The following is a 55,935-nucleotide window of genomic DNA, read 5'->3' on the forward strand; positions in this document are numbered from 1 at the left end:
CGGCCATGGGGCGCATGTCCCCCTGGGCGGCCACACGCTTGAGGTGATCGGCCGGATCGGCTTGCAGCCACACCGTGGTGCAGTGCTGCAGCAGCAGGTTGAAGTTGGCCGAATCCGACACCAAGCCTCCCGGCGTGGCGATCACCACCTCGGGATAGATTTGGATCGCCTCCTCCAATGCCCGGCGCTCGTAGCGCCGATAGGCGTTGGTGCCGTACAGGTTGTGGATCTCGCTGATGCTGCAACCGGCGAACTGCTCGATCTCGCGACTGAGTTCGATGAACGGATAACCCAGATCGCGCGCCAGCCGCTCCCCCAGGGCCGATTTACCGGCGCCCCGCAAACCGATCAGCGCAATCCGTGCGCGCCGCCCTTGGGCATCCACGCCGGAGCTGCCGAACAGCTCCACCAGTTTCATGCGCGCACGCCGCAACTCGGTCTCGTCGCGCCCCTGTAACAGCTCTCGAATGAGCAGCCACTCTGGCGACGAAGTGGTGACATCGCCCAGCAGCTCGGCGAGTGAGCATTGCAGCGCCCGCGCGACTTGCAACAACACCAGGATGGATGCATTGCCCGAACCGTACTCCAGATTCGCCAAATGACGCTCCGACACATTGGCCGCCAACGCCACGGCTTTGCGCGTCATGCCTTTGCGCGAACGCAAGGTGCGCACCCGCTCGCCCAGCGCCACCAGGAACGGACTGCGCTGTTCCCCAGCCTCGCTCCCCTCCAGAACCACACCCAGAGCGTCCACGGCGGGCACTCTCAGGCCGGATTCGATGGTCATTTCTGTCATGACATCTCATTGTTGGTTGGAAACATCCGTGAACCGAGGGAAAACCCTTAAGGCAGCGATTCACCCAAAACATGCACTTTAATGCATACTTGCAGGCAAGCAAGATAGTGCATTTATACCGTCTTTGACATGCACTGAATAGCCCGACCCCATTGAGCCCGCACATGAACCCTACGCCCCTGCTCCCCAACCACCTCGCCGGCCGCTGGCAACACGGGCAAGGCAAAGGCACACCCCTGTTCGATCCGGTTCGCGGCACTGAGCTGGTGCGCGTCTCCAGCCAGGGGCTGGACCTGGCCGAAGGCTTTCGCTTCGCCCGCGAGCAGGGTGGCACCGCTTTGCGTGCCCTGAGCTACGGGCAGCGCGCCGCTTTGCTGAGCGAAATCGTGAAGATCCTGCAGGCGAACCGCGAGGCTTACCACGAAATCGCCACCGCCAACTCGGGCACGGTCGCCAAAGACTCGGCGGTGGACATCGACGGCGGCATCTTCACCCTGGGTTACTACGCCAAACAGGGCGCGGCCTTGGGTGACGCCCGCTTCCTGCTCGATGGCGAACGCATCCGCATGGGCAAGGACCCGCTGTTCCAGGCCCAGCACATCCTCACCCCGACGCGCGGCGTGGCCCTGTTCATCAACGCCTTCAACTTCCCGAGCTGGGGCCTGTGGGAGAAAGCCGCACCGGCGCTGCTGTCGGGGGTGCCGGTCATCGTCAAGCCCGCCACCAGCACGGCGTGGCTCACCCAGCGCATGGTGCAGGACGTGATCGACGCGAACATCCTGCCCACCGGCGCGTTGTCCATCGTCTGCGGCTCGTCGACCGGGCTGATGGACCAGCTGGAACCGTTCGATGTGGTCTCTTTCACCGGCTCGGCCGAGACGGGGCGCATCATCCGCTCCCACCCCGCGGTGGCCCAGCGCTCGGTGCGCTGCAACATCGAGGCCGACAGCGTCAACTCCGCCCTGCTCGACCCCGCTGCCACCGCCGACAGCGAAGCCTTCAACCTGCTGGTGAGCGAGGTGGTGCGGGAAATGACCGTGAAAAGCGGCCAGAAGTGCACCGCCATCCGCCGCGTGTTCGTGCCCAGAGCGCTGTACGACGCCGCCGCCCAGGCCATTGCGGCCCAACTCGCCTCCATGACGGTGGGCGATCCGCGTAACGAGGTGGTGCGCATGGGGTCGCTGGTGAGCCGCGCACAGCACGACGCCGTGCTGGCCGGCATCGCCCACCTGAAAACCGAAGCCGAGGTGTTGTTCGATGGCAGCCAGGTGGCCCTGGTGGACGCCGACCCCGCCGTGGCCGCCTGCGTGGCCCCCACCCTGCTGGGCAGCCGCCAGCCGGCTGATGCCCGCGTGCTGCACGAGGTGGAGGTGTTCGGCCCGGTGGCCACGCTCATGGCTTACGACGGCATCGAGCAGGCCTATGAACTCGTCCGCCGCGGCGAGGGTTCGCTGGTCATGTCGGTCTACAGCGCCGACCCGGCCTTCATCGCTCAGACAGCGCTGGAACTGGGTTCCAGCCACGGCCGGATCCACGCTGTTTCGCCCGACGTGGCCCGCCTGCACAGCGGCCACGGCAATGTGATGCCGATGTCGCTGCATGGCGGTCCGGGTCGCGCCGGTGGCGGCGAGGAGCTGGGCGGCCTACGCGCCCTGGGCTTCTACCACCGCCGCAGCGCCGTGCAGGCCAGCACCGTCGCACTGGATCGGTGGGGCGGCTGCGCCGTACCCTTGTCGCTCTGACCCGATCACCGTCCGTTCAACCGCCCACCGAGGAGAAGCCGATGACCACACAACTGCCCCCACCGCCGGCCACGGACTACAACTTCGCACACGACCTGATCCAACGCAACGCCGCGCGCCGCGACAAGGTAGCCCTGATCGACGATCACGGGCTGCTGACCTACGGCGAGTTGGCCGAACGGGTCCAGCGCATGGCCAGTGGCCTGCGGTCGCTGGGGCTGCGGCGGGAGGAACGCGTGCTGCTGCTCATGCATGACAACAACGACTGGGTCGTGAGCTTTCTCGGCGCCCTGTACGCCGGCATCGTGCCGGTGTGCCTCAACACCCTGCTCACGGCCGAGGACTACGCCTTCATGCTACGCCACTGCCGCGCGCAGGCGGCACTGGTGTCGCAAGCCCTGCTGCCAACGCTGGAAGCGGCTCTGGAACAAGGCCCGCACGAAGTCCGGCACCTGGTCGTCTCCAAGCCCACACACACCCTACCCGTCGGCCCCGGTGTCCACACCCTGGCCATGGACGAGCTGCTGGCCCGCAGCGCTCCCCAAACCGCTCCCACTGCCACGCTGGCCGACGAAGCCGCCTTCTGGCTCTACTCCTCCGGCTCCACCGGCCGCCCCAAGGGCACGGTGCACACCCATGGCAACCTGTACTGGACGGCGGCGCTCTACGCCCAACCGGTGCTGGGCCTGACCGAGGCCGACACCGTGTTCTCGGCGGCCAAGCTGTTCTTCGCTTATGGCTTGGGCAACGCACTCAGCTTCCCGCTGAGCGTAGGTGCCACCGTGGTGTTGATGGCTGAGCGCCCCACACCGCCCGCGGTGTTCCAGCGCCTCACCGGCCGCACCCCGACGCTCGCCGGCCGCAAGCCCACCGTGTTCTACGGCGCGCCCACCGGCTACGGCGGCATGCTCGCCCACCCCGACCTGCCTGCCAAAGCCGACGTGGCGCTGCGCCTGTGCTCATCCGCTGGCGAGGCCTTGCCACGCGACATCGGCGAGCGCTGGACAAACCGTTTCGGCGTCGAAATCATCGACGGCATCGGCTCCACCGAGATGCTGCACATCTTCCTGTCCAACCGCCCCGGCGACGTGCGTTATGGCACCACCGGCAAACCGGTACCCGGCTACGAAGTGGAACTGCGCGGCGAGGATGGTCTGCCTCTGAAACCCAACGCCGACGGCTCGATCGAGATCGGCGACCTGTACGTCAAGGGCCCGAGCGCCGCGCTCATGTACTGGCACAACCGGGAAAAGTCGCGCGACACCTTCCGCGGCGAATGGACCAAGAGCGGCGACAAGTACAGCCGTGACGCCGACGGCTACTACACCTACGCCGGCCGCAACGACGACATGCTCAAGGTCAGCGGCGTTTACGTCAGCCCGTTTGAGGTGGAGGCCGCACTGGTGCAGCATCCCGCCATTCTGGAAGCAGCGGTGATCGGCAAGACCGACCACGACGGCCTGGTCAAGACCAAAGCCTTCATCGTGCTCAAGCCCGGGCAATCGCTGGACGAGGACGGCGTCAAGGCCTTCTGCAAGGAGCGACTGGCTCCCTACAAGTACCCGCGCTACATCGAGTTCGTGGATGAATTGCCCAAGACAGCCACCGGCAAGATCCAACGCTTCAAACTGCGCGACCTGGAGGCACGTCGCGCCACCCAGGTCTGAGCAAGCGCGTAGCGTCTCGCCGCTCAATCCGGGTGCTGCAGGGCCGATTGGGGCAGGCCGAATACCTTGTCGAACACCCAAGTGAACACCACGGTATAGACCAGGAAGAACAACAGCAACCCCAAGTCCGCCAGAAACGCCAGCCACAGGGTGGTCTGCAGCCACCAGGCCATGACTGGAATCAGCAGGATGGCCAGCCCTCCTTCGAACCCCAGGCCATGAATCACTCGGCGGCGCCAGCTGCGGCCCTTGACCGGCTGGCGCCGTTCCCAACGCTCGAACAGGCCGTTGAACACATAGTTCCACGCCAGCGCAATGCCCGACGTGAGCAGCGACAAACCCAGCGCAGACGGGGCCGGCTCGTCGAACGCCAGCGCCAGGGCCAAGGCCACGAAGATCACGGCAAAGGTTTCGTACAGCACCGCCTGGACCACCCGCCGCGTTCGGGGCCCCATGCGACGCCATGCAGGCGGCTGGCCTCCAGAAGCCGTTGGCGATTCAGCCATCAAGTCTCCGTCGAAATCTTGATCGTCGGGAACTTGGATGAAAAATCCTTGGCCTTCTGGGCCACGGTGATGGCCACCTGCCGCGCCACCGCCTTGTAGATGCCGGCGATCTCACCCTCCGGGTCGGCCACGACCGTGGGCTGGCCGCTGTCGGCCTGAACCCGGATCTGCATGTTCAGCGGCAGGGCGCCCAGGTAATCGATGCCGTACTCGGTTGCCATGCGCCGGCCACCCTCGGCACCGAAGATGTGCTCGGTGTGACCACAGTTCGGACAGCAGTACACCGCCATGTTCTCCACGATACCCAGAATCGGCACCCCCACCTTCTCGAACATCCTGATGCCCTTGCGCGCGTCCAGCAAGGCGATGTCTTGCGGCGTGGTCACGATCACGGCGCCGGTCATGGGCACACGCTGGCTGAGCGTGAGCTGGATATCGCCGGTGCCGGGCGGCATGTCCACCAGCAGATAGTCCAGATCCTTCCAGTTGGTCTGGCGCAGCAGTTGTTCCAGCGCCTGGGTGGCCATGGGGCCGCGCCAGATCATGGCCTCGTCCTTGTCGACCAGGAAACCGATCGAGATGACCTGCACCCCATAGTTTTCCAGCGGCTCCATGGTTTGGCCGTCCAGGCTCTCGGGCCGGCCCTCGATGCCCATCATCATGGGCTGACTGGGGCCGTAGATATCGGCGTCCAGAATGCCGACGCGCGCGCCCTCGGCAGCCAGCGCCAGCGCCAGGTTCACGGTGGTGGTGCTCTTGCCCACCCCTCCTTTGCCCGAAGCCACGGCAATGATGTTCTTCACATTCGGCAGCAATGACACGCCACGCTGCACCGCATGCGCGATGATCCGGGTCTGCAGGTTGACCGACACATTCTCCACGCCTGGCACCGACTTGGCTGCCGCGATCAACGCCTTGCGCAACGCGGGATGCTGACTTCGGCACGGATAGCCCAGCTCGATGTCGAACGACACGTCGCCGTCGTGCACCTGCAGGTGCTTCAGCGCCTTGGTGGACACAAAATCCTTGCCGGTATGGGGGTCGGTGACGGCTTGCAGCGCCAGGAGCAGCGCCTGCTGTTGAACGGCCATGGGTGAGGGTCTCCGTTGTGAGTGATGGGTGCACGAAGTCTATCCGCTTGTGAAGTCTGACCGGGGTATCGGGGCTGCGGTGCCCTCATTAAAATCGTGGGCTTGCCCACAAGGACACCCACATGACCGCGCGCCCTGAGAAACGACGCTTCTTCGTCACCACCGCCCTGCCCTACGCCAACGGCCACTTCCACATCGGCCACATCATGGAGTACATCCAGGCCGACATCTGGGTGCGCATGCAGCGCATGCACGGGCACGAGGTGCACTTCGTGGGCGCCGACGACGCCCACGGCGCCCCCATCATGATCGCCGCCGAAAAAGCCGGCAAGACGCCACAGCAGTTCGTGGCCGACATCGCTGCCGGACGCGCCCAATACCTGGACGGCTTCCACATCAAGTTCGACAACTGGCACAGCACCGACGGCCCCGAGAACCACGAGCTGGCGCAGAGCATCTACCTCGGCCTCAAGGCCAACGGCCTGATCAGCACCAAAACCATCGAGCAGTTCTTCGACCCCGAGAAGAACATGTTCCTGCCCGACCGCTTCATCAAGGGCGAATGCCCCAAGTGCGGCGCCAAGGACCAGTACGGGGACTCCTGCGAGAGCTGCGGCGCCGTCTATGCCCCCACCGAGCTGAAGAACCCCTACTCCGCTCTGTCCGGCGCCACGCCGGTGCTGCGCAGCTCCGAGCACTACTTCTTCAAACTCAGCGACCCGCGCTGCCTCGAATTCCTGGAAAACTGGACCAGCGAACCCGGCCGCCTGCAGCCCGAGGTGCTCAACAAGATCAAGGAATGGTTCGCCAAAGATGAACATGGCCATGGCGGCCTGGGCGACTGGGACATCTCGCGCGATGCGCCCTACTTCGGTATCGAGATCCCTGACGCGCCGGGCAAATACTTCTACGTCTGGCTGGACGCCCCCATCGGCTACCTCGCCAGCCTGAAGAACCACTTTGCCAAAGGCCAGGCGGCGAACCATTGGCACCCGGAATCGCGCACCACGCAGTCCTACGACGAATTCGTGGCCGACCCGGCGGTCGAGCAGGTGCACTTCATTGGTAAAGACATCACCTATTTCCACACCCTGTTCTGGCCCGCCATGCTGCACTTCAGCGGCCGCAAAACGCCCACGCAGGTGAACGTGCACGGCTTCATCACCGTCAACGGCGGCGAGAAGATGAGCAAGAGCCGGGGCACCGGCATCGATCCCCTCCGCTACCTCAGCCTGGGTCTGAACCCCGAATGGCTGCGCTACTACCTGGCCGCCAAGCTCAACAGCCGCGTGGAAGACGTGGACTTCAACCCCGACGACTTCGTGGCCCGCGTCAACAGCGACCTGATCGGCAAATACATCAACATCGCCTCGCGCGCGGCCGGCTTCATGGCCAAGCGCTTCGCGGGACGGCTGGGTGCCATCTCGCCCGACGGCGAAGCCCTGCTCGACAGTCTGCAACAGGCCGTGCCGGGCATCGCCGAACTGCTGGCCGAGCGCGAATACGGCAAGGCCATCCGCGAGACCATGGCCCTGGCCGACCGCGTCAACGAATACGTGGACCAGAACAAGCCCTGGGAACTGGCCAAGCAGCCAGGCATGGACGCTCGTCTGCACGATGTCTGCACCACCTGCATCGAGTGCTTTCGCGTGCTGACCGCTCTGCTCAAACCGGTGCTACCGGCGCTGGCCGCCCAGGTGGAGGCCTTCTTGCGGTGCCCACCCCTCACTTACGCCAATGCCACCACGCCGCTGGGCGCAGGCCACACCATCGGCGTCTACCAGCACCTGATGCAGCGGGTGGATGTGAAGCTGCTCGAAGCCCTGTTCGAGCCACCGGCCACACCGGAGCCGGACCAACCGGCGCCAGGCGGGGAGCCGATCGCGGAAACCATCTCCATCGACGACTTCGCCAAAGTCGATCTGCGCATTGCCCGCATCGAGGCTTGCGAGCCAGTGGAAGGCTCCACCAAGCTGCTGCGCCTGACGCTGGACGTGGGCGAAGGCCGCACACGCAACGTGTTCAGCGGCATCGCCAGCATGTACAAGCCTGAGGACCTGGTCGGCAAGCTCACCGTCATGGTGGCCAACCTGGCGCCGCGCAAGATGAAGTTCGGCGTGAGCGAAGGCATGGTGCTGGCCGCCAGCCATGCAGACGAAAAGGCCCATCCCGGCATCTACGTGTTGCACCCGTGGCCCGGCGCCCAGCCCGGCATGCGGATCCACTGATGGGTGCTGGGCGCCATGCCCAGCGCCTGAAACGGCTCACCTGGTGTAAACCCTCACCGAAAACCGTCATCTCCGCACCAGAGCGAAGTCGTGACAGGTTGTAACATTTGGCATGCTTCCGCGCATACCCCACCTGGCTCCGTTCCGCCCCCGCCTGCTGCAGGACTTGCAGGGCTACAACACCGAGCGTCTGATCAAGGACGCTGGCGCCGGGGCCACGGTGGGCATCGTCGCCCTGCCCCTGGCCATGGCGTTCGCGATTGCCTCGGGCCTGGAGCCTGCCGCCGGCTTATGGACGGCGATCATCGCGGGGCTGTTGATTTCGCTGCTGGGTGGCACCTCGGTGCAGATCGGCGGGCCGGCGGGTGCCTTCATCGTCATCGTCTACGGCATCGTGGAGCGCTACGGGCTGGCCAACCTGCTCATCTCCACGCTGTGCGCCGGTGTGCTGCTGTTCCTGCTCGGATGGTTCCGACTGGGCACGCTGGTGCGCTATGTGCCCGTGAGCGTGGTGATCGGCTTCACCAATGGCATCGCGGTGCTGATCGGCCTGTCGCAGCTGCGCGATGCGTTCGGGCTGCAAGTCGATAAGATGCCGGCCGACTTTTTCCAGCAAATCGCCACGATCAGCCGGCACCTGGACAGCTTCAACCCGTGGGCCTTTGCCCTGGCGGCCACCTGCGTCTTGGGTCTGTTCCTATGGCCGCGGCTGTGGGCCGCCGACTCGGGGTTCCGCCAGAAGCTGGAAGGCATCGAAACCGTCAGCGCCCTCAAGGCCACCTCGCGCGTGCCCGCCCCCATCATCGCGCTGGTCAGCCTGTCGGTGCTCGCCTGGGCGCTGGAGCTACCGGTCGAAACCATCGGCTCGCGCTTTGGCGGCATCCCGCAGAGCCTGCCCAGTTTCAACTGGCCTGCGTTCTCGTGGGAAACGGTCAAGCAATTGGTGGTGCCCACCCTGACCATCGCCTTGCTGGGCGCGATCGAATCGCTGTTGTGCGCACGGGTGGCCGACCAGCTCAGCGACCGCCCCAAGCACGACCCCAACCAGGAACTCATGGCTCAGGGCATCGCCAACGCAGTGGTGCCCTTTTTCGGTGGCATGCCGGCCACCGGCACCATCGCCCGCACCGTGACCAATATCCGCGCCGGGGCCACTTCGCCGGTCGCGGGCATCGTGCACGCCCTCACGCTCATGGCGGTGGTGTTGCTGGCCGCCCCCCTGGCCAAACACATTCCGCTGGCGGTGCTGGCGGGTGTGCTGCTGTTCGTGGCCTGGAACATGGGAGAGTGGAGAGAGTTCGCCCGGCTGCGCCAGTTCAGCAACCACTACCGGATCATGCTGCTGTCCACCTTCTTCGTGACGGTGGTGTTCGACCTGACGGTGGCGGTGGAATTGGGTCTGGTGCTGGCGGTGGTGCTGTTCGTGCGCCGCCAAAGCGAGATCTTCCGCGCGGAGCCGCGTGGCGATACCGACGGGCGCATGCATTACCAGTTGTACGGCTCGCTGTTCTTCGGTGCCGTGACCAAGATCGACCGCATCGTGGACGCCGTGGAACGCGCCCCCCAAGGGGTTCACGTGGTGCTGGATGCGAGCCAGTTGATCTCGCTGGACACCACCGGGCTGGACGCCCTGGAGCAACTGCACAAATCCCTGGAAAAACGCGGCGGACGCTTGTCCATCACCGGCTTGAACGAACAACCGCGTTCGCTCATCGAACGATCGGGCTTTGCGGCCAAGCTGCACCCGGTGGAGTGAGACGGGCGGGCTAAAATCGATGGATTGCCCGACCCGACAGACCCTTCACACCCCGCGCCATGAACCTGTTCGCCCGCCCGCACTACACCTCCGACGCCACCCAGTTCATCGAATCGCTCAAGCAACAGAAACCCGAACTGGAAGCGGAACAGCGCCAAGGCCGTGCCCTGCTCTGGGACCAGTCCATTGACCGCGAATTCATGGCCCAGGCCCGCGCCGCGCGCGCGAAGCAGAAACCCTACGTCTATCAGACCGAACCCTCGCTGCGCTGAAGGCTCGCGCCCTGCCCCAGCGGGCTCCTCCATGGCCACCTTGCCACCCGAAGCCGACCTCGATCTCCCGCCTACCGGAGCGCTACCCGACAGCATGCCCGATGTGGTGGATCAGGTCGCGCGAGCCCGGCTGTATGGCGAGCCGCTGTTCGCCCTGCCTCAAGACCTCTACATCCCACCGGATGCCCTGGAAATTTTCCTGGAAGCCTTCGAGGGTCCGTTGGACCTGCTGCTCTACCTCATCCGCAAGCAGAACTTCAACATCCTCGACATCCCCATGGCCGAGGTCACCCGCCAGTACCTGAGCTATGTGGATCAGGTCCGCGCGCGCAACCTGGAGCTGGCCGGCGAATACCTGCTCATGGCCGCCATGCTCATCGAGATCAAGTCCCGTATGCTGCTGCCCCCGAAGCGGGTAGAAGAAGGCGATGAGGCCGAGGACCCACGCGCCGAACTGGTCCGGCGCCTGCTGGAGTATGAGCAGATCAAGCTCGCTGCCGAGCAACTCAACGCCTTGCCACAACTGGGGCGTGACTTTCTGCGCGCCCAGGTGGCCGTGGAGCGTTCGCTCGTGCCACGGCTCCCCGACGTAAACCCTCAGGATCTGGCCGACGCCTGGCGCGACATCCTGCGCCGGGCACGGCTCGTTCAGCGTCACAAGATCAGCCGCGAAGAACTCAGCGTGCGTGAGCACATGAGTCTGATCCTGCGCCGACTGCAAGGCCGGCGCTTCGTCGAATTTGCCGACTTGTTCGACGTGACCCAGGGCACTGCGGTGCTCGTCGTCACCTTCATCGCCATGCTGGAGCTGGCCAAGGAAACGCTGATCGAACTCACCCAGGCCGAAGCCTATGCCCCCATATACGTGCGCCTGACCTACACGCCTGCCTGACCCATCCAGTCCCCGATGAACGACTCCCACCCCCCCACAGACGCCTCTGCACCCACCCACCACTTTGACGTCGTCATCGTCGGCAGCGGCCTGGCCGGCCTCTCCACCGCCCTGCTGCTGCCGTCGCATCTCCGCGTGGCGGTGCTCACCAAACGCACCATCGAAGACGGCTCCAGCGGCTGGGCCCAAGGCGGCATTGCCGCCGTGCTGGCGGAAGACGACAGCTTCGACGCCCATGTGGAAGACACCTTCGTGGCCGGGGCCGGCCTGTGCGACCCGGTCGCCACCCGCTTCACCGTCGAACACGCACCAGAAGCCATCGCCTGGCTGCGCGAAATGGGGACCCAGTTCACCCTGTATGACGGTGAACTGCACCTCACACGCGAAGGCGGCCACAGCCACCGGCGCATCGTGCACGCGGCCGACGCCACGGGGGCGGCCGTGCAGCACACCCTCATCGAACGGGTGCGCCAAGCCGCCAACGTGCACGTGTTCGAGGGGCACAGCCTGGTCGATCTCATCCTCAGCCACAAACACAGCCTGCAGCCCGATGCCTCGCGTCGCTGCCTGGGCGCCTATGCCTTGAACGAAGACACCGATCGGGTGGAGGCGTTCGTGGCGCCGCACACCGTGCTGTGCACCGGCGGCGCGGGCAAGGTATATCTCTACACCTCCAACCCCGACACGGCCACGGGCGACGGCATCGCGGCCGCCTGGCGCGCCGGCTGCCGGGTGGCCAACATGGAGTTCATCCAGTTCCACCCCACCTGCCTGTATCACCCCAAGGCCAAGAGCTTTCTCATCAGTGAGGCGGTGCGGGGTGAAGGCGGCCTGCTGAAACTGCCGGCACACCTGGGGAGCCACCGCTTCATGCCTGATCACGACCCTCGTGCCGAACTCGCTCCACGCGACGTGGTGGCCCGCGCCATCGACTTCGAGATGAAGAAACACGGCATCGACTGCGTGTACCTCGATATCTCGCACCAAACACCCGAGTTCCTGCACGAGCATTTTCCCAACATCCTGGCGCGCTGCGCCGAGTTGGGCATCGACATCACGCAAGAGCCCATTCCCGTGGTGCCCGCCGCCCACTACACCTGCGGTGGCGTGGTCACCGACCTGAACGCCCGCACCGACCTGCCCGGTCTGTACGTGGTGGGCGAGGCCAGCTACACCGGGCTGCATGGCGCCAACCGGCTGGCCAGCAATTCGCTGCTGGAGTGCATGGTGTTCGCCCGCGCGGCCGTGCGCGACATGCTGGCCCAGCCTCGCGCCGCCATTCCCGCCATCCGGCCTTGGGACGACAGCCGCGTCATCGACGCCGACGAGCAGGTCGTCATCTCGCACAACTGGGACGAGCTGCGCCGCTTCATGTGGGACTACGTGGGCATCGTACGCACCGACAAGCGACTGGAGCGTGCCGCCCACCGCATCGCGCTGCTCAAGGCCGAAATCCAGGAGTTCTACCAGAGCTTCCATGTCACGCGCGACCTGCTGGAGCTGCGCAACCTGGTCGAGGTGGCCGACTTGATCGTGCGCTGCGCCCAGGCCCGCAAGGAAAGCCGGGGCCTGCACTTCAGCCGCGACTATCCGGACCTTCTGCCCGTGGCACGGCCCACGGTGCTCGTGCCCTGAACGACCATGCGTGGGCCTTTGGAGCTTATACTGCGTCCTGCTCCGGGGTGTCCACGAGGTGTGGGCTGAGATGGCGACGCCGAACCCGAGAACTTGATCCGGTTCATACCGGCGAAAGAAGAGCTGTCGAAACCCGCGTGGCATGGACACCCTTGCCGGCCTTGAGGCCGGCTCAGCGCCACACCACCGGGGCGACCTTCGGAGCAACCAACCCACCGAAGGAGACCGCCCCATGAACGCCCCAGCCGACCCGTTCCTTGCCACCACCGCCCAGGTGGACCAGGCCGCCATCCAGCCCCTGCCCAATTCGCGCAAGGTCTATGTGGAAGGCTCGCGACCCGACATCCGCGTGCCCATGCGCGAAATCCGCCAGAGCGACACGCCCGCTGCCTTCGGCGCCGAGCCCAACCCGCCCATCTTCGTGTACGACTGCTCCGGCCCCTACACCGACCCGGCCGCGCGCATCGACATCCGCGCCGGCCTGCCCGCGCTGCGTCAACGCTGGATCGAAGAACGTCAAGACACCGAAGTGCTGCCCGACCTGAGCAGCGCATACGGCCGCGCCCGCGCCGCCGACCCCAAGCTCGACACACTGCGCTTTCCCGGCCTGCGCCGCCAGCCGCGCCGCGCCCTGCCCGGCAGGAACGTGACGCAGATGCACTACGCGCGACGCGGCATCATCACCCCGGAGATGGAGTTCATCGCCATCCGCGAGAACCTGCGCCGCCGCGAATACCTGGAATCGCTCCAGGCCGCCGGCCCCACCGGGCAGAAGATGGCCGCGATGATCGGCCGCCAGCACCCCGGGCAGAGCTTCGGCGCCCGCATTCCCGCCGAGATCACCCCCGAGTTCGTGCGCGACGAAGTGGCCCGTGGCCGCGCCATCATCCCCGCCAACATCAACCACCCCGAAACCGAGCCGATGATCATCGGCCGAAACTTCCTGGTGAAGATCAACGCCAACATCGGCAACTCGGCGCTGGGCTCGTCCATCAACGAGGAAGTGGACAAGATGACCTGGGCCATCCGCTGGGGTGCCGACACGGTGATGGACCTGTCCACCGGCAAGCATATCCACGAAACGCGCGAGTGGATCGTGCGCAACTCGCCGGTGCCGATCGGCACCGTACCCATTTACCAGGCGCTGGAAAAGGTCAACGGCAAGGCCGAAGACCTGACCTGGGACATCTTCCGCGACACGCTGATCGAGCAGGCCGAACAGGGTGTGGACTACTTCACCATCCACGCCGGCGTGCTGCTGCGTTACGTGCCGCTGACCGCCAACCGCATGACCGGCATCGTCTCGCGCGGCGGCTCCATCATGGCCAAGTGGTGCCTGGCGCACCACCAGGAAAGCTTCCTCTACACCCACTTCGAGGACATCTGCGAGATCATGAAGGCCTATGACGTGGCCTTCAGCCTGGGCGACGGCCTGCGCCCCGGCTCCATCTACGACGCCAACGACGAAGCCCAACTCGCCGAACTGAAAACGCTGGGCGAACTCACACAGATCGCCTGGAAGCACGATGTGCAGGTGATGATCGAAGGCCCCGGCCACGTGCCCATGCACATGATCAAGGAAAACATGGATCTGCAGCTGGAGCAGTGCCATGAGGCACCCTTCTACACTTTGGGGCCGCTGACCACCGACATCGCGCCGGGCTACGACCACATCACCAGTGGTATCGGTGCGGCCACCATTGGTTGGTACGGGACCGCGATGCTGTGCTACGTCACCCCCAAGGAGCACCTGGGCCTGCCCAACAAGCAGGACGTCAAGGAAGGCATCATCACCTACAAGCTGGCCGCCCACGCCGCCGACCTGGCCAAGGGCCACCCGGGCGCGCAGATCCGCGACAACGCGCTCTCCAAGGCGCGCTTCGAGTTCCGCTGGGAGGACCAGTTCAACCTCGGGCTGGACCCGGACAAGGCGCGTGAATTCCACGACGAGACGCTGCCCAAGGACTCGGCCAAGGTGGCGCACTTCTGTTCGATGTGCGGCCCGCATTTCTGCAGCATGAAGATCACCCAGGACGTGCGCGATTTCGCCGCCCAGCAGGGCGTGAGCGAGGACAGCGCCATCGAGAAGGGCATGCAGATGCAGTCGGAAGCCTTCCGCCAGTCGGGCGGGGACATCTATATCCCCATCCACAAGGCCTGAGCGCTTCCTCGCTGGTTGCGGCAAACCTGGCCCTGTGAGGGCTCATACTGTGACGGTCGGCGCCAGGGCGCCGACTCCGCTGCGTCCACCTGCCTGGAGCCGGTGCGCAGCACCGGCCACCTCGCTGAAGCGCCAGCGCCTGGGCGCACACGTCTTGGCTACCCACACAAGTGCGCGATACACCCCCCTGGCCACCCGAAGCCATCTGTCACAATTCGGCCCCGACGCGTCCCCCATTCAGGACCACACCATGTACCGTACCCTGCTCAAATCCAAGATCCACCGCGTGACCACCACCCACGCCGAACTGCACTACGAAGGCTCCTGCGCCATCGACGAAGACCTGCTCGACGCCGCCAACATCTGCGAAAACGAGCAAATCCACATCTGGAACATCCACAACGGCGAGCGCTTCGTCACCTACGCCATCAAGGGCGAACGGGGATCGGGCATGATCTCGGTCAACGGCTCGGCTGCGCGCCGCGCTCAGGTGGGCGACCTGCTCATCATCGCCGCGTTTGCCCAGGTCCACGAAGACCAGCTGCCCCAGCACAAACCCCGGCTGGTGTTCGTCAACGAACGCAACCAGCAGGTGGAACTGCGCGACCAGGTGCCCACGCAAAAGCCCTGACCACGACCGATCCCGAGCACAAGCGCCTCAGCGGCCCGGGGATTTCAGTTCCCACGTGGCCGACATGCGCCCTGCAAAGGTCATGTCCAGCGTCGCACCGTCGGCGGTCTCGGACAGGCGCACGCCGGGCTGCGGAGCAGGCCGGGTTTGCTCCACCGTCAGCAGGCCTGCAGGCCACTGCAGGCTCAGCTTGGCCTCCATCGGCAGATAGCCATCCAGGTAGCGACGCATCAACGGGCCTGCGTGCAGCCGCCAGCGCCCGTCCCCCGTGGACTCCAGCGCCTGCGAACGCAACCCGATACAGACACGTCCGCCGCGCTGCACGTCCGCGAGTTCGACCCGATGTCCATCCACCCAGGCTCGCCCCACGCCGGCGGTCTCCAAAATCTCGATGTGCTGCACACGCTCCCGATTGAACGTCACCACCACCCGGCGATTGGGATCGAGCTGCAGGTGACAGGTCCGCAGCGTGACCACGCCGGTCTGTAGGCTTTGCAGGTCGATCACCGCACTCGCTTCGTAGCGGTAGGCGTCGGGGTCGGGCCGCTGCGCCAGAAAGCGCAACTGGCCTTCCAGTGCAATGTCTTCGAATTCCAGTGGCGCGGCACTGGCCATGATCGCGCACAGCGCCCAACCGACCAGGGCAACCTTCCCCACCGGAAAAGACCGGATTTCACGCATGGCATGCTCCTCAAAGGGCAAGAGGCACCGGCACCCCGCACGTCCACGCATTGTGCGTTGAACGCTCAGGCCGCGCCCAAATGGGGAACCAAGGCCCCGGCATCGTGACCGGATTTCAACGCCGCGGTGAAAGCCAGCATCCGGTCGATCGGCTGGCGCGCCCGGGGAATCAACCGCGCATCCACATGGATTTCGTTGAGCCCGGTCTCCAGCACCATCGCCACGCCGGCCAGGCTGTTCATCGCCATCCAAGGGCAATGGGCACAGCTTTTGCAGGTCGCGCTGTGGCCAGCCGTCGGGGCTTCGATGAACACCTTGCCCGGGTTGAGCGTGCGCAGCTTGTGCATCATGCCGCTGTCGGTGGCCACGATGAAGGTGTGCGCATCCATCTCCTGGGCCGCCTTCAGAATGGCGCTGGTGGAGCCGACCGCATCGGCCAGGGCCACCACGTCGGCCGGGCTTTCCGGGTGCACCAGCACCTTCGCACCCGGGTGCTGCTTGAGCAGCTCCCGCAGCTCGAACGCCTTGAACTCGTCGTGCACCACGCAGGAGCCCTTCCACATCAGCATGTCGGCGCCCGTCTGGCGCTGGATGTAATCGCCCAGATGCTTGTCGGGCGCCCAGAGGATCTTGTGGCCCTTGGCCTTGAGGGCAGAGACGATGTCCAGGGCGCAGCTGGAGGTGACGAGCCAGTCGGCCCGCGCCTTCACCGCCGCGCTGGTGTTCGCATAGACGACCACCGTGCGGTCGGGATGGGCATCGCAGAAATCGGCGAAGTCGCCTTCGGGGCAGCCCAGATCCAGCGAGCAGTTGGCGTCCAGGTCGGGCATGAGGACGGTTTTTTCGGGCGACAGGATCTTGGCCGTCTCGCCCATGAAGCGCACACCACTGACCACCAGCGTCTGGGCCGGGTGGTCGCGGCCGAAGCGGGCCATTTCCAGGCTGTCGCTGACGATGCCACCCGTCTCCTCGGCGAGGTCCTGCAGGTCTGGGTGCACGTAGTAGTGCGAGACCATCACCGCGTTGCGCTCCTTGAGCAAGCGACGGATTTTCTCCTTCAGCGCCCGCCGCTCGTCAGGCGACGGCTCCACGGGCACCCGCGCCCAGGCGTGCCGCGTGGTACACGCCGGTTGCTCGATATCGACTTCAATGACCTGATCCATGTTGCTTCCCAGCGATGCGCCTGCGGCCTCAGCAGGCCTCGAAACGCATCGAAAAATCCACCGCCTTCACATCCTTGGTGAGCGCTCCGATGGAAATGCGGTCCACCCCGGTTTCTGCAAGGGCCCGCACCGTGCCCTCGTTCACACCGCCGGAAATCTCCAGCACCGCGCCCCCCTTCGGATGTGCGGCATTGCGCCTGACCGCCTCATGCAAGGTCGGCAGATCCATATTGTCCAGCAGGATCATGCGGGCACCGGCCTCCAGGGCCTCTTCGAGCTGGGCCAGCGTCTCGACCTCGATTTGCACGAACCGCGCTTGTGGTGCCACAGCCTGGACTTGCTGCAGCACCGCCGTCACGCCACCGGCCGCCGCGATGTGGTTTTCCTTGATCAGCACCGCGTCGTACAGACCGATGCGGTGGTTGGTGCCTCCACCCACCCGCACGGCGTACTTCTGCGCCATGCGCAAGCCCGGCAGGGTCTTGCGGGTGTCGACGATGCGCGCGCGCGTCCCGGCCACCAGGCCGACATAATGCGCCGTCTTGGTCGCCACGGCGCTGAGCGTCTGCAGAAAATTCAGCGCCGTGCGCTCGGCGCTGAGCAAAGCCTGGGCGCGACCTTCGACCTCCAGCACCACCTGATCCGCCACACAGCGCCCGCCTTCGGCCACATGCCAGGTGATGCGGGCCTGCGGGTCCAGCGCACGTACCGTCGCCTCCACCCAGGGCTGACCGCACAGCACGGCAGGCTCCCGCACCAGCACGCGGGCACGGGCCTCGCGGGTCGGCTCGACCAGCGCAGCCGTCAGGTCGCCGGGCCCCACATCCTCGGCCAGCGCCCGCTCCACATCGGCCTGCACAATGGCAGCCATTGCCGCCGCTGAAAAGTCGTCTCGATGACTCATGACATCCTCGGGTATGAAAGCCCTTTCGGCTTCAAAGAGGGCAAGCATAACGGCTGCAGCGGCTACAGCCAGCGGATCGACTAGACTTCCATGGTCCAATCCAGGATTTTGCAGCGCAATATCCACCCTTTCCCGAGCCCGAACCCACATGAGTGAGACCACCGCCAGCACCCCCTACGGCACCCTCCCGGCCGCTTCCCCCTTGCCGCCGCGCAAGCCCGTGAGCCTGCCGCGCCTGCAGGACATGCGCGAGCGCGGCGAAAAGATCACCATGCTCACCGCCTACGACGCCACCTTCGCCGCCGTGGCCGACAGCGCGGGGGTCGAATGCCTGTTGATCGGCGACTCCCTGGGCATGGTCTGCCAGGGCTTGAGCAGCACCGTCGGCGTCACGCTGGACGCCATGTGCTACCACGTCGAATGCGTCACCCGCGGCCTGCGCCGGGTGCAGGGCACCGCCTGGGTGATCGGCGACCTGCCTTTCGGCAGCTATCACGAATCGAAGGAACAGGCCATCCGCAGCGCCTCTGCCTTGCTGCACGCCGGCGCCCACATGATCAAGCTCGAAGGCGGCGGCTGGACCACCGACACCGTCCGCTTTCTGGTCGAGCGTGGTATTCCGGTCTGCGCACACCTCGGCCTCACGCCTCAAACGGTGCATGCCCTCGGGGGCTACCGCGTGCAGGGTCGCAGCGAAAGCGACGCCCTGCGCCTGAAGCGCGACGCCCTGGAGCTGCAGGATGCCGGCGCCGCCATGCTGGTACTCGAAATGGTGCCTGCGGCTCTGGCTGCCGAGGTCACCCAACAATTGCTACGCTGCCACACCATCGGCATCGGGTCGGGCAACGGTACCGCCGGGCAGGTACTCGTCATGCATGACATGCTCGGCGTCAACCTGGGCAAAACCCCGAAGTTCGTTCGCAACTTCATGGAAGGCGCCTCCAGTGTGCGCGATGCCATGGCGTCCTATGTGCGCGCCGTCAAGGACGGCAGCTTCCCCGACAACGCCAGCCACGCCTGGTGAGGCCATGCAAGTCGTCCACACCATTGCCGAACTGCGCCGTCACCTGGCCCGTTTCGACGCTCCGGCCTTCGTGCCCACGATGGGCAATCTGCACGAAGGGCACCTCGCGCTCGTGCGCCAGGCCCAACAGCTGGGAGACGTGACCGTCGCCAGCATCTTCGTCAACCGGCTGCAATTCCTGCCGCACGAAGACTTCGACACTTACCCGCGCACCCTTGATGCCGACTGCGCCCAACTCGAGGCTCTAGGCTGCGACGTGGTGTTCGCCCCTTCGGAGCAAGAGCTCTATCCCGAACCCCAGGGCTTCAAGGTTCACCCGCCGGCCGCGCTCGCCGACATGCTGGAGGGCCATTTCCGCCCGGGCTTTTTCACCGGCGTCAGCACGGTGGTGATGAAGCTGTTCCAGATCGTCTTCGGGCAGTGCAAGGCAGGCGGCCACGCCGTGTTCGGCAAAAAGGACTACCAGCAGCTCATGGTGATCCGCCAGATGGTCCGGCAGTTCGCGCTGCCCGTGACCATTCATGGCGGCGAGATCGTCCGGACCGACGACGGTCTGGCCCTGAGCTCACGCAACGGCTACCTGACCCCCGAGGAGCGAGCCGAAGCGGTGCAGTTGCCACGCGCCTTGCAAACCCTCGTCGCCGCGGTGCTGGGTGGCGAGCATAACCTGGCCGCACTGGAACAGCAGGCCACGGACACCCTGACCCGGCGCGGCTGGCAGGTGGACTACCTCACCGTGCGCCGGCGTGCCGACCTGCACCCCCCCGCCCCCAACGGCTTCTTGCCAGGTGAACTGGTGGCGCTGGGTGCGGCCCGCCTGGGCCGCACGCGCCTGATCGACAACTGGGAATTCTGAGGGCCCGGCGGTCTCAGCGGATTTCGGCCACGGGTTCACGTCCCATCAACCGGGTCACGGCTTCCTGGGGGCGCAGTCGCCCGTCCAGCAAAGCCACCACCGCCTCGGTGATCGGCATTTCGACGCCCAGCCATCGGGCCCGCTGTGCCACCGTGCGGGCGCTGTACACGCCCTCGGCCACATGGCCGAGCGAGTCCACCGCCTGCTGCAAGGTCTGCCCCTGCGCCAGCAGCAACCCCACTTGCCGGTTGCGGCTCAAGTCACCCGTGGCGGTCAGGACCAGATCACCCAGGCCGCTGAGTCCCATGAAGGTATCGATCTTCGCGCCCAGCGCTTGCCCGAGCCGAACCATCTCGGCCAGACCGCGTGTGATCAGTGCTGCACGGGCATTGAGGCCCAGCTGCAAGCCATCGCACAGCCCGGTGGCGATGGCCATCACATTTTTCACCGCTCCGCCCACTTCAACCCCCACCACGTCGTCGTTGGCATAGACCCGCAGCGCCTGGCTGTGGAAGGCCTCCACCAACAGGCGGCAGACCTCGGGATCGCGGCTGGCGGCCACCAGGGCGGTGGGGCAACCAGCCGCGACCTCCTTGGCAAAACTCGGGCCGCTGAGCACACCGGCGCGCAGGTCCGGTGCCACTTGTGCGCAAACCTCATGCCCCAGCAGCCCCAGCGGGGTCCGACCATCGGAGGCGGCATCCAGCGGTCGCTCGAAACCCTTGCACAGCCACACCACCGGCATCGACAGACCCCTCAATCGCTGCAGCATGCCGCGCAGCGCCGCCATCGGCGTCCCGATGACGATCAGATCCTCCGCCGCGAGCATGGCGGACAGCGCCGCTTCGGGTGCCGAAAAGGGATCGAGTCCAGCGGGAAACCTGGCACCGGGCAGGTAACGTCGGTTCTCCCGGTCTGCGGCCATCGCATCGGCCTGAGCGGCATCACGCGCCCACAGGCGCACCCGGTGCCTCACGCCCGTTTCGCTCGCGGCAGCGATCGCCAGAGCCGTCCCCCAGGCCCCGGCGCCCAGCACGGTGATGTTCATGGCTCGGGGGGGCGGGCTTTATTGAGTCACGGCCGGCGCAGCCGCTGCATCCTGCATCTGCTGCTGTTCATACATGGCCTGGAAATTGATCTCGGCCAGATGCACCGGAGGAAAGCCGCCACGCTGGATCAGGTCGGCCACGTTGCCGCGCAGGTAGGGATAGACGATTTGCGGGCAGGCAATGCCCAGGATCGGCCCCATCTGTTCCTGCGGCAGGTTGCGCAACTCGAAAATACCAGCCTGTTTGGCCTCGACCAGAAACACCGTCTTGTCCTTGATCTTGGTCTGCACGGTGCACGTCACGCTCACCTCGAACACACCTTCGGCCACGGGTTCGGCCGCCACGCCCAGCTGGATGTCCATGTTGGGCTGCTCCTGCTCCAACAGGATGGCAGGGGAATTGGGCTGCTCCAGCGAAGCCTCCTTGAGGTAGACGCGCTGAATCTGAAACACAGGGGTAAGGTCGGCCATGATGGTCTCGCAGAAAAAACAAAGCCCGCTGGGAGAGCCTTCTCGCAGCGGGCAAGAAACTCGTGAAGCAATGATTATGTCAGCATGGCAACGAGTTCACCGCGCGCATCGAGCGCATGCAAATCGTCACACCCCCCCACGTGCCGGCCGTCGATGAAGATCTGCGGCACGCTGGTACGCCCCACCTGTGCGGCCATGGCGGCACGCACATCGGGCCGCCCATCGACCACGATTTCTTCGTAATCCGTCACGCCCCGGGCCTCCAAAAGAGCCTTGGCGCGCTGGCAATAAGGACAGTAATCGCTGCTGTAAATCTTCACATGAGCCATGGTCACCTTCCAATCGGTGGTGAATGATCAGCCCTTTTGGACCGGGAGGTTGGCTGCGCGCCAAGCTCCCATGCCGCCAGCCAGGGAATAGGCCTTCTCGTAGCCGAGCTTTTTGGCCACGGCCACGGCGCGCTTGGAGCGGATGCCGGAGGCGCAGACCATCAGCACCGGCAGCGTCTTGTTCTTGACCACTTGCGTCAGGCGGTTCTCCAGCTCGCCGATCGGCACGTTCTTCGCGTTCGTCACATGCCCGGCCGCGAACTCCTCGGGCGAGCATACGTCGATGACGATCGCCTTTTCACGGTTGATCAACTGCACGGCCTGCGTTGGCGTCAGGCTGTTGGCCCCTCCACCACTCGTCACGGAGGGCCACAGCAGCATGGCGCCCGATGCGACAGCGATCAGGATCAGTACCCAGTTCTGAACGATGAAATCCACGGTTACCCCTTGTAGAACAACCCGGTATTTTAGAATCAAGGGCTTTGTACCTTCTTTGCCCTCTGCCATGTTCAAGCTCGTGCTCATCCGCCACGGCGAATCCATCTGGAACCTCGAAAACCGCTTCACCGGCTGGACCGATGTGGACCTCACACCGACGGGCATCTCGCAAGCCATTGCCGCCGGCCGCCTGCTCAAGGCCGAGGGGTGGGACTTCGACGCCTGCTACACCAGCGTGCTCAAGCGCGCCATCCACACGCTGTGGTACGTGCTCGACGAAATGGACCGCACCTGGCTGCCGGTGACCAAGGACTACCGCCTCAACGAACGTCACTACGGTGCGCTGCAGGGCCTTAACAAGGCAGACATGGCCAAGCAGTTTGGCGACGAGCAGGTGCTGGTCTGGCGCCGCAGCTACGACACCCCGCCGCCCGCCCTCGAACCGGACGATCCCCGCGGCCAGCGCAACGACCGCCGCTATGCCCATCTGCGTGCGGAGCAAATCCCCCTGACCGAGTGCCTCAAGGACACCGTGGCCCGGGTGGTGCCTTACTGGGAGCAGACCCTGGCACCGGCCATCCGTTCGGGCCAGCGCGTGCTGATTTCGGCCCACGGCAACTCCATCCGCGCCCTCATCAAGCACCTGGACGGCATCTCCGATGCCGACATCGTTCACCTCAACATCCCCAACGGCATCCCGCTGGTGTACGAGTTCGACGACGCGATGCGCCCCCTGCGCCGCTACTACCTGGGCGATGCGGCCGCCGCCGAAGCCGCTGCAGCTGCGGTGGCCGGCCAGGGCAGAGCCTGAACTCCTGCGCAGGGCATTGCGGAACCGACACCGCCCACACCCCTCCAAGGTGTATATTGCAGCGCAATGACCGGTGCACCCGGTTGAAGGTTGAGAGATGGGCCAGAAATTGAAAATTGCAGGTTGGGTGGCGATCGGCGCCTTGGCAGGCGCCCTCACCACGGTACAGTTGCAGGCGGTGGCACGGGGTGCCGTGTCGCCGTTGCCGCTGGAGGAGCTTCAGCAGCTGGCCGCCGTGTTCGGCATGATCAAGACCGATTACGTCGAACCGGTGGACGACCGCAAGCTCATCACCGATGCCATCTCCGGCATGGTGTCGGCCCTGGATCCGCACTCCCAATACTTCGATGCCAAGAGCTTCCGCGAATTCCGCGAGGGCACCAGCGGGCGCTTCGTGGGCGTCGGCATCGAGATCACCATGGAAGACGGGCTGGTGAAGGTCGTCTCCCCGATCGAGGACTCACCGGCCTTCCGCGCCGGGCTCAAGGCGAACGACCTCATCACCAAGATCGATGAAACCCCGGTCAAGGGCCTGACCATCAACGAGGCGGTTCGCCGCATGCGGGGCGAGCCCAACACCCGGGTGACGCTGACCATCTTCCGCCGCGACGAAAACCGCACCTTCCCGGTCACGATCACCCGCCAGGAAATCCGCACCCAGAGCGTGCGCGGGCGCGTGGTGGAACCGGGTTACGCCTGGCTGCGCGTGTCTCAGTTCCAGGAACGCACGGTCGAGGACTTTGCTCGTCGATTGGAAGCCATCTACCAGGAACAGCCGGATCTCAAAGGTCTGGTGCTGGATTTGCGCAACGACCCCGGCGGCCTGCTGGATGCGGCCGTGGCCCTGTCGGCCGCCTTCTTGCCCGAGAACGTGGTGGTGGTCACCACCAACGGCCAGCTCCCTGAAAGCAAGGCCACCTACCTCGCCTCCCCGCGCTACTACCTGCGGCGCGGTCAGCCCGACCCGATCCGCCGTCTGACCGAGGCGACCAACGGCATCTTCAAGACCATTCCGCTGGTGGTGCTGGTCAATGAAGGATCGGCCTCGGCCAGTGAAATCGTGGCAGGTGCCCTGCAGGATCACAAGCGGGCCACCATCATGGGCAACCAGACCTTTGGCAAGGGTTCGGTGCAGACGGTGCGCCCACTGGGCCCCGACACGGGCCTGAAACTCACCACCGCCCGTTACTACACCCCCAGCGGGCAGACCATCCAGGCGCGCGGCATCGTGCCCGACATCTGGCTGGACGAAACCGCCGAAGGCAACTTGTTCGCGGCCCTGCGCACCCGCGAAGCCGACCTCGACAACCGCCTCGGGAATGGCCAGCAGCGCGAACTGAGCGAAGCCGAGCGCGAGGCCGAACGCCAGCGCGAGCAAGAGCGGAAACAGGCCCGGCAACGCCTGGAAGAAGAGCAGCGCCGCAACCCCGGCCAGCGCTTGCTGCCTGAATTCGGCTCTGACCAGGACTTCCAGCTCCAGCAGGCACTCAACCAGCTCAAGGGTTTGCCGGTGATCGCCAGCCGCACGGCCACCGAACGTTCCGAACCCAAGGCCGAAAATTGAACGACGAGCAGCTCCTGCGTTACTCCCGACACATCCTGCTTGACGAGCTGGGTGTCGAGGGTCAGGAGCGGTTGCTGGCCTCTCATGCCTTGGTCATCGGAGCCGGCGGGCTGGGCTCCCCGGTGGCCCTGTACCTGGCCAGTGCCGGGGTCGGGCGCATCACCCTGGTCGATCACGATGCGGTGGACGCCACCAACCTGCAACGCCAGATCGCTCACAACCTCGAACGCATCGGACAGCCCAAGGCCGTGTCGGCCCGCACCGCCATGCTGGCCATCAACCCGGAGGTGTGCATCGACACGGTGCTGCAGCGCGCCGATGACGCCCTGCTCGACACCCATGTGCCAAGGGCCGACGTGGTGCTGGACTGCACCGACAACTTCGCCACCCGGCATGCCATCAACCGGGCGTGTGTGCGCCACCGGGTACCGTTGGTTTCGGGTGCCGCCATCCGCTTCGATGGGCAACTGTCGGTGTACGATCCGCGCGATGCCACTTCTCCCTGCTACGCCTGCGTTTTCCCCGACACCGAAGGGCTGGAGGAGACGCGCTGCGCCACCATGGGCGTGTTCGCCCCGCTGGTGGGGATCATCGGCACCATGCAGGCGGCCGAGGCCTTGAAAGTGCTGTCCGGCATGGGTTCGCGGCTCGTGGGGCGGCTGCTCATGCTCGACGGCCGCGATCTTGTTTTCCACGACGTCCGCCTGGCGCGCTCGACCACCTGCCCGGTCTGCGGCGTGCAGGCCTGATACCGGGCCCGGCGGTCGCTGCCGGCCCGATCTAGACCGCCCCCGCCCCCACGATCCAGCCTTCCAGCGGATCGAAGGGCGGCAAGCCATGGCATGGATGACCTGCCTCGTGTTGCCACTGCCCCCACGCCGCCTGCATGAGGCAAAGCACGGCGTCCAGCGCATCGCCCTGCGCGTCGCCGATGAGGGCCTCACGCAAGGTCTGGCCCACCCGCAGGCGCGTGCCCATGGCCTGCAGCAGCGGCGCAGAACCCGTTTCCAGCGCGTGCAAGAGGTCTTTGCGGGCCATCAGCCGCTCTGGCGTCTGGCGCGCCGCCTCATCGCTCTTGTAGCTGCGCGCGCCCAGCACGCTGCGGGCCAGCAAGCCGGGATACGCCTCCAGCGCCACCCGCCGTCGATCGCCCTGGTGCAAGCCCGGCAGATGCACACCGGCTTGCAACAAACAAGGCACGCCAGCATGCAGCATCAAGGCCACGGGCGGGTTGACCCATTTCATACTCGGGCTCGAACCCGCAGGACCGTCGGTGGCGCGGTGGGCGAACTTCTGCCCGGCCGGCCGCTCCCGGCAGAACGCAGCGAAGCGCTCACGGATCTCAGCCCGGCTCAAGGCGGCGTAGTGCCGCATGCAGGCCAGCCAATCGGTAGGCCAACCCAGGGCTTGCACCAATTCGCGGGGCAGGCCAAACGGCAGGTCGAAGCCGCCGACCCAATCGCCCGGCTCGGCCAGCCGACGGATGAAAGCGTCGAAGGTATCCAGCCGCTCCAGGCGTTGCAGCGTCACGAGTCGAATGCCTGATCCGACGTGCACACGGCCCACCGCGAGCACGATGGGCTTGCGCCGACCCGGTGCGCTCGTGAAGTCGCAACCCCAGAGTTCGGGGCGCTGCGCCGCCATGGCCAGGCCTCAGGCCCGCCCGATGATGCTGGCCGTGGCCATCAGTTCTTCCAGCAACGCCAGTGAAACCTTGCCCGACACGCTGTAGGGATCGAACTCGGGCCGCTCGGAATATTTCAGCACGATGGAGGTGTTGAGCTTGCTCAGATTGACCTGGCCCATGGTCCAGCCCCCAAAGCGGCGTTCGGAAATTTCCTCGTAATGCAGCAGCTCGATGTCGGTGTGGCGCGGGTCTTCGATGATGTGGTTGTAGAGCTGGTTGACGGCACGGCGCCCGCCCTCGATCGCCTGCACGAAAACGCCCCCTCCGTAGCACAGAATTCCGGTGATGCCGTTTTGCAGGTTGTGATGGCGCGCGGCCGCCAGGATCGATTCGATGGCCTCCGTGCTGTCCTTGTCCACCGCACGGCTGACGTAGAGAAGGCGAACCAACATGGCTTACTGGCCTCGTGGGATGAGTGAGAGGAATTCGCGACGCAGGTTGCTGTCCTTGAGAAACACGCCACGCATCACGGAATTGATCATCTTGCTGTCCATGTCCTTGACGCCCCGCCAGGCCATGCAGTAGTGGCTGGCTTCCATCACGATGGCCAGGCCGTCGGGCTGGGTTTTTTCCTGGATCAGGTCGGCCAATTGCACCACGGCCTCCTCTTGGATCTGTGGTCGTCCCATGACCCATTCGGCCAGGCGCGCGTACTTGCTCAGGCCGATCACATTGGTGTGCTCGTTGGGCATGACGCCGATCCAGATCTTGCCGATGACGGGGCAGAAATGGTGGCTGCAAGCACTGCGCACCGTGATGGGCCCCACGATCATGAGCTCGTTGAGGTGCTCGGCGTTGGGAAACTCCGTGATGGCCGGTGCTTTCACATACCGGCCGGCGAACACTTCCTTGAGGTACATCTTGGCCACACGGCGGGCGGTGTCCTCGGTGTTGTGGTCGTTGTCGGTGTCGATCACCAAGCTGTCGAGCACGGCCTGCATTTTCTCGGACACCTCGTCCAGCAGGGCCTCCATCTCTCCGGGCTGGATGAACTCGGCGATGTTGTCATTGGAATGAAAACGCTTGCGGGCCGCCCGTATGCGTTCACGGATCTTGACGGACACGGGTGTGCCCTCGTCGTGTGGGACGTCGGTCATGGTGTCTTCGGTCTTCATCAGCATGGGTTCATGGTAACACCCTTGTCTGCCATGGCGGCATTCCCCCATCCGGCCGCGGGGTACGTTGGCTCAGTAGCGGTGCCCGGTGAGGAACAGCACGGTGCGCATGACCGCAAACGCAATGCCGTCGCGCCAGCGCTCGTGCCAGGGCCTGGTGCGGAGTTGCTCCACTTGCAGGCGCCGGCCTTGAAAGCGCATCAGCCGGTCCAGGCGGTCGCGCAGGCGGCGGGCGAACACCACATCGGTGGTCACCACATTCGCCTCCCGCGCCAGCAACAGGCTCAAAGGGTCGAGGTTGGTGGACCCCACCGTGGCCCAGCGGCTATCCACCACCGCTACTTTGGCATGCAGGGCGCTGGGCGCGTATTCGTGGATCTCGACCCCGAAACGCAACAGCCGCCAGTGCACCGGCCGGGCGGCGTGGTATTGCAAAAAGCGCTCGTATTTCCCCTGGATCAGCAACCGCACCCGCACTCCGCGCTGCACGGCCAGGATGAGCGCGCGGCGCAAGCGGCGTCCGGGAATGAAATAAGCATTGGCGATGACCACTTCCTCTCGCGCCTCACCAATGGCCTTGAGATAGGCCTTCTCGATGTCGTGGCGGTGGCGCACGTTGTCGCGCAACAACAGGGCAGCATGGGCTTGGTGCACATGCAGCGTCTGCGCGTCCAAATCGGGCTGTGGGGACACATCCCACCACGCCCAGGGCTCGACCTGAGGCAAGCCTTCCAGCCAAGCTCCCCAGGCAGCACGGAAGGCGCGCTGCCGTGCCGCACGCAACGCCTGCAGACGCCACCAAAGCTGTTCCATGGTGTCGAGCATGTCCGCCACCAGCGGCCCGCTGACCTGCAGGGAAAAGTCCAAACGGGGAGCATCCAGGTGTCCCAGCACCACATCATCCTGGTCGTCGATCAAATTGATGCCGCCGCAGAAACCCACCACCCCATCCACCACGCAGAGCTTGCGGTGCAGGCGCCGCCAGCGACTCGGGATCAACAAGCCCAGACGCCCCAAAGGCTGGTAGATGCGCCACTGCACACCGGCGCGATGGAAGCGCTCGATCCATTCACGGGGCAACGTCGGCGTGCCAACGCCATCGACCACCAAGCGCACCGTCACCCCTCGCAACGCCGCCCGCTCCAGCGCCTCGGCCACCTGCAGCGCCCCGTTGGCGAACTCGAAGATGTAAGTCTCCACATGCACCAGACGCTGTGCACGGTCCATGGCCTGCGCCATCGCGGGAAACAAGGCCGCACCGCCTTCGAGCAAGCGCAGGCTGTGGCCGGGCCGCAGCACAGGCTTCAAACCCACGCCAGCTCCGCGATCAGCGGGAGATGATCGGACATGCGGCGCCAGGCCTTCCCATGCGGCACATGGGCATGCACCGGGCGCAAACCCCGTACGTAGATGCGATCCAGGTTCAGCAAGGGCAATCGAGCGGGGAAGGTCGGCAGGCGGATATCCTCGAAGGTGCGCAGACCGAACGCGGCCATGGGCCGGTGCAACCGCGCTTCCCAGTCGTTGAAGTCACCGGCCACGATGAGCCCTTCGTGCGCGGGCACATGCTCCTCGATGAAGCAGCCCAGCGCCTGCACCTGCCGCTGGCGGCTGGCGTGGATCAGCCCCAAATGCACCACCACCACATGCACCGGCTGCCCGTACACCTCCACCTTCACGTGCAGCAGGCCACGCTGCTCGAAGCGGTGGTCCGAGACGTCGTGGTGCTGCTGCGCCAGAACCGGCCAACGGGTCAACAAGGCGTTGCCATGCTCACCGTGCCGGGTCACGGCATTGGTGTGGTACACGGCTTCATAGCCCTCGGGTGCCAGAAAGTTGGCCTGCCCTTCGGCTGGCCAATGGGCAAAGATGCGCTGCATCTTGCGGTTGACACCCCGCACCTCTTGCAGACAGACCAGATCGGCATCGAACTGCTCCACGGCATGCACGAGGTTGTGGATCTCTAACCGACGCGCAGGCCCTAACCCCTGCACGCCTTTGTGAATGTTGTACGTCGCCACGCGAAGGGTGTTCATCTCAAAAACCATTCGATGGATGGGTGTTCCGGTTGCTCACGCTTGGTGGACATGGGAGCCGCCGAACCGGCGAAAGATTCCCGCCAGCGGCAACTCGGACGATCGAGCGCCCACAGCCCCCGGAGACAAACCTAAAAACGGTTCGATCGGAATCCCTTCAAACGCTCGCGACCCTCTTGCTTGCGAGCCTGTTTGCGCGCTTCTTCCCGCTCCAGGGCCTTGCGGCCGGTATAGCCTGTCGCATCGGCGATCCACCACCACAGCGCGGCCAGAGGAAACGGCGCCAGCACCCACCACCAGCTCCACGCAGCGACGGGGCCGATCGCGGCCCATTTCAACACCAGCAGTATCAGACCCAGTATCAAGAATCCCATGACGGCATGCCTCCTGTGAGTTGGCCCGTATCGATTGCAACAAGAGGTAATTCCCCGGCGTGGGGAAAACCTGCCCCGCTAAAATCGGGATGCACCCCCCCTCATTCTGCTTGAAGGAAAACATCATGAAACGCGCACTGCTCATTGTGGCCGCCAGCACCGTCGTGGCGCTACCGGCTCTGGCCGACGAAGCCCTGGCCCGCTCCAAGAACTGCATGGCCTGCCATGCCGTGGACAAGAAGCTGGTAGGACCCTCCTACAAGGACATCTCGGCCAAGTATGCAGGAGACCCCAACGCCGTGGCCAGACTGGCCACGAAAATTCAGCGCGGTGGCTCTGGCGTATGGGGCGCGATTCCCATGCCCGCCAACCCCCAGGTCAGCGACGCCGAGGCCCAGAAGCTGGCGGCTTGGTCGTTGAGTTTCCGCTGATTCAGCCTGCCAGGCCCAATGGGGCCTGGGTTCTTGCCCGCACGGTTCAAGGTGCGTCGCGCCGTCCGCCGCCCCGCCCGGCATCCTGTTTCGCCTTGCGCTGGGCAGCCCGCTCGGCCTCCACGCGCAACGCGGTCTGAAGCCACTGCTCATACTCCTGGGGTGTTTCCAGGGTGATGCGGCCCAATGCACCGGTGCGAAAGTCAGTCAGCACGATCTCCGCAGCCTTCTGCCGATTGAGGCGTCCTCCCGGCAGCAAAGCCCCCCGCTTGCGGGCGATGGCCGCCAGCAGCTCTTCGTCTTTCATGCCGGCAATGGCCTGCGGCGTCCATCCCCATTGGTAACGCGCCTCCAACAGGGCGCCATAAGGCCCCTGGAGGGCCTTGAGCAGCTCCAACGCCACCTCTTCCTCGTCATAGGCGTTGCGTCCCACGGCACCGCTGGCCGCCAAGTAGTAACCGCTTTGCGGCACGATGATCTTGGGCCACAACACACCCGGCGTATCGTATAGATAGAAATCGTCGGCCAGAACGATGCGTTGTTCCTGCTTGGTGACGCCGGCTTCGTCGGCGGCTTTCGTGGCCCGCTTGCCCACCAGCGTATTGATGAGCGTGGACTTGCCCACGTTGGGAATACCGCCGATGAGCACGCGCATGGGCTTGACCATGCCCCCACGATGGGGCGCGAGCTCGTGACAGGCTTTGATCAGCGCCCGTGCCGGTCCGGCCATGCCCGCGTCCAGACCCATGGCCAGTGTGCCGGAACGCGAGTTGTAGTGGTCCAACCAGGCCTGCGTACGCACCGGATCGGCCAGATCCTGTTTGTTCAATACCTTGAGCGTGGGCTTGCCCCGGGTGATCTGGGCCAGCATGGGGTTGGCGCTGGAACCGGGCAAGCGCGCATCCAGCATCTCGATGATGACATCGATGGCCTTGATGCGCTCCGCAATCGCCTGGCGGGTGGCATGCATGTGTCCGGGGAACCACTGTACCGACATGGGTCTGGCGCTCCTGTGAGTCTCAGGCGTGCGCCTGCAGCCAGTCGTGCAGTTCGCGCACCGAATGGGCCACGAAGCGCGGACGGAAATCGGCGAACCCTTCGGGGTCGTGGGCGCCGTAGCTGACCCCTACGCTGGCGCAACCAGCGTTCGCCGCCATTTGCAGGTCATGCGTGGTGTCGCCAATCATGAGCGTGCGCTCCGGGTCCACCCCGAACTCGCGCATGAGTTCCTGCAGCATCAGCGGATGGGGCTTGCCCGCCGTCTCGTCGGCGGTCCGCGAACCGTCGAACAGCCCGTGCAGTTCCACATGCCGCAGGGCTTCGTCGAGCCCACGGCGGCTTTTGCCCGTCGCCACCGCCAGCCAGTGCTGGCGCGACTTGAGTTCATGCAGCATGGGCAGCACGCCCTGGAACAGGGCGATGTCATGCTGGCGGGCCAAGTAGTGGTGGCGGTAGCGTTCGCCCAGCAGCGGGTAACGCTCGGGCGGGACGTCGGGCGCGGCATGCGCGAGCGCTTGCATGAGCCCCATGCCGATCACGTACGACGCCGCTTCGTCCGACGGCGCCTGCCCCCCCACATCGCGTACCGCCGCCTGGATGCAACGCACGATGATCGCGGTGGAATCGAACAGGGTGCCGTCCCAGTCGAAGGCGATGAGGTCGAATTGGCGGGGGCGCATGGACTGAACTCAAAAGACAAAGGGCGCATTGTGCGCCCTTTTGGGTGACAACCGTGGTTGGCCCCAGCCATCCGCTTGGACACGGACTGAAAGGGCGGCCACGGTTGACCGGTGATCCGTTTCCGGATTATTTTACTTGTTGGTGAACTCTGGGTAGGCTTCCTGGCCACATTCGGTCAGGTCCACGCCCTCGTATTCCTGTTCTTCGGTCACACGGATGCCCATGACCGCTTTCAGGATGCCCCAGACGATCAGGCTGGTGACGAACACCCACACGAAGATGGTGGCGGCACCAGCGATCTGACCGAGGAAGGTCGAATCGTGGTTGGTCAGCGGCACCACGAGCAGGCCCAGCAAACCGCAGCTGCCGTGCACGGAGATGGCACCGACCGGGTCGTCGATCTTGAGCTTGTCCAGCGCCAGGATGGACAGCACCACCAGCAGACCACCGGCAAAGCCGAACAGCGTGGCCAGCAGCGGGGTCGGCGTGTCGGGGCCGGCGGTGATGGTCACCAGTCCGGCCAGTGCACCGTTGAGCAGCATGGTCAAGTCGCCCTTGCCGAAGATGATCTTCGACAGCAGCAGGGCACCGATCGCGCCCCCGGCAGCGGCGGTATTGGTGTTCAGGAACACGATCGCCACGTCGTTCGCGCTGGCGGCGCTGGCCGTGGCCAGAACGGAGCCGCCGTTGAAACCGAACCAGCCCATCCACAGGATGAAGGTGCCCAGGGTGGCCAGCGGCAGGTTGGCACCGGGGATGGCGCGCACCTCACCGTTGGGGCCGTATTTGCCCTTGCGCGGACCCAGCAGGAGCACGCCTGCCAAGGCCGCCGCTGCACCGGCCAAGTGGACGATGCCGGAACCGGCGAAGTCCGAAAAGCCCAGGTCTTCCAGGTTGAACAAGCCGAATACAGCATCGCCGCCCCAAGTCCAGGCACCTTCCATCGGGTAGATGAAACCGGTCATGACCACGGCAAAAGCCAGGAAGGCCCACAGTTTCATGCGTTCGGCCACCGCACCGGAGACGATGGACATGGCCGTGGCCACGAACACGACCTGGAAGAAGAAGTCCGCCGCCGGGGCGTAGGTGGACTCGGCCTCGTAGGTGAAACCCTCTTGCACGCCGCTGTCCATGATGCCGGACAGGAAGAGGTCGCCACCGTACATGATGGCGTAACCACACACCATATACATGATGCTGGCGATGGCGAACAGGGCCACGTTCTTGGTCAGGATTTCGGTGGTGTTCTTGGCCCGCACCAGACCGGCTTCCAGCATGGAGAAACCGGCCGCCATCCACATGACCAACGCGCCACAGATCAGGAAGTAGAAGGTATCGAGCGCAAACTGCACCTCGAAGACGGTGTGGAGGGCCTGTGTGGCCACGGCGGTGGCCTCGGCCACGGCCGCGGTGTCAGCCTCCTCGGCGCCCACGGCCTTGGCAGCCAGGACGGTGGCTGCGATTCCCAACGCTTTGAACAGGGGTTTCATGTGCATCTCCTTCACAGGGCTTCCTGGCCGGTTTCGCCGGTGCGGATGCGCACCACCTGCTCCAGCGGGAACACGAAAATCTTGCCGTCGCCGATCTTGCCGGTGCGCGCCGCACCCTCGATCCCTTCGATGACACGCTCGACCAGGTCGTCGGAGACCGCCGCCTCCACCTTGACCTTGGGCAGAAAATCCACCACGTACTCCGCGCCGCGGTACAGCTCGGTGTGGCCCTTCTGACGACCGAAGCCCTTGACCTCGGTGACGGTGATGCCCTGCACGCCGATGAGCGACAGCGCTTCTCGCACTTCGTCCAGCTTGAAGGGTTTGATGATCGCAGTGACCAGCTTCATGTTCAGCCTTTCTCACTTGTGGGATGGATGGCTCGGCGGGTACGGGACCCGACCGCTTGAGGTGTCTCCATCACCCCCACCAGAGGGAGCAATGGCACGCCGGGTCTAAAGCACGATGTGTGCCAGCTGCGGATGGCCACGGGCAGCGATCCGCTACACTTGCTTCCGATTGCAAGCGATTGGCACCGACTTTGTGCATACGCAGGCCTGCCAATCACACCAAAACAGGGAGGAACGACGCCATGAGTTTGTGCGTGGTGCAAAGTCGTGCATTGCTGGGGCTCGGGGCCCACCCGGTCAGCGTCGAGGTGCATCTGGCGAACGGACTGCCCGGCTTCACGCTGGTAGGTCTCGCGGACACCGAGGTCAAAGAGGCCCGCGAACGGGTACGCTCGGCCATCCAAAACGCGGGGCTGGAGTGGCCGCATGCCCGGCGCATCACCGTCAACCTGGCACCGGCAGACCTGCCGAAAGACTCGGGTCGGTTCGATTTGCCGATCGCGGTCGGCATCCTGGCCGCGAGCGGGCAGATGGACTCCAGCCAGCTGCGCGGATTCGAGTTCGCGGGAGAGCTGTCCCTGGGCGGTGAGCTGCGCGCGATACGTGGCGCACTCGCCATGAGCCTGGCCCTGCTCAACGATGCACCATCATCGTGCGGCCTGCCCCCCGCACTGGTGCTGCCACCGGGCAGCGCCGAGGAAGCCGCCCTGGTACCCCAGGCCCGCGTCTTCCGCGCCCGGCACCTGAGCGACGTCGTGCGCCGCTTTCCAGCGCCGAATGCACCGGCAGAGGATGCAGCGCCGCCCGATAAGGGCTGGATCGAAGTTCGTCCCCAGACCCGGCGCGCCACCGAACCGGCCGCCGACCTAGCCGACGTGAAAGGTCAGGCCGCCGCACGGCGTGCGCTCGAGATCGCCGCCGCCGGACAGCACAGCCTGCTGTTCAGCGGCCCGCCCGGCGCCGGCAAGTCCATGTTGGCCCAAAGGCTACCGGGCATCCTGCCCGACCTCGACGACCTGCAAGCCCTGGAAGCGGCCGCCATCGCCTCCCTGGCGGGCCGGTTCGAGCCCACGGCCTGGGGCCGGCGGCCGTTCAGCGCTCCGCATCACACAGCCAGCGCCGTCGCCCTCGTCGGAGGCGGCAACCCACCCCGGCCTGGTGAAATTTCGCTGGCCCACCACGGGGTGCTGTTTCTGGACGAATTGCCCGAGTTTCCCCGTACCGCGCTGGAATCGTTGCGCGAGCCGCTCGAAACCGGGGTGATCCGCATTTCGCGGGCGGCGCGCCAGGTGGAGTTCCCGGCGCGATTCCAGCTCATCGGGGCCATGAACCCCTGCCCTTGCGGCTATCTGGGCGCGACCCACCACGCCTGCCGCTGCACCCCGGAGCAGGTTGCCCGTTATCAGAGCAAGCTCAGTGGCCCGCTGCTGGACCGCATCGACCTGCACGTCGAGGTTCCGAGCCTACCGGCCGAACAGTTGCTGCACCACGCTGCGGGTGAACCCAGCGCCCGGGTGCGGGAACGCGTCATCGCCGCTCGCCAGCGCGCCGTGCAACGGCAGGGTGCGCCCAATCAGGCGTTGCGCGACGATGCCCTGCAACGTCATGCCCAACTGGACGCCGCCGCGGCCCGGCTGCTGCAGCAGGCAGCGACACGCCTGGGTTGGTCCGGCCGGGCCACACACCGGGCGCTGCGGGTGGCCCGCACCATCGCCGACCTCGCCGCCAGCGCAGCGATCCAGACCACGCACATCGCCGAAGCCCTGCAGTACCGCCAGCCGCTGCATCGATAGGTGTCGGTGCGCGCGGGTGCGCGCGGGAGGAGGTGGCGCATAATGACACGCTGGAGATGACACAAACGGCACACCGCTGCCCTCACCGCGACACCGCCCGATGAACCATCCTGCATCGACCCTGACCCCGCCGCCTGCGCCGTCGCGGAATGTCTCCCCTCCTTCGCTGCGTTGGCCCACACCCCCTTACGCCAGCTACGGAGAACACAGCACCAGCTCACCCAGCGGGCTGGAGTGCCTGATCGAAGGCACCAATGGCCAATCGCGCCCCTGCCTGATCAAGGGCCTGGACCTGCCGGGCAAGACGGCCCTGATTCAAGTGCCGCCCTCGCGAACCGTGATGCCGTTGCGCTTCGACATGTTCCGCCGCATCACCGTCACGCAGCCCCTGCCTCCCCTTCAGGAAGGCGCAGCGGGCGCCGACACCGCCTTCTCCGAGTTGCTGGGCTTCCGACCGCGCCTGCCCTACAAGCTGACCTTCAAAGATGGTCAAGTCGAATCGGGCACCACCATCGGCCACATCGAATCCGAAGAGGGCATTTTCCTGTTCCTGCCCGTCAACGAACAGGACCACGTACAGCGGGTGTTCATCCCGCAGATGGTGGTGCAGGCATTGCACGTGGGCGAGGCGATCGGCCACGTGTTGGTGCAGCAGCAGGCGGTCACGACCGAGCAGGTCGAACTGGCTGCCCGTGAACAGGAAAACCTGCGCAATCGCAAGCTTGGCGACTATTTGGTGATCAAGGAAATCGTCAAGCCGGAACAGCTTCTCATGGCGCTGGAGGAGCAGGCGCGCATGCCCATGGTGCGCATCGGCGAAGCGCTGACGGCGCTGGGATTGGTGACGCAAGCACAGCTCGAAGAGGCGCTGGAGCGGCAGAAAACCGAGCGCAGCGTCCCGCTGGGCGAACTTCTGGTGCAAAGCGGCCAGCTCACCCGCGACGACCTGCGGATCGCTCTGGCGCGCAAGATGGGCTACCCCGTGGTCGATCTGGCCAAGTTCCCGGTGGACGCCGAGGCATTGCGCCGGGTGCCGATCGCGCTGGCGCGCCGGCACCGCATCGTGCCGCTGCTGTGGCGCAACGGCATGGTCGTGGTCGCGGCCGAAGACCCCTCCAAGCGCGGCATGCTGGAAGAACTGGAGTTCACGCTGCAGTCCAAGGTGGTGGCGGCACTGGCCAGCGGCACCCTCGGGCCTCAGGCCATCAATCAGGCCTACGCCCGCTTCGGCCTCGACGAAGGGGCGCCCGGTGCGGTGGAGCCGGCGGCGGATGCCCACCCGTCTTCCGGCAAGCTGCTCGAATCGCTGGAGATGGAAGTCCAGGAGGACAGCGATCTGGCCGCCGCCCAGATCGAGCAGTCCGACAACTCGCTGGTCAAGCTCATCAACAGCATCATCATCGAGGCCCATGGGCAAGGGGCGTCGGACATCCACATCGAGACCCATCCGAGCAAACGCAAGGTGCGCATCCGGCTGCGCAAGGACGGGCGGCTCGTGCCCTACATGGAGCTACCGCACACCTACCGCGCCGCCATCGTCGCACGCATCAAGATCATGTGCGATCTCGACATTTCCGAACGCCGCAAGCCGCAAGACGGCAAGATCGACTTCGCCAAGTTCTCCCCTCATCACAAACTGGAACTGCGCGTCGCCACCATTCCCACGCTCAACGGTGCCGAAGATGTGGTGATGCGTCTGCTGTCATCCGCCAAACCACTGTCCATCGACCAGCTCGGCCTGACCCCTCAGAACCTGGCGCGCCTGAGCGAAGCGGTGGAGCGGCCGCACGGCATGGTGCTGTGCGTCGGACCCACCGGCTCGGGCAAGACCACCACCCTGCACTCGCTGCTGCAACACATCAACACGCCGGATCGCAAAATCTGGACGGCTGAGGACCCGGTCGAGATCAGCAACCCCGATCTGCGCCAGGTGCAAGTCAATCCCAAGATCGACTGGACCTTCGCCAAGGCCCTGCGAGCCTTTCTGCGCGCCGACCCGGACGTGATCATGGTCGGCGAAATCCGCGACGAAGAAACGGCCCAGGTGGCCATCGAGGCATCCCTCACCGGGCATCTGGTGCTGTCCACGCTGCACACCAACAGTGCGCCGGAAACCGTGGTGCGCCTGCTGGATATGGGCATGGACCCGTTCAACTTCGCCGACTCGCTGGTGGCGGTGCTGGCCCAACGGCTGGTTCGGCGCCTGTGCAGCGGTTGTATCCAGACCCAGCCCGCCGACGAGGCCTGGGTGGACGAACTGCTGGAGGATTATTTGCACGGCTTTCCCGTCGCCTTGCGCCCTGACAAGGACCGTCTGCGCGAAGAATGGCTCCAGTCCTATGGGCAGGAAGGGCGCTTCGTTCAGCGCCACTCCACCGGCTGCGCTGCCTGTGACCAGTCCGGCCTGAAGGGGCGGGTCGGCGTACACGAGCTGCTGGTCATCGACGCCCCGCTGCGCCGCCTGATCCAGCGCAAGGCGCCTTCCGAGGCGCTGCAAGAGTCCGCCATGACCCACGGCGGATTCCGCAACCTGCGTCAAGACGGCATCCTCAAGGTGCTGCAGGGCCTGACCACCATCGACGAAATTCGGGCCCATTGCGCGCACTGACGCCCCCCGGCCTGGCGCAGGTACGCCGCGATTGCGTCACGCCGCTGGTACCACGCACCGGCTCCTGCCGCGGAGGTCAGAGGTTGGGTGCCAGCAGCCGCTCCAGGTCGGCCTCGCTCATGCCGCGGCGCTGGGCCATGTCGGCCAACTGGTCACGACCGATTTTGCCGACGTTGAAATACGTCGCCTCCGGATGGGCGATGTAGAAACCGCTCACACTGGCCGCCGGCGTCATGGCCAGGCTCTCGGTCAAGCCCATGCCGATCTCCGCGCAGTGCAGCACCTCGAACATGTCGCGCTTGACGGAGTGATCGGGGCAGGCAGGATAGCCCGGCGCGGGCCGAATGCCCTGGTAGCGCTCGGCGATCAGGTCATCGTTGCTCAGGTTTTCGTGCGGGGCGTAGCCCCACAGGTCGGTACGCACCCGCTGGTGCAAGCATTCGGCCAACGCCTCGGCCAGGCGATCGGCCAACGCTTTGAGCAAAATGGCGTTGTAGTCGTCATGCGCGGCTTCGAAGGCCGCGGCACGCTGGTCGGCGCCCAGGCCGGCCGTGACGGCAAACATCCCGACGTAATCGGCCACGCCCGATGCCCGAGGCGCGACGAAATCGGCCAGGCAGCGGCTGGGACGCATCACTCCGTCGATTTCCTGTTTTTCGGTTTGCTGACGCAAACCATACCAGGTCAGGAGCACCTCGGTGCGGGATTCGTCGGTATAGAGGACGATGTCGTCATCGTTGACGGCATGGGCAGGGTACAGGCCGACCACGGCGTTGGCGGTGAGCCAACGGCCTTCCACGATCTTTCTGAGCATGGCCTGCGCATCGGCAAACACCTTGCGCGCCTGCTCGCCCACCACCTCGTCGTCGAGGATGGCAGGGTATGGGCCCGCCAAGTCCCAGGTCTGGAAGAAGGGCCCCCAGTCGATGTAGCGGGCCAGCTCACCCAGGTCGACATGTTTGAACACGCGCCGGCCCAGAAACTTCGGCACCACCGGGGTGTAAGCATCCCAATCGATCGGGGTTTTGTTGGCACGGGCTTTGGCCAAAGGCCACAGTGGGGTCTGCTTCTTGTTGGCGTGCAGGGTACGGATCTGGTCGTAGTCGGCCCGCAACTCCTCTAGGTAAGCGGCGCGAGCTTCACCCAGCAGGTTCTGCGCCACCCCCACGCTGCGCGAGGCATCCGGCACATAGATCACCGGGCCGCTGTAGTGGGGAGCGATTTTCACCGCCGTATGCACACGGCTGGTGGTGGCACCACCAATCAACAGCGGCACCCCGCGTTCGCGGAAGTAAGGGTCCTTCTCCATCTCGGCGGCCACGTACTGCATTTCTTCCAGGCTCGGGGTGATCAGGCCGCTCAGGCCCACGATGTCGGCATTCACCTCCTTGGCCTTGGCCAGGATGTCGTGGCAGGGCACCATCACGCCCATGTTGACCACGTCGAAGTTGTTGCATTGCAGCACCACGGTGACGATGTTCTTGCCGATGTCGTGCACATCGCCCTTGACGGTGGCGATCACGATCTTGCCCTTGGCCTGCACGTCGCCACCAGCGGCTTCGAGTCGGCGCTTCTCCTCCTCGATATAGGGCACCAGGTGGGCCACGGCCTGTTTCATCACGCGGGCGCTTTTGACCACCTGCGGCAAAAACATCTTGCCCTGACCAAACAAATCGCCCACCACGTTCATGCCGTCCATCAGCGGGCCTTCGATGACGTGCAGCGGACGTCCCCCCTCGGCCTTGAGGGCCTGCCACATCTCTTCGGTGTCTTCGGTGATGAATTCGTTGATGCCGTGCACCAGCGAATGGATCAGCCGCTCGCGCACCGGCAGCGACCGCCAGGCGTACTTGGCGGAGTCGTCCTTGGCAGCACCCTTGACGGTCTCGGCGATCTCGAGCAGCCGCTCGGTCGCATCGGGCCGGCGATTGAGCACCACGTCTTCCACGCGCTCGCGCAGTTCGGGGTCCAGGTCGTCATAGACGCCGATCATGCCGGCGTTGACGATGCCCATGTCCATGCCGGCCTGGATGGCGTGGTACAGGAACACGGTATGGATGGCCTCGCGCACCGGCTCGTTGCCGCGGAAAGAAAAGCTGACGTTGGACACGCCGCCCGACACCTTGGCACCGGGCAGGTGCTGCTTGATCCAGCGGGTGGCCTCGATGAAGTCCACCGCATAGTTGTTGTGCTCCTCGATGCCGGTGGCGATGGCGAAGATGTTGGGGTCGAAGATGATGTCTTCGGGCGGGAAGCCCACCTCATCGACCAGGATGCGGTAGGCCCGCTCACAAATCTCGATCTTGCGCTGGAAGGTGTCGGCCTGGCCTTGCTCGTCGAAGGCCATCACCACGGTGGCCGCGCCATAGCGCCGGATCAGCCGGGCCTGGCGCTTGAACTCCTCCACCCCTTCTTTCAGGCTGATGGAGTTGACGATGCCCTTGCCCTGGATGCACTTGAGGCCCGCCTCGATCACCTCCCACTTGGAGCTGTCGATCATGATCGGCACACGCGCGATCTCGGGCTCGGAGGCGATCAGGTTGAGAAAGCGCACCATCGCGGCCTTGCTGTCGAGCATGGCCTCGTCCATGTTGACGTCGATGATCTGCGCGCCGTTTTCCACCTGCTGGCGGGCCACGGCCAGCGCATCCTCGAACCGGCCCTCCAGGATCATGCGCGCAAACGCCTTGGAGCCGGTGACGTTGGTGCGCTCGCCGATGTTGACGAAGAGGCTGTGCTCGTCAATGACCAGCAGCTCCAGGCCAGACAACAGCATGGGGGGGACGGCAGAATGGGCGGGCGAGCCGGCACGGGCCACGGCGCCTTGCGGATGGTCAGGGTTCACGTTGCGGGAGGAGGATACGGGCACGGCACTCACCTGGATGATAGGAATCAGGTGAGCGCGGTTGATGCGGGAAACCAAGCCTGACGCTGCCCACACGGCCCGCTTCGGGCCGCGCGGCAGCGCTGCAGCGCTCCTTGGTGGACCGGTATTTTACCGGGCTGCGTTCAGGAAAGCCTCCAGCAGCGGGCTGCAATCCAGCATGTCGTCGCCGAGGTGGTGAAACTCGGGGTGCCACTGCACCCCGCACACGAAGCTGCGCCCGTTCCAGCGTATGGCCTCGATCACCCCGTCGGGGGCCGTGGCTTCGACCACCACGTCCTTGCCCAGCCGGTTCACCGCCTGATGGTGGATGGAGGCCACCTTGCCACCCGGCACCTTGAACCAGTCCTTCATCTTGCCGTCGGCCGTGAAGGCCACTTCATGCACGTTGCGGTCGTACTCGTGGCTTTCATGGCCCAGGCTGCCGGGACACTGGGTGGGCAAATCCTGATAGAGGCTGCCGCCCAGTGCCACATTGATGAGCTGCATGCCCCGGCAAATGCCCAGAATCGGCTTGCCAGCCTCCATGAATTCGTGCACCAGCTCCAGCTCGTAGGCATCACGCACCGGGTCACCGCTCCATTCGGGCTTGAGCGGCTCCTCGCCATAGGCGCGGGGGCTCACGTCGGCGCCACCCTGCAGCAACAAGCCATCGAGGTAGTCCGCATAGTCACGGATGCGAATATTGCTGCGCATCAACGCGCCGTCGGACAGCACCGAAGGCACCATCAGCACCAGCGTGTCGCGCGAGGCTGCCCACTGCGCCACCGACTGCTCCAGCACCTGCAAGGTCTTGGTTTTCAGGCCGGTGCCTCCGGTTTCGGGGTGGAAGATCCGGGCGGACAGACCGATGTGAACGGGGCGGCGGCGGCCAAGCATAGACACTCCTGCAAACGGGTTTCAGATTTTCGGTCGGACGTCGTGCATCTGCAAAAACAGGTCCACCGCCTCGACCACATGCCGGCGGGTCGCTTCGGCGTCCCGCTGCGGCGGCAAGCCATAGATCGCCCGCACGATATCCAGTCCGATCCACATGCCGAGCAGGTGTTCCGCATCACGTTCAGGATGAGGAAACCGCGCCAGGCCAGCCCGGTCGGCCGCGGCCATCCAGCTCGCGAGGCGGTCCACCGTGAAGCGCGGCCCCAGGCCGAACAGCAGGGCGGCATCCTGCTCGGACAGACCCTGTAGGCCAGCAATCGCGCGCACGAAACGCCGGTAGGCATCGCGGTGGACGAATGCCAGCAACCGCTGGCCGAGCTCGACCAGCGCCCCGCGCACCCCGAGCGCGTCGGCGGGAATGACGTCCAACCCTCCCGACAGGTCACGCACGCAGGCCTGCACGACCGCATCCAACATGGCCTGCCGATTCGCGTAACGGGTATAGACCGTGGCGCGCGACACCCCGGCCCGGCGTGCCACCGCTTCCATGGAGCACCCCTGCGGCCCCTCGGTGAGCAACAACTCGGTGGCTGCCTCGAGGATGGCCTGGTCTTTCGCGAGATCTACCGGGCGCGGCATGAGCCCTCTCCCGTGTACCAGGAGCAGCGGAAGGGAAATACCTCCTGATCCGAATTTCTGTACAACATTGTTCAATAATAGCGCCTGTCTTTTTTTGAGCGCCCCTTACACGCCATGAATCCTCCTGCATTCTGGGCCCGAGCCGCCTTGGCCTTGGTGTTCGTCCCATTGATTTCGGGCCTGACGGCCTGTTCACGCCCGGCTGCCCCCTCGGAGACAGCCTCCCCGGCTCCCTGGGTGCGCATGGCAGCGATCGAAGATGCGACGAACTCCACTCAGGTGTTGTCCGGCACGGTCAAGGCTCGCCTGGAGTCGCCAGTGGCGTTCCAGATCGGCGGCCGGGTGTTGACGCGCCATGTGGAAGCGGGGCAAACGGTGCGGACAGGGCAATTGCTGTTCTCGCTCGACCCCAGGGATGTCGAAGCCAGTGAACAGGCCGCCCGCGCCCAACTGGCCGCTGCGGAAGCGGCCATGGTCACGGCGCAACGGGAGCTGGAACGTCAGCGCCGGCTCGTCGAGCAAGGCTTTGTGAGCGCGCAGACACTGGACCGGCTCGAACTCGCGCTGCGCGACGCCCTGAGCCGACTGGATGCTGCCCGCGCCCAGGCCACCCAGGCCCGCAACGCCCGAGGCTACGCCGACCTCCGCGCCCCTGGCAACGGCGTGATCACCGAAGTCTCCGGGGAAGCCGGGCAGGTGGTATCGGCCGGGCAAGGGCTGGCGGTGCTGGCACTGGCCGGTGAGCGCGAGGTGGAGGTGTACCTGCCTTCGGCCGTCGCCCCTCGCAAGGGCAGCGTCACCAACCTGCAGGGTTCGACCGCATCGGTGGAACTGCGTGAGGTGGCCGGTGCGGCGGACCCGCAAAGCCGCACCTGGCGTGCGCGCTACCGCATCGAAGGCCCGGTGGCGACCGAGGACTGGCCACTGGGGGCCGTGGTACGGTTGAGCCTGGTGCGGGCGAACGCTGAATCGACCGGCGCAGACCAGCGGATTCCGCTCGGGGCGCTGGACGAGCGTGCCGACGGTCCCCGCATATGGCGTGTGGTCAACGGCCAGGCCGAACCGATCCCGGTGGAGGTGCTGGCACTGGACGCCAGCCATGCGCGCATCCGCAGCCCGCTGGCCACGGGTGATCGAGTGATTGCCCTCGGCACCCACCGGCTGACGCCGGGCATGGCCGTGCGGGAGCTGACCCCATGAGTTTTCCCAACCTCTCGGCGCTCGCCGTGCGCGAGCGCGCCATCACGCTGTTTTTCATCCTGCTGTCGGTGATGGCGGGTATTTATGCCTTCTTGTCGCTTGGCCGCGCTGAAGACCCGGCCTTCACGGTGCGTGTGATGGTGGTCTCGGCCATCTGGCCCGGCGCCACCACCGAGCAGATGCAGTCGCAGGTGGTGGACAGGCTGGAAAAGCGCATCCAGGAGGTCGAATACCTCTACAAGATCGAAACCACCATCCACCCTGGCCGGGCCGACATTCAGGTGGAGTTCCACGACCACACCCCCAGCGCCAAGGTACCCGATCTGTTCTACGAGGTGCGCAAGCGCATGTCCGACGAAGCCCCTCGCCTGCCCCGCGGCGTGATCGGCCCCATCGTCAACGACGACTTCGCCGACGTGTACTTTTCTCTCATGGCATTGACAGCCCCGGGGCTGGAGATGCGTGAGCTGACTCGTGAGGCCGAGGCCATCCGCGACCGGCTGCAACGCGTCCCCGGCCTACACAAAGCCGTGCTGCTGGCCGAGCGGCCCGAGCGCGTGTTCATCGACTTCGACATGGCCCGGCTCAACCAGCTCGGGCTCTCGCCCCAGGCGGTGTTCGACGCCATCGACGCCAGCAACCAGCTGGTACCCGCCGGCGCACTCGACCTGGACGGCCCCCGCGCCTATCTGCGCGTGGTCGCGGACCTCTCGGACCCCGAGCAGCTGGCCGCCCTGCCGCTGCGCATCGGCCAGCGGCTGTTGCGGCTCGGCGATATCGCCACCGTGCGTCAAGGCTACGAAGACCCGCCGTCCTATCTGGTGCGCAACCGTGGCGTGGACGCGATGCTGCTTGGCGTGGTGATGGCCAAAGGCGAAAACGGACTGGCCTTCGGCCAACGGCTGGCAGCCTTCGTCGAGGCCGAACAGGCCCGCCTGCCGCTGGGCATGGAGCTCAGCATGCTGACCAACCAGACCGACGCCATCGCCCAGGCCGTGAACCTGTTCCAGATCAAGTTCCTGGTGGCCGTTGCCGTGGTGATGGGCGTGAGCATGCTGGCCATCGGTTTTCGCGCCGGGTTGGTGGTGGGCATCGCGGTGCCGCTCACGCTGGGTTTGACCTTCCTGCTCATGAAGCTCACCCACGTCAACCTCGACCGTATCACGCTCGGCGCGCTCATCATTGCGCTGGGCCTGTTGGTGGACGACGCCATCATCGCCATCGAAATGATGATCGTGAAGATGGAGGAAGGCTGGGACCGTGTGCGCGCTGCCACCTACGCCTGGAACGTGACGGCAGCGCCGATGCTGTTCGGCACCCTGGTCACCGTGGCCGGGTTCGTGCCCATCGGCTTCGCCCAGTCCGGTGTGGGCGAATATGCGGGCAACATTTTCTGGGTACTGGCCTATGCGCTGATCGTCTCGTGGGTCGTGGCCGTCACCTTCACGCCCTACCTGGGCGTGAAAATGTTGCCGAACTACACCAAGCACGAGACCGGCAGCCTGTACCAGACGCCCCTGTACCGCCGGCTGCGGGCACTCATCACCGCCTGCGTGCAGTACCGCAAGAGTGTGGTGGCCGGTACCGTGCTGCTGCTGGTGCTCAGCGTCTTCGCCATGGCCAACGTGGTGCAAAAACAGTTCTTCCCCGGCTCCGACCGGCCCGAAGTGCTGATCAGCGTCAACCTGCCACAAGGCAGCAGCATCCACACGACCGACGCCGTGGTGCGCCGTATCGAAAACATCCTGGCCAACATGCCCGAGGTGCGCACGCTGTCGTCCTACGTGGGGGCGGGTGCGCCACGCTTCTTCATCTCCGCGAACCCGGAACAGCCCGATCCGGCCTTCGCCAAACTCATCGCCATCGGTTACGACCAAGCCACACGCGACCGCATCATTGCCGAATTGCAATCGCGCATCGATAAGGGCGAGTTCCCCGATGCGCGCGTGCGCGTGACGCGCCTGCTCTTCGGCCCCCCCGTTCCTTGGCCGGTGAGCTTTCGCATCATCGGCCCCGACCCGGCGGAGCTGCGCCGCATCGGTAACGAGCTGCGCTTGCTCATGGAAGCCCACCCCCACACCTTCAACACCCACCTGGACTGGGACGAACGAGCCCCTGTATTGCACCTGAACACCGACCTCGACCGGCTGCGCCAGATGGGCCTGACGCCGCGCGACGTGGCGCAGCAACTGCAATTCCAGCTCGACGGCGTGCCGGTCACCGAGGTGCGACAAGACGTGCGCACCGTAGAGGTCCGCGCACGGGCCGAACGCGCGGCGGGCGTGCTGTTGCCCGAGCAGATTGAATTGCGTACCCCGGACGGGCGGCAGATCGCGCTCTCGCAACTGGGCCCGATCGAGGTCCGTTACGAGGACCCGGTGATCAAACGCTACAACCGCGAGCGCTTCCTGGCCGTGCACACCGACGTGGCCGGCGCCCAACCGCCCGACGTGTCCAACGCGCTGTGGCGCCAGATGGCGGACTTTCGCGCGCGCCTGCCCGAAGGCTACCGCATCGACATCGGGGGGTCGGTCGAGGCCTCCGGCAAAGCCGACAGCTCCATCCAGAAGCTGCAACCGCTGATGGTGGCGCTGATGCTGATTTTCGTGATGCTGCAGATGCGCTCGTTCTCGGGCACCTTCATGGTGGTGGCCACCGCGCCGCTGGGGCTGATCGGCGCGGTGTTCGCGCTGCTGTTGTTCAACCAGCCCTTCGGCTTCGTGGCGCTGCTGGGTCTGATCGGCCTGGCCGGCATCCTCATGCGCAACACCATGATCCTGACGCAGCAGGTGCAGGACAACTTCCACGAAGGCATGGAGGCCTGGCCAGCGGTGGTGGAGGCCGCCGTGCAACGCGCCCGACCCGTGATCCTGACTGCGCTCGCCGCCGTGCTGGCCTTCGTGCCCCTGACCTTCGACCTGTTCTGGGGGCCGTTGGCTTATGTGCTGATCGGCGGCGTGGCCGTGGGCACCGTGATCACGCTGCTGTTCGTGCCAGCGCTGTATGCGCTGTGGTTCCGGCTGGACAAGGCACCTGCCGCCACATGATGCAGCACATCACGCGATGCCTGATCCGGCTCAAACGTTGAACAGGAAATTCATCACATCGCCATCCTTGACGACGTACTCCTTGCCCTCGGCGCGCATCTTGCCGGCGTCCTTGGCCCCTTGCTCGCCCCGGTAGGCGATGTAGTCGTCGAACGCGATGGTCTGGGCGCGGATGAAGCCGCGCTCGAAATCGCCGTGGATCACGCCGGCCGCCTGCGGCGCGGTGGCACCGATGGGGATGGTCCAGGCGCGCACCTCCTTTACCCCGGCGGTGAAATAGGTTTGCAAGCCCAACAGCTTGAAACCGGCGCGGATCAGGCGGTTCAGGCCAGGCTCGTCCTGGCCCAACTCCTTCAGGAATTCGAGCCGGTCGGCATCGTCCATCTCGGCCAGCTCGGCCTCGATCTTGGCGCAGATCGCCACCACCGGCGCGTTCTGTGCGGCGGCGTAGTCACGCAGACGGTCCAGCAGGGGGTTGTTGTCGAAACCGTCCTCGGCCACGTTGCCCACGAACATGGCTGGCTTGGCGGTGATCAGGCACAGCGGCTTGAGCAACGCGCGCTCCTGGTCGTTGAGTTCCAGCGTGCGCACCGGCCTGCCTTCGTTGAGCACGGCCTGCACCTTGCCCAGCAAGGCCACCATGGCCGTCGCTTCCTTGTCGTTGCCACTCTTGGCCGCCTTGGTGTAGCGCTGCAAGGCTTTTTCCACCGTGCCCAGGTCGGCCAGGCAGAGTTCGGTCTGGATGACCTCGATGTCGGCGATCGGGTCCACCTTGCCGGCCACATGAATCACGTTCGGGTCTTCGAAACAGCGCACCACGTTGACGATGGCATCCGTCTCGCGGATGTGGGCCAAGAACTGGTTGCCCAACCCCTCTCCCTTGCTGGCTCCGGCCACCAAACCCGCAATGTCCACGAACTCCACGATGGCGGGCACGACCCGCTCCGGCTTCACAATATCGGCCAACTGCTGCAACCGTGGATCCGGCACCTCGACCACGCCCACATTGGGCTCGATGGTGCAAAAGGGATAGTTCTCCGCCGCAATGCCCGCCTTGGTCAGGGCGTTGAACAGGGTGGATTTGCCGACGTTGGGCAGGCCGACGATGCCGCACTTGAGACTCATGTAAGCCTTTGAAGTATCTGAAAAGGGCATGATTTTACCGAGCACACCCAACCGCCCGAACCCATTACACTCGGCCACGATGCTCAGCGAGCCTGCCGATACCCCTCTATCCGGCCTGCCGTCCGACCTGGAGGCAGTGCTCAAGGATGTCCACGCTCAACTCGACCCCGACCCTACCGAAGGCATACCGGCTTTGCGGCGGCGACTGGCGCAATTGCTGGGCGAGGGCGCACAAGCCAAGGACTTTGCACGCCGGCTGGCGTTCGTGGAAACCGGTTTGCGCCTGGCCCTGCGCGCCCGGGAAGACGACACGCTGTTCGTGCTCGTGCAGATGCTGGCCGACCGGCAATACGGCTACAACGCCACCCATGCCCTGATGGCGGCCACGACCTGTCTGCTGGTTGCCCCTTTGGCCGACATGGTAGAGCCGCAGCTCTCGTCCTTGGTGCGGGCGGCCCTGACGATGAACATCGCCATGGCCGAGATGCAGGACCTGCTGGCGCTGCAGGCCCAGCAGGCCACGCCTTACCAGCGTGAAAAAATCGAAACCCACCCCACTGAAGGCGCGGCCATCCTGCGTGCCCTGGGCATCGACGACCCGCTGTGGCTGGAGCTCGTGCAGGACCACCACGAGGCCCCGGACGGCAGCGGCTACCCACACCGCAAGACCGACCTCACCGTGGCGCAGCAGTTGCTGCGCATGAGCGATCTGTTCATTGCCCGCATCAGCCCGCGCGCGTCCCGGCGCGGGCTGTGGCCCAAGGTGGCGGTGGGCAACCTGTACCTGGAATCCCAGACCCGCGCCAGCCCACTGGGCGCCTACTTCGTCAAACAGCTCGGCATGTACCCACCCGGCAGCTACGTGCGCCTGAAAACCAACGAGGTGGCCGTGATCGTGCGCCGCGGCACTCGGGTGAACACGCCGCTGGCCATGGCCATCACCGACCCGGATGGCCTGCTGTTGAGCGCCCCCAGCAAGCGCGACACCCAGCTCCCCATCTACGCCATCCAGACCCCCGTCTCACCCGAAGACGTGCGCATCCGGCTCGACAAGGCGCGGCTGCTCAAGCGCATCTGATCACCAGGCGCCCCAGCGCCCTTCCCCGGCCATGCCCTCGTGGAGCATCTGGCCCTCGCCCTGGCGCACGATGGCGTTCATGCCAAAGGTGATCGCCCCCATCAGGCGCCGGTCCTGACGGTAGGACTGCAGCACGGGGCTCACGAGACTGCCTGCTTCGCCCGTGGCGGGGTCCACGTCAGGGATGCTGCAACGCGCACAGGGCTTGACCGGCTGCAGCCACACGGCAGGTGCTTCGGCCGACCCGCCTCCCGGCGTGGCGGCGTGGAAATGCAATTCGGCCAGTCGGTCCTCGTCGTGCGCGCACAAACACCCCAACACGATGTTGGGCCGAAACCGCTCGACGCCCACCGGCGCATGCCCGAGCACCCGCAGGCGCTCGTTGAGGTCGTCCAGTGCCGACAGCGACAGCACCAGCAGCGGATAACCGTCGCTGAACTGGTTGGGCGCCTGCCGGCCACCGGTCCAGCGCACGTCCGAAGGACGGTGGCATTCGGGATCGAACCGCACCAGGCGCAGCCGTTGCACCGGCCCGGGGCGGTCGGCCAAGAGAAAATCGGTGAACCACTGGGCGGCCACATCGCCCATGTCGTAGGCATCGACCTCATCATCCCAGACGCGGACCTTGCAAGGCGCCTCGGCCCCATCCAACGCCAGGTGCAGCGACAGCATGCCGGGCGCCCTCAGCTCCAGATGGCCCATGCGAAACCGCGGTTGCACCAGCGCCATGCGCGGGAACTCCCGCTGGGAAACGAACTCCCCACTCTCATCCACCACCATCCAGGCACGGTCCCATTCCAGGCCGGTGTCGAGCAGTTCGATCTGGCGCATGCGGATGCCGGCACAGGATTTCACCGGATAGACCCACAATTGTTCGATGGTCAGCGGCACTGGGGTGTCGGTGGAGGGCAGATCGGTCATGCACGGTATTCCTTTCAGCCGACATTGTGCCGGCAAGGTAATGGACTCCACCAGTCCCCCTACAATTTGACGATGAGCAGGACATACGATGTGGCAGTGCTGGGCGCGGGCGTGGTGGGCCACACGCTGGCCCTGCTGTTGGCGCGCGACCGTTTCCGGGTGGCCCTGGTGCGCCGCCCGCCGCCTCCCCAGGGCGCGGCCCCGGACATCCGTGCTTACGCGCTGAACCACGCCTCTCGTGAACTGCTGGAATCGCTGCGCGTCTGGCCCGACGCCTCGGCCGTGACGGCAGTGCGCCAGATGTGGGTGGCCGAACCCAATGCCGACGACCCCGCCGCGCTGCGCTTCGACAGCCCCGACGGCGCGGGGGCGCTGTCGTGGATCGTGGACGTGCCGGCGCTCGAGGCCACGCTGGCGCAGGCCTTGCAGTTCCAGCCGGGCGTGGAGGTGATCGATGCCCCCCCGAAGGCCAAGCTCACCGTGATCTGCGAAGGCAAACGCAGCACCACCCGCGACCGCCTGGGTTTCGAGTTCGATGTGAAACCCTATGCGCACACCGCGGTGGCCGCACGCCTGCAGTGCGAGCGACCGCACGGCGGGGTGGCGCGCCAATGGTTCAGCCAGGGCGACATCCTGGCCCTGCTGCCCATGGGCGGTGACAACGGCCACACCTTGGCGTTGGTCTGGTCCGTGGGCCATGCGCGTGCGCAAGACCTGATGGCACATCCCGCCGAAGGCTTCGCCCGGGCCGTGGAGCAAGCCTGCGACCACGCCCTCGGAGCCATGACGCTGCAGGGCCAGCCTGCGGCCTGGCCGCTGGAGCTTGCACACGCACGGCACTGGGTGCAGCCTGGCGTGGCCCTGGCCGGCGATGCCGCCCATGCCATGCACCCGCTGGCGGGGCAAGGCCTCAACGTGGGCCTGGGCGACGTGGCCTGCCTGGCGCGGGTGTTGCAGGAGCGCGAATACTGGCGCGAGCCCGGCGACCTGAAACTGCTGCGCCGCTACGAACGCGCGCGCCAAGCCGACTTCCTGCGCATGGCCGGCGTCACCGACGGGCTCTATGGCCTCTTTGGCCACACCGACGAGCGCCTGCAAACGCTGCGGCGCTGGGGCCTGCGCCGCTTCAACGAACTGCCTCTGCTCAAACACTGGGCGATCCGTCAGGCCATGGGCCAGACCGCCGCCCCTCACCCAAGGAACCCCTGACATGTCCCGTCTTTCCCCTCTGGCCTCGTGGTACGGCCGCACGCTCGTGCTGGCATCCCTGCTCGGTGCCAGCACCCTGGCCACCGCCAACGAGGCCACCATTCGCAAGAACCTGACCGAACGCCTGCCCAATCTGCCCAAGATCGAAGAAGTGCGCCCCACCCCCATGCGGGGCCTGTTCGAGATCCGCATCAACGAATCCGACATCCTCTACACCGATGCCGAAGGCAACTACCTGATCCAGGGTACGCTGATCGACACCCGGGCTCGAACCAACCTCACCGAACAGCGCATCGAGCAGCTCACCGCCATTGCCTTCAGCGACCTGCCGCTGAAGGACGCTTTCACCACCGTGCGCGGCAACGGCCAGCGCAAGATCGCCGTGTTCAGCGACCCGAATTGCGGCTTCTGCAAGCGGCTGGAACGCGACCTGCTCAAGCTCAATGACGTCACCGTCTATACCTTCCTCGTGGCCATGCTGGGCCCGGACTCGCAGGTGAAATCGCGCAACATCTGGTGCGCCCAAGACAAGGCAGCCGCCTACAACGACTGGATGCTCAAGGGCGTCAACCCCGCTTCTGCCACCTGCGACACGGCCGCGCTCAGCCGCAACCTCGAATTTGCCAACAAACACCGCATCACCGGCACCCCCACCAGCTTCCTGGCGGATGGCACGCGCATCGTCGGGGCCGACTTCCAACGCATCGAGCAGGGACTGGCCGCCACCCGATGAGCGACACCCTACCTGCCTTGGTCCGTTACCGCGTCGAGGTGCTCGACCCGCGCGCCCACCTGTTTGGCGTCAGGCTGGAGGTGGACCGGCCCGCCCGAACCACCACCCTCAGCCTGCCGGTCTGGATCCCGGGCAGCTATCTGGTGCGAGAATTCGCGCAGCACCTGCAAGGGCTCCATGCTCAAGCCGACAAGGCTCCCGTGCCCACAGCGCAGCTGAACAAAAACACCTGGCAAGTGACCGTGTCCCCAGGCACGCAAACCCTGCGCCTGCAATACCAGGTGTATGCATTCGACGCCTCGGTCCGCACCGCGTTCCTCGACACCACCCGGGGCTTCTTCAACCCCACCAGCCTGTGCCTGCGCGTACACGGCCGCGACCACGAACCCCACGAGCTGCGCGTGGTGGACAACATGCACACCGACGGCTGGCAACTCGCCACGGCCCTCATACCGATCAAAACCCGACAGAGCGGTTTTGGCCGCTATCTGGCCCAGGATTACGACGAACTGGCCGACAGTCCGGTGGAAATGGGGCATTTCTGGAGCGGCCGCTTCAAGGTGCGCGGCGTACCGCACCGCTTCGTGGTCAGCGGCGCGCCACCCGGGCTGGATGGCGAGCGCCTGCTGCGCGACACGGCCCGCATCTGTGTGGCGGCCATGGCGCTGTGGCACGGGGAAGAGGCCCCGCCTTTCGACCGCTACCTCTTCATGCTCCACGCCAGCGCCGACGGGTATGGCGGTCTGGAGCACCGCCATTGCACCGCGCTCATCTGCCAACGCGGCGACCTGCCCCTGCTACCCGACTCCACGGCCAGCTCTGTGCCGGCTGCGGAAAAGGGTTCAGCCCCCACACCCCGTCTCAAGGCCACCGATGGCTACACCTCCCTGCTCGGGCTGATCAGCCATGAATACTTCCACACCTGGAACGTGAAGCGGCTGCGGCCGCACGAGTTTGCCCGCTACGACTACGAGCAGGAAAACTACACGCGGCTGCTCTGGTTCTTCGAAGGCTTCACCAGCTATTACGACGATCTGCTGCTGCACCGCGCCGGCCTGATCGACGACACCACCTACCTGCAACTGTTGGCCAAAACCATCAATCAGGTGCAGCAGACGCCCGGCCGGCAAGTGCAGAGCGTGGCCGAGGCCAGCTTCGATGCCTGGGTCAAGTACTACCGCGTGCACGAAAACACCCCCAACGCCACGGTGAGCTACTACACCAAAGGTGCCTTGGTGGCACTGTGCCTGGACCTCACCCTGCGCCAGGAAGGCCACACCACGCTGGACGCGGTGATGCGTGCTCTGTACCAGCGCTGCGCCGGCGGCCCCATGAAAGAAGCCGACTTGCTCGCCGTGCTCAAGCGCCTGGGACGGCGCAGTTATGCCCGGGAGATCGCGGCCTGGGTACATGGCCGCGACGAGTTGCCGCTGCAGCCTCTGCTGCAGGCTCACGGCGTTCAGTGGCAAACGGAGCCGGCCCCGCTGGCGCAGCGACTGGGCTTGCGCGTGAATGAAACCCAGGGGCTGGTCCTGAAAAACGTGATGCGTGGCAGCGCCGCCGAAGCCGCTGGCTTGGCTCCAGGCGACGAGTGGCTGGGCGTGGAACTACCGGCTCGCGACGGAAACCCCGCCAGTGCCTGGCGTGTGCGCAAGCTCGACGAGGTGGAGCTTTACATGCGTGGCCACACCCGATGCACGGCCTTGGTGGCGCGCGACGGCCGCCTGCTGCGCTGCCCGCTGGAGTGGCCGGCTCCAGCCACCGTGGTGCGATTGAGCACCACCGGGGCGGCAGATCACTCCCCCTTGAAGACGGGCGAGCGCTTCTCCAGAAAGGCGTTCACGCCCTCGAAGTAGTCGTGAGTGCGGCCCAGGGCCGCCTGCAGATCGCGCTCCACGTCGAGGTGGGCGTCGAAGCTGCGGGTACCCGCCTCACGCAACAGGTTGCGCGTGGCCACCAGCGCCTTCGTGGGCATGGCCGCCAGCCGCTGGGCCAGAGCCAGCGAGGCAGCCAGCGGATCGTCGGCCACGTCCCAGATCAAGCCCCACTCCTTGGCCTGGGCGGCTGGCAACTTGTCGCCGGTCATGGCCAGCGCCATGGCCCGCGCCAGGCCGAGACGCTCCACCAACAGCCAGCTGCCGCCCGCGTCCGGGATCAGGCCGATCTTGCTGAAGGCCTGCACGAAGCTGGCCCCCGGCGCGGCGATGGCGATGTCACACGCCATGGCCAACGAAGCGCCCGCACCGGCCGCCACGCCATTGACGGCTGCGATGGTGGGCATGCGCAGGTTCATGAAAGCGCGGACGGTGGGGTTGAAGCATTGATCGATCACCGGCCCGGGATTGGCGCGCTCCAGCAGTCCATCGCCGGGGGTGAAATCCAGTTCAGTCAGGTCCAGACCGGCACAGAAGCCGCGCCCGGCCCCAGTGACGACCAGCGCCCGGATGGTTGGCTGGTCAGCGGCGCGTTGCAGGGCAGCTTGCAGCGCCCGGTGCATGTCGCGCGTGAAACTGTTGAGGGCCTGAGGTCGATTCAGGGTCACGAGAGCCACGGCCTCGCGCTCCTCGTACAGAATACCTTGGTCGGCCCAGGGTTGTGTGTCGCTCATGGTGTCTCCAAAGGGTTGCCAAGGCGCATTTTGCACCCAATACGACCGGCTACATGCCCCCCGGCAGCGCTATAGTGCAAGCTTTGCACCGCACGGAGACTGACCCATGAACACCACGCCCGAGCTGATTCTGGTACGCACCGAAGGTCGCGTCGGCATCATCACGCTCAACCGGCCCAAACAACTCAACGCGCTCAACGACCAGCTGATGAACGAGCTGGGCGCGGCGCTGAAAGCCTTCGACGCCGACGACGGCATCGGCTGCATCATCCTGACGGGCAGCGAAAAGGCCTTTGCCGCTGGCGCCGACATCGGCGCCATGGCCACCTACACCTTCGCCGATGTGTACAAGGGCGACTACATCACCCGCAACTGGGAAACCATCCGCAGCATCCGCAAGCCCATCATTGCGGCCGTCAGCGGCTTCGCCCTGGGCGGCGGCTGCGAACTGGCCATGATGTGCGACTTCATCATCGCGGCCGACAACGCCAAGTTTGGCCAACCCGAAATCAAGCTCGGCATCATCCCCGGCGCGGGCGGCACGCAGCGCCTACCGCGCGCCGTGGGCAAGAGCAAGGCCATGGACCTGGCCCTGACCGGCCGCATGATGGACGCCACCGAAGCCGAACGCGCTGGCCTGGTCAGCCGCGTGGTGCCCCTGGACAAACTCATGGACGAGGCGCTGGGCGCGGCGCTGACCATCTCCGGCTTCTCACTGCTGGCGGTGATGGCCGCCAAGGAGGCCGTGAACAAGGCCTTCGAGGGCACGCTGTCAGACGGCTTGATGTTCGAACGCCGCCTGTTCCACGCACTTTTCGCCACCGCCGACCAGAAGGAAGGCATGGCCGCCTTCGTGGAAAAGCGGCCGCCGAACTTCAAGCACCAGTAAAAAACACGCTATAATGGAAAACTTGTTGGCGCTTTAGCTCAGCCGGTTAGAGCGACGGAATCATAATCCGCAGGTCCGGGGTTCGAATCCCTGAAGCGCCACCAAACGAATCAAGGACTCAGCGCAGACACGCGCTAAGTCCTTTTTCTTTTGCAGCGAACCGATGTATCGACAGGATCACATGAAGCACATGCGCTGGCTCGGGCTGCTCCTGTGGCTGGCACTGTGGTGTCCATGGGCACTGGCCGAGGTGTTGACTGGGCGGGTCATTGCGGTGGCCGATGGCGACACCGTGACCGTGCTCGACGACGCGCGCCAGCAGCATCGCATCCGGCTGGTCGGCATTGACGCACCCGAAAACCGGCAGCCGTATGGCCATCGGGCCCGGCAGCATCTGGCCGAGCGTGTGTTCCAGCGCGACGTAGAGGTCCATTACGACAAGCGCGATCGCTATGGCCGCATCCTGGGCAAGATCATCCTTGACGGCGAGGAC

51 protein-coding genes, 1 tRNA gene and 2 riboswitches (2 of these 54 only partly in view) are annotated in these 55,935 nt (G+C 65.5%); of the genes, 26 read left to right on the forward strand and 26 right to left on the reverse strand.

Annotated features, from left to right (window positions below):
- Positions 1–787 carry the 5' portion of a helix-turn-helix transcriptional regulator gene (locus HZS63_RS03670; RefSeq protein WP_425505913.1) on the reverse strand. 161 nt of this gene lie to the left of the window's left edge, so 787 of the gene's 948 nt are visible here — the first part of the coding sequence; its start codon is at positions 785–787; the stop codon falls past the left edge of the window.
- Positions 788–960: 173 nt separating this feature from the next.
- Here HZS63_RS03670 and HZS63_RS03675 point away from each other — a divergent pair, with 173 nt between their 5' ends.
- Both HZS63_RS03675 and HZS63_RS03680 read left to right on the forward strand, forming a co-directional pair.
- Complete coding sequence (locus HZS63_RS03675; protein ID WP_180682689.1) at positions 961–2,538, forward strand: 3,4-dehydroadipyl-CoA semialdehyde dehydrogenase; 1,578 nt, start codon at positions 961–963, stop codon at positions 2,536–2,538.
- A gap of 41 nt (positions 2,539–2,579) precedes the next feature.
- Complete coding sequence (locus tag HZS63_RS03680) at positions 2,580–4,205, forward strand: benzoate-CoA ligase family protein (RefSeq protein ID WP_180682690.1); 1,626 nt, start codon at positions 2,580–2,582, stop codon at positions 4,203–4,205.
- A gap of 23 nt (positions 4,206–4,228) precedes the next feature.
- Here HZS63_RS03680 and HZS63_RS03685 read toward each other — a convergent pair whose 3' ends face one another.
- Positions 4,229–4,711, reverse strand: a complete 483-nt coding sequence (locus HZS63_RS03685) for a PACE efflux transporter (RefSeq protein ID WP_246316130.1) — start codon at positions 4,709–4,711, stop codon at positions 4,229–4,231.
- Complete coding sequence (gene apbC / locus HZS63_RS03690) at positions 4,711–5,802, reverse strand: iron-sulfur cluster carrier protein ApbC (protein WP_180682691.1); 1,092 nt, start codon at positions 5,800–5,802, stop codon at positions 4,711–4,713. Before apbC ends, HZS63_RS03685 begins: the two co-directional genes overlap by 1 nt.
- Positions 5,803–5,924: 122 nt before the next feature.
- Here apbC and metG point away from each other — a divergent pair, with 122 nt between their 5' ends.
- The 7 genes from metG (at position 5,925) to panD (ending at position 15,377) form a co-directional block, all read left to right on the forward strand.
- On the forward strand, positions 5,925–8,030 hold the full coding sequence (gene metG / locus HZS63_RS03695; protein ID WP_180682692.1) for a methionine--tRNA ligase: 2,106 nt from the start codon (positions 5,925–5,927) through the stop codon (positions 8,028–8,030).
- 112 nt (positions 8,031–8,142) lie between these two features.
- Positions 8,143–9,786 (forward strand): SulP family inorganic anion transporter, encoded by a 1,644-nt coding sequence (locus tag HZS63_RS03700; protein ID WP_180682693.1) that lies wholly within the window; start codon positions 8,143–8,145, stop codon positions 9,784–9,786.
- Positions 9,787–9,845: 59 nt separating this feature from the next.
- Entirely contained in the window at positions 9,846–10,058 is a 213-nt protein-coding gene (locus HZS63_RS03705; protein WP_180682694.1) for a DUF3460 family protein, read from the forward strand.
- A 31-nt stretch (positions 10,059–10,089) separates the two neighbouring features.
- Positions 10,090–10,950 carry a segregation and condensation protein A gene (locus tag HZS63_RS03710; protein ID WP_180682695.1) on the forward strand — a complete coding sequence of 287 codons (861 nt, stop codon included), beginning with the start codon at positions 10,090–10,092 and terminating at the stop codon, positions 10,948–10,950.
- A gap of 15 nt (positions 10,951–10,965) precedes the next feature.
- Entirely contained in the window at positions 10,966–12,585 is a 1,620-nt protein-coding gene (gene nadB, locus HZS63_RS03715; RefSeq protein WP_180682696.1) for an L-aspartate oxidase, read from the forward strand.
- Positions 12,586–12,618: 33 nt separating this feature from the next.
- A riboswitch (TPP riboswitch) is annotated at positions 12,619–12,722 on the forward strand.
- Positions 12,723–12,817: 95 nt separating this feature from the next.
- On the forward strand, positions 12,818–14,746 hold the full coding sequence (gene thiC, locus HZS63_RS03720) for a phosphomethylpyrimidine synthase ThiC (RefSeq protein WP_180682697.1): 1,929 nt from the start codon (positions 12,818–12,820) through the stop codon (positions 14,744–14,746).
- A 250-nt stretch (positions 14,747–14,996) separates the two neighbouring features.
- Entirely contained in the window at positions 14,997–15,377 is a 381-nt protein-coding gene (gene panD / locus HZS63_RS03725) for an aspartate 1-decarboxylase (protein WP_180682698.1), read from the forward strand.
- 27 nt (positions 15,378–15,404) lie between these two features.
- Here the strand turns inward: panD and HZS63_RS03730 are convergent, their stop codons facing one another.
- From HZS63_RS03730 to nadC, 3 genes are all read right to left on the reverse strand, one after another.
- Positions 15,405–16,058 carry a hypothetical protein gene (locus tag HZS63_RS03730; protein WP_180682699.1) on the reverse strand — a complete coding sequence of 218 codons (654 nt, stop codon included), beginning with the start codon at positions 16,056–16,058 and terminating at the stop codon, positions 15,405–15,407.
- Positions 16,059–16,123: 65 nt separating this feature from the next.
- Positions 16,124–17,221: a quinolinate synthase NadA gene (nadA, locus tag HZS63_RS03735; RefSeq protein WP_180682700.1), complete on the reverse strand. Its 1,098-nt coding sequence runs from the start codon at positions 17,219–17,221 to the stop codon at positions 16,124–16,126.
- 28 nt (positions 17,222–17,249) lie between these two features.
- Complete coding sequence (gene nadC, locus HZS63_RS03740; protein ID WP_180682701.1) at positions 17,250–18,125, reverse strand: carboxylating nicotinate-nucleotide diphosphorylase; 876 nt, start codon at positions 18,123–18,125, stop codon at positions 17,250–17,252.
- A 148-nt stretch (positions 18,126–18,273) separates the two neighbouring features.
- Between nadC and panB the strand changes: the two genes are divergently transcribed.
- Together panB and panC are read left to right on the forward strand one after the other, a co-directional pair.
- Entirely contained in the window at positions 18,274–19,149 is an 876-nt protein-coding gene (gene panB, locus HZS63_RS03745) for a 3-methyl-2-oxobutanoate hydroxymethyltransferase (protein WP_180682702.1), read from the forward strand.
- A 4-nt stretch (positions 19,150–19,153) separates the two neighbouring features.
- Entirely contained in the window at positions 19,154–20,005 is an 852-nt protein-coding gene (panC, locus tag HZS63_RS03750) for a pantoate--beta-alanine ligase (protein WP_180682703.1), read from the forward strand.
- A gap of 13 nt (positions 20,006–20,018) precedes the next feature.
- On the opposite strand, the gene HZS63_RS03755 is transcribed toward panC, so the two are convergent.
- The 4 genes from HZS63_RS03755 to HZS63_RS03770 all read right to left on the reverse strand — a co-directional run bounded on the left by HZS63_RS03755 (position 20,019) and on the right by HZS63_RS03770 (position 22,291).
- Complete coding sequence (locus HZS63_RS03755) at positions 20,019–21,053, reverse strand: NAD(P)H-dependent glycerol-3-phosphate dehydrogenase (RefSeq protein ID WP_180682704.1); 1,035 nt, start codon at positions 21,051–21,053, stop codon at positions 20,019–20,021.
- An 18-nt stretch (positions 21,054–21,071) separates the two neighbouring features.
- Positions 21,072–21,524, reverse strand: coding sequence for a protein-export chaperone SecB (gene secB / locus HZS63_RS03760; RefSeq protein WP_180682705.1), 453 nt, complete (start codon positions 21,522–21,524; stop codon positions 21,072–21,074).
- Between the two features lie 74 nt (positions 21,525–21,598).
- Positions 21,599–21,853 (reverse strand): glutaredoxin 3, encoded by a 255-nt coding sequence (gene grxC / locus HZS63_RS03765; RefSeq protein ID WP_180682706.1) that lies wholly within the window; start codon positions 21,851–21,853, stop codon positions 21,599–21,601.
- A 27-nt stretch (positions 21,854–21,880) separates the two neighbouring features.
- Positions 21,881–22,291, reverse strand: a complete 411-nt coding sequence (locus HZS63_RS03770; protein WP_180682707.1) for a rhodanese-like domain-containing protein — start codon at positions 22,289–22,291, stop codon at positions 21,881–21,883.
- Positions 22,292–22,358: 67 nt separating this feature from the next.
- Between HZS63_RS03770 and gpmA the strand changes: the two genes are divergently transcribed.
- The 3 genes from gpmA to HZS63_RS03785 all read left to right on the forward strand — a co-directional run bounded on the left by gpmA (position 22,359) and on the right by HZS63_RS03785 (position 25,415).
- Positions 22,359–23,102 (forward strand): 2,3-diphosphoglycerate-dependent phosphoglycerate mutase, encoded by a 744-nt coding sequence (gene gpmA / locus HZS63_RS03775; RefSeq protein WP_180682708.1) that lies wholly within the window; start codon positions 22,359–22,361, stop codon positions 23,100–23,102.
- A 97-nt stretch (positions 23,103–23,199) separates the two neighbouring features.
- The gene (locus HZS63_RS03780; protein ID WP_180682709.1) at positions 23,200–24,666 is read left to right on the forward strand and encodes a S41 family peptidase; all 1,467 of its coding nucleotides are present in this window, start codon (positions 23,200–23,202) and stop codon (positions 24,664–24,666) included.
- Complete coding sequence (locus tag HZS63_RS03785) at positions 24,663–25,415, forward strand: HesA/MoeB/ThiF family protein (RefSeq protein WP_180682710.1); 753 nt, start codon at positions 24,663–24,665, stop codon at positions 25,413–25,415. The genes HZS63_RS03780 and HZS63_RS03785 overlap by 4 nt, the downstream gene beginning before the upstream one ends.
- Before the next feature lie 31 nt (positions 25,416–25,446).
- On the opposite strand, the gene HZS63_RS03790 is transcribed toward HZS63_RS03785, so the two are convergent.
- From HZS63_RS03790 to HZS63_RS03815, 6 genes are all read right to left on the reverse strand, one after another.
- Entirely contained in the window at positions 25,447–26,310 is an 864-nt protein-coding gene (locus HZS63_RS03790) for a DUF429 domain-containing protein (RefSeq protein ID WP_180682711.1), read from the reverse strand.
- Between the two features lie 9 nt (positions 26,311–26,319).
- On the reverse strand, positions 26,320–26,745 hold the full coding sequence (locus HZS63_RS03795; RefSeq protein ID WP_180682712.1) for a BLUF domain-containing protein: 426 nt from the start codon (positions 26,743–26,745) through the stop codon (positions 26,320–26,322).
- A gap of 3 nt (positions 26,746–26,748) precedes the next feature.
- Positions 26,749–27,474, reverse strand: coding sequence for a GTP cyclohydrolase I (gene folE, locus HZS63_RS03800; RefSeq protein WP_180682713.1), 726 nt, complete (start codon positions 27,472–27,474; stop codon positions 26,749–26,751).
- Positions 27,475–27,540: 66 nt separating this feature from the next.
- Complete coding sequence (gene clsB / locus HZS63_RS03805) at positions 27,541–28,782, reverse strand: cardiolipin synthase ClsB (protein ID WP_180682714.1); 1,242 nt, start codon at positions 28,780–28,782, stop codon at positions 27,541–27,543.
- Entirely contained in the window at positions 28,773–29,504 is a 732-nt protein-coding gene (locus tag HZS63_RS03810; RefSeq protein WP_180682715.1) for an endonuclease/exonuclease/phosphatase family protein, read from the reverse strand. Before HZS63_RS03810 ends, clsB begins: the two co-directional genes overlap by 10 nt.
- 131 nt (positions 29,505–29,635) lie before the next feature.
- Entirely contained in the window at positions 29,636–29,878 is a 243-nt protein-coding gene (locus HZS63_RS03815) for a TIGR04438 family Trp-rich protein (protein WP_180682716.1), read from the reverse strand.
- Positions 29,879–30,003: 125 nt separating this feature from the next.
- Here HZS63_RS03815 and HZS63_RS03820 point away from each other — a divergent pair, with 125 nt between their 5' ends.
- Positions 30,004–30,309 carry a c-type cytochrome gene (locus HZS63_RS03820; protein WP_180682717.1) on the forward strand — a complete coding sequence of 102 codons (306 nt, stop codon included), beginning with the start codon at positions 30,004–30,006 and terminating at the stop codon, positions 30,307–30,309.
- A 46-nt stretch (positions 30,310–30,355) separates the two neighbouring features.
- On the opposite strand, the gene ylqF is transcribed toward HZS63_RS03820, so the two are convergent.
- From ylqF to glnK, 4 genes are all read right to left on the reverse strand, one after another.
- Positions 30,356–31,306, reverse strand: a complete 951-nt coding sequence (gene ylqF / locus HZS63_RS03825; RefSeq protein WP_180682718.1) for a ribosome biogenesis GTPase YlqF — start codon at positions 31,304–31,306, stop codon at positions 30,356–30,358.
- Positions 31,307–31,328: 22 nt separating this feature from the next.
- The gene (locus tag HZS63_RS03830; protein WP_180682719.1) at positions 31,329–31,988 is read right to left on the reverse strand and encodes an HAD family hydrolase; all 660 of its coding nucleotides are present in this window, start codon (positions 31,986–31,988) and stop codon (positions 31,329–31,331) included.
- Positions 31,989–32,120: 132 nt separating this feature from the next.
- Positions 32,121–33,479 carry an ammonium transporter gene (locus HZS63_RS03835; RefSeq protein WP_180682720.1) on the reverse strand — a complete coding sequence of 453 codons (1,359 nt, stop codon included), beginning with the start codon at positions 33,477–33,479 and terminating at the stop codon, positions 32,121–32,123.
- A gap of 11 nt (positions 33,480–33,490) precedes the next feature.
- Positions 33,491–33,829 carry a P-II family nitrogen regulator gene (glnK, locus tag HZS63_RS03840; RefSeq protein ID WP_180682721.1) on the reverse strand — a complete coding sequence of 113 codons (339 nt, stop codon included), beginning with the start codon at positions 33,827–33,829 and terminating at the stop codon, positions 33,491–33,493.
- A gap of 242 nt (positions 33,830–34,071) precedes the next feature.
- Here glnK and HZS63_RS03845 point away from each other — a divergent pair, with 242 nt between their 5' ends.
- The gene (locus tag HZS63_RS03845; protein WP_180682722.1) at positions 34,072–35,622 is read left to right on the forward strand and encodes a YifB family Mg chelatase-like AAA ATPase; all 1,551 of its coding nucleotides are present in this window, start codon (positions 34,072–34,074) and stop codon (positions 35,620–35,622) included.
- A 100-nt stretch (positions 35,623–35,722) separates the two neighbouring features.
- Positions 35,723–38,230, forward strand: coding sequence for a GspE/PulE family protein (locus HZS63_RS03850; protein ID WP_246316131.1), 2,508 nt, complete (start codon positions 35,723–35,725; stop codon positions 38,228–38,230).
- A gap of 76 nt (positions 38,231–38,306) precedes the next feature.
- Here the strand turns inward: HZS63_RS03850 and metH are convergent, their stop codons facing one another.
- From metH to HZS63_RS03865, 3 genes are all read right to left on the reverse strand, one after another.
- A complete protein-coding gene (metH, locus tag HZS63_RS03855) occupies positions 38,307–41,006 on the reverse strand; it encodes a methionine synthase (RefSeq protein ID WP_180682882.1) in 2,700 nt (899 codons plus the stop codon).
- A gap of 115 nt (positions 41,007–41,121) precedes the next feature.
- A riboswitch (S-adenosyl-L-homocysteine riboswitch) is annotated at positions 41,122–41,215 on the reverse strand.
- Positions 41,216–41,225: 10 nt separating this feature from the next.
- Positions 41,226–41,993, reverse strand: a complete 768-nt coding sequence (locus HZS63_RS03860; RefSeq protein WP_180682723.1) for a gamma-glutamyl-gamma-aminobutyrate hydrolase family protein — start codon at positions 41,991–41,993, stop codon at positions 41,226–41,228.
- Between the two features lie 21 nt (positions 41,994–42,014).
- On the reverse strand, positions 42,015–42,632 hold the full coding sequence (locus HZS63_RS03865; RefSeq protein ID WP_180682724.1) for a TetR/AcrR family transcriptional regulator: 618 nt from the start codon (positions 42,630–42,632) through the stop codon (positions 42,015–42,017).
- Between the two features lie 114 nt (positions 42,633–42,746).
- Here HZS63_RS03865 and HZS63_RS03870 point away from each other — a divergent pair, with 114 nt between their 5' ends.
- A complete protein-coding gene (locus HZS63_RS03870; RefSeq protein ID WP_180682725.1) occupies positions 42,747–43,832 on the forward strand; it encodes an efflux RND transporter periplasmic adaptor subunit in 1,086 nt (361 codons plus the stop codon).
- Entirely contained in the window at positions 43,829–46,879 is a 3,051-nt protein-coding gene (locus tag HZS63_RS03875; RefSeq protein WP_180682726.1) for an efflux RND transporter permease subunit, read from the forward strand. Before HZS63_RS03870 ends, HZS63_RS03875 begins: the two co-directional genes overlap by 4 nt.
- A 30-nt stretch (positions 46,880–46,909) precedes the next feature.
- Here HZS63_RS03875 and ychF read toward each other — a convergent pair whose 3' ends face one another.
- Complete coding sequence (ychF, locus tag HZS63_RS03880) at positions 46,910–48,004, reverse strand: redox-regulated ATPase YchF (RefSeq protein ID WP_180682728.1); 1,095 nt, start codon at positions 48,002–48,004, stop codon at positions 46,910–46,912.
- Positions 48,005–48,083: 79 nt separating this feature from the next.
- Here ychF and HZS63_RS03885 point away from each other — a divergent pair, with 79 nt between their 5' ends.
- A complete protein-coding gene (locus HZS63_RS03885; protein WP_180682729.1) occupies positions 48,084–49,082 on the forward strand; it encodes an HD-GYP domain-containing protein in 999 nt (332 codons plus the stop codon).
- On the opposite strand, the gene HZS63_RS03890 is transcribed toward HZS63_RS03885, so the two are convergent.
- Positions 49,083–50,003, reverse strand: a complete 921-nt coding sequence (locus HZS63_RS03890; RefSeq protein WP_180682730.1) for an MOSC domain-containing protein — start codon at positions 50,001–50,003, stop codon at positions 49,083–49,085.
- Between the two features lie 72 nt (positions 50,004–50,075).
- Between HZS63_RS03890 and HZS63_RS03895 the strand changes: the two genes are divergently transcribed.
- The 3 genes from HZS63_RS03895 to HZS63_RS03905 are packed head-to-tail and all read left to right on the forward strand — an operon-like array spanning position 50,076 to position 53,801.
- Positions 50,076–51,212 carry an FAD-dependent monooxygenase gene (locus HZS63_RS03895; RefSeq protein ID WP_180682731.1) on the forward strand — a complete coding sequence of 379 codons (1,137 nt, stop codon included), beginning with the start codon at positions 50,076–50,078 and terminating at the stop codon, positions 51,210–51,212.
- A gap of 1 nt (position 51,213) precedes the next feature.
- Positions 51,214–51,945, forward strand: coding sequence for a DsbC family protein (locus HZS63_RS03900; protein WP_180682732.1), 732 nt, complete (start codon positions 51,214–51,216; stop codon positions 51,943–51,945).
- Complete coding sequence (locus HZS63_RS03905; RefSeq protein ID WP_180682734.1) at positions 51,942–53,801, forward strand: M61 family metallopeptidase; 1,860 nt, start codon at positions 51,942–51,944, stop codon at positions 53,799–53,801. Before HZS63_RS03900 ends, HZS63_RS03905 begins: the two co-directional genes overlap by 4 nt.
- Here HZS63_RS03905 and HZS63_RS03910 read toward each other — a convergent pair.
- Positions 53,741–54,553 carry an enoyl-CoA hydratase-related protein gene (locus HZS63_RS03910; RefSeq protein ID WP_180682735.1) on the reverse strand — a complete coding sequence of 271 codons (813 nt, stop codon included), beginning with the start codon at positions 54,551–54,553 and terminating at the stop codon, positions 53,741–53,743. The genes HZS63_RS03905 and HZS63_RS03910 overlap by 61 nt on opposite strands.
- Positions 54,554–54,659: 106 nt before the next feature.
- Between HZS63_RS03910 and HZS63_RS03915 the strand changes: the two genes are divergently transcribed.
- The 3 genes from HZS63_RS03915 to HZS63_RS03925 form a co-directional block, all read left to right on the forward strand.
- On the forward strand, positions 54,660–55,442 hold the full coding sequence (locus tag HZS63_RS03915; RefSeq protein WP_180682737.1) for an enoyl-CoA hydratase: 783 nt from the start codon (positions 54,660–54,662) through the stop codon (positions 55,440–55,442).
- A 27-nt stretch (positions 55,443–55,469) separates the two neighbouring features.
- Positions 55,470–55,546, forward strand: a tRNA-Met gene (locus tag HZS63_RS03920).
- 77 nt (positions 55,547–55,623) lie between these two features.
- On the forward strand, positions 55,624–55,935 hold the 5' portion of the coding sequence (locus HZS63_RS03925) for a thermonuclease family protein (RefSeq protein WP_180682738.1). The gene runs 183 nt beyond the window's last position; 312 of the gene's 495 nt are visible here — the first part of the coding sequence; its start codon is at positions 55,624–55,626; the stop codon falls past the right edge of the window.

The organism is Tepidicella baoligensis (genome assembly GCF_013432195.1).
GTDB classification, from domain to species: Bacteria; Pseudomonadota; Gammaproteobacteria; order Burkholderiales; family Burkholderiaceae_C; genus Tepidicella; species Tepidicella baoligensis.

What these genes read in the sequence shown, in the direction of transcription:
- HZS63_RS03675 (WP_180682689.1), top strand. Translation starts at nt 961, where the DNA reads ATGAACCCTACGCCCCTGCTCCCCAACCACCTCGCCGGCCGCTGGCAA.
- HZS63_RS03680 (WP_180682690.1), top strand. Translation starts at nt 2,580, where the DNA reads ATGACCACACAACTGCCCCCACCGCCGGCCACGGACTACAACTTCGCA.
- HZS63_RS03685 (WP_246316130.1), bottom strand. Translation starts at nt 4,711, where the DNA reads ATGGCTGAATCGCCAACGGCTTCTGGAGGCCAGCCGCCTGCATGGCGT.
- apbC (WP_180682691.1), bottom strand. Translation starts at nt 5,802, where the DNA reads ATGGCCGTTCAACAGCAGGCGCTGCTCCTGGCGCTGCAAGCCGTCACC.
- metG (WP_180682692.1), top strand. Translation starts at nt 5,925, where the DNA reads ATGACCGCGCGCCCTGAGAAACGACGCTTCTTCGTCACCACCGCCCTG.
- HZS63_RS03700 (WP_180682693.1), top strand. Translation starts at nt 8,143, where the DNA reads ATGCTTCCGCGCATACCCCACCTGGCTCCGTTCCGCCCCCGCCTGCTG.
- HZS63_RS03705 (WP_180682694.1), top strand. Translation starts at nt 9,846, where the DNA reads ATGAACCTGTTCGCCCGCCCGCACTACACCTCCGACGCCACCCAGTTC.
- HZS63_RS03710 (WP_180682695.1), top strand. Translation starts at nt 10,090, where the DNA reads ATGGCCACCTTGCCACCCGAAGCCGACCTCGATCTCCCGCCTACCGGA.
- nadB (WP_180682696.1), top strand. Translation starts at nt 10,966, where the DNA reads ATGAACGACTCCCACCCCCCCACAGACGCCTCTGCACCCACCCACCAC.
- thiC (WP_180682697.1), top strand. Translation starts at nt 12,818, where the DNA reads ATGAACGCCCCAGCCGACCCGTTCCTTGCCACCACCGCCCAGGTGGAC.
- panD (WP_180682698.1), top strand. Translation starts at nt 14,997, where the DNA reads ATGTACCGTACCCTGCTCAAATCCAAGATCCACCGCGTGACCACCACC.
- HZS63_RS03730 (WP_180682699.1), bottom strand. Translation starts at nt 16,058, where the DNA reads ATGCGTGAAATCCGGTCTTTTCCGGTGGGGAAGGTTGCCCTGGTCGGT.
- nadA (WP_180682700.1), bottom strand. Translation starts at nt 17,221, where the DNA reads ATGGATCAGGTCATTGAAGTCGATATCGAGCAACCGGCGTGTACCACG.
- nadC (WP_180682701.1), bottom strand. Translation starts at nt 18,125, where the DNA reads ATGAGTCATCGAGACGACTTTTCAGCGGCGGCAATGGCTGCCATTGTG.
- panB (WP_180682702.1), top strand. Translation starts at nt 18,274, where the DNA reads ATGAGTGAGACCACCGCCAGCACCCCCTACGGCACCCTCCCGGCCGCT.
- panC (WP_180682703.1), top strand. Translation starts at nt 19,154, where the DNA reads ATGCAAGTCGTCCACACCATTGCCGAACTGCGCCGTCACCTGGCCCGT.
- HZS63_RS03755 (WP_180682704.1), bottom strand. Translation starts at nt 21,053, where the DNA reads ATGAACATCACCGTGCTGGGCGCCGGGGCCTGGGGGACGGCTCTGGCG.
- secB (WP_180682705.1), bottom strand. Translation starts at nt 21,524, where the DNA reads ATGGCCGACCTTACCCCTGTGTTTCAGATTCAGCGCGTCTACCTCAAG.
- grxC (WP_180682706.1), bottom strand. Translation starts at nt 21,853, where the DNA reads ATGGCTCATGTGAAGATTTACAGCAGCGATTACTGTCCTTATTGCCAG.
- gpmA (WP_180682708.1), top strand. Translation starts at nt 22,359, where the DNA reads ATGTTCAAGCTCGTGCTCATCCGCCACGGCGAATCCATCTGGAACCTC.
- HZS63_RS03780 (WP_180682709.1), top strand. Translation starts at nt 23,200, where the DNA reads ATGGGCCAGAAATTGAAAATTGCAGGTTGGGTGGCGATCGGCGCCTTG.
- HZS63_RS03790 (WP_180682711.1), bottom strand. Translation starts at nt 26,310, where the DNA reads ATGGCGGCGCAGCGCCCCGAACTCTGGGGTTGCGACTTCACGAGCGCA.
- HZS63_RS03795 (WP_180682712.1), bottom strand. Translation starts at nt 26,745, where the DNA reads ATGTTGGTTCGCCTTCTCTACGTCAGCCGTGCGGTGGACAAGGACAGC.
- folE (WP_180682713.1), bottom strand. Translation starts at nt 27,474, where the DNA reads ATGCTGATGAAGACCGAAGACACCATGACCGACGTCCCACACGACGAG.
- HZS63_RS03810 (WP_180682715.1), bottom strand. Translation starts at nt 29,504, where the DNA reads ATGAACACCCTTCGCGTGGCGACGTACAACATTCACAAAGGCGTGCAG.
- HZS63_RS03815 (WP_180682716.1), bottom strand. Translation starts at nt 29,878, where the DNA reads ATGGGATTCTTGATACTGGGTCTGATACTGCTGGTGTTGAAATGGGCC.
- HZS63_RS03820 (WP_180682717.1), top strand. Translation starts at nt 30,004, where the DNA reads ATGAAACGCGCACTGCTCATTGTGGCCGCCAGCACCGTCGTGGCGCTA.
- ylqF (WP_180682718.1), bottom strand. Translation starts at nt 31,306, where the DNA reads ATGTCGGTACAGTGGTTCCCCGGACACATGCATGCCACCCGCCAGGCG.
- HZS63_RS03830 (WP_180682719.1), bottom strand. Translation starts at nt 31,988, where the DNA reads ATGCGCCCCCGCCAATTCGACCTCATCGCCTTCGACTGGGACGGCACC.
- HZS63_RS03835 (WP_180682720.1), bottom strand. Translation starts at nt 33,479, where the DNA reads ATGAAACCCCTGTTCAAAGCGTTGGGAATCGCAGCCACCGTCCTGGCT.
- glnK (WP_180682721.1), bottom strand. Translation starts at nt 33,829, where the DNA reads ATGAAGCTGGTCACTGCGATCATCAAACCCTTCAAGCTGGACGAAGTG.
- HZS63_RS03845 (WP_180682722.1), top strand. Translation starts at nt 34,072, where the DNA reads ATGAGTTTGTGCGTGGTGCAAAGTCGTGCATTGCTGGGGCTCGGGGCC.
- HZS63_RS03850 (WP_246316131.1), top strand. Translation starts at nt 35,723, where the DNA reads ATGAACCATCCTGCATCGACCCTGACCCCGCCGCCTGCGCCGTCGCGG.
- metH (WP_180682882.1), bottom strand. Translation starts at nt 41,006, where the DNA reads ATGCTGTTGTCTGGCCTGGAGCTGCTGGTCATTGACGAGCACAGCCTC.
- HZS63_RS03860 (WP_180682723.1), bottom strand. Translation starts at nt 41,993, where the DNA reads ATGCTTGGCCGCCGCCGCCCCGTTCACATCGGTCTGTCCGCCCGGATC.
- HZS63_RS03865 (WP_180682724.1), bottom strand. Translation starts at nt 42,632, where the DNA reads ATGCCGCGCCCGGTAGATCTCGCGAAAGACCAGGCCATCCTCGAGGCA.
- HZS63_RS03870 (WP_180682725.1), top strand. Translation starts at nt 42,747, where the DNA reads ATGAATCCTCCTGCATTCTGGGCCCGAGCCGCCTTGGCCTTGGTGTTC.
- HZS63_RS03875 (WP_180682726.1), top strand. Translation starts at nt 43,829, where the DNA reads ATGAGTTTTCCCAACCTCTCGGCGCTCGCCGTGCGCGAGCGCGCCATC.
- ychF (WP_180682728.1), bottom strand. Translation starts at nt 48,004, where the DNA reads ATGAGTCTCAAGTGCGGCATCGTCGGCCTGCCCAACGTCGGCAAATCC.
- HZS63_RS03885 (WP_180682729.1), top strand. Translation starts at nt 48,084, where the DNA reads ATGCTCAGCGAGCCTGCCGATACCCCTCTATCCGGCCTGCCGTCCGAC.
- HZS63_RS03890 (WP_180682730.1), bottom strand. Translation starts at nt 50,003, where the DNA reads ATGACCGATCTGCCCTCCACCGACACCCCAGTGCCGCTGACCATCGAA.
- HZS63_RS03895 (WP_180682731.1), top strand. Translation starts at nt 50,076, where the DNA reads ATGAGCAGGACATACGATGTGGCAGTGCTGGGCGCGGGCGTGGTGGGC.
- HZS63_RS03900 (WP_180682732.1), top strand. Translation starts at nt 51,214, where the DNA reads ATGTCCCGTCTTTCCCCTCTGGCCTCGTGGTACGGCCGCACGCTCGTG.
- HZS63_RS03905 (WP_180682734.1), top strand. Translation starts at nt 51,942, where the DNA reads ATGAGCGACACCCTACCTGCCTTGGTCCGTTACCGCGTCGAGGTGCTC.
- HZS63_RS03910 (WP_180682735.1), bottom strand. Translation starts at nt 54,553, where the DNA reads ATGAGCGACACACAACCCTGGGCCGACCAAGGTATTCTGTACGAGGAG.
- HZS63_RS03915 (WP_180682737.1), top strand. Translation starts at nt 54,660, where the DNA reads ATGAACACCACGCCCGAGCTGATTCTGGTACGCACCGAAGGTCGCGTC.